The sequence below is a fragment of the Natronomonas amylolytica genome, assembly GCF_037031205.1.
GTDB classification, from domain to species: Archaea; Halobacteriota; Halobacteria; order Halobacteriales; family Haloarculaceae; genus Natronomonas; species Natronomonas amylolytica.
In genome coordinates this window covers 1-56,531 of record NZ_JAYEZM010000005.1, presented here as the reverse complement: position 1 = coordinate 56,531, position 56,531 = coordinate 1, and the positions used below count along the sequence as shown (strand labels likewise).

Here is a 56,531-nt window from a genome sequence, read left to right as displayed (position 1 = left end):
CGCGCGAGGGACGACCGACTGAGCGAAGTCGTTCGAGAGAGCGAAGCTCTCTCGTGATGACGAAAGACGCCTTTGGCGTCTTTCGAACCATGAGGATATGTCGCTGAACGACCGCCAGCCGGCTGAGGGCTTCAGAGGTGTTGAAAAGCCATCCGCCATTTATAAACAAACACCACAGAACCCATCACGCGACTACTCCGGCGGCACAACGAAAAGCGAGATGGCGACGAAACAGGCCGCGAGCAGACTCCCGACGCCGACGCCGAGCGTCAGCGGAATCGCCAGAAGCCACCCAGCAGCGGCACCTCCGGCGAGCGACGCGGGCATGGCTGCCAGCAGGCCATCGTACCGCGTCGGCGTGGGCGGCGGTGTCTCCGTCACATCCACACCATCAACCCCCGTCTAATTAAATCTCATTACTAGACGACATGCTGCCACTTCCGATGACGGAGTGTCGGGGGTCCCCGCAAAAGCTGCGAGCTCATCAATGGCCAGTCCAACCCTCAACGATTGACAGCGATTTTTACCGCTAAGACATTTTCAAAATCTTCCTGATAGGTCCCCATCTGTTCCTTACCATATCCAGCACCGATAGAACGGAGTAGATAGCAAGGATGAACGCGAACGAAAAGCTAATAATCAAAAGAGGTTGATGGATACCGACGCCACCCGACGAAGGGTTTACTGTTTTTCCCCAACCCTCAAGAAGGCCAAAAAGGAGTGAGAATACCGAAATAAGTAGTCCTACAGTGCTGGCCGTCAAGAAATTTAGAATATCAAGCTTGTCATCTATACGCCCTAATTGAGAGTAATTATTTTGAAGAGTAACCCGACGAGCCATCCTGTGAGTGAGTACACTACTGGTGATAGATCCTGCCCAAAAGACGATTCCATTGATACTGTAGAATGAATCTACAACATTTTCGATGTAGTCCACACCACCCGTCCTTAGTGTGAGAGATAGGATGGAGATATAAATCACCATCATAAATAATCCCGCTCTGAACACTCCGAGAGCATCATCAGCAATGGCTCCGAGGGCGTCCCGCTCGCCATCTCCAATTGAGTGGGAACCTTCTGACATTGTTTCGGTATTTTACTTGCCGATTTATATAACAATATGCCTCAAACAGTTCCACACTGCTGTTCGCGACCTACGAGACGAATCTCCGAGAGACCACACAAACCGTCTACTTCCCCCAGAACGGGTCCCGTTTCCGGTGTTTGTCGAGGTACATTCCGAGGGCTTCGAGTTCGTCGGTCGGAATCTCGTCGGAGAGTTCCTGTTCGAGGATTTTCGCGTGTTTCTCGGGAATCTCGGTCCAGAGTTCGTCGCCTTCCTCGATTTGCCGGCCGACCGTCGGGCCGTCGATGGAGGCGGCGACTTGCTCGCCCGCGCGGGCCTCGTCGACATCCTCGCCGGCGTCCTGTAGGGATTTGAGCTGGCCGACGCGTTCGGGCTCGTTGCCGTCCCACTTGACGACGCGGGAGTTGCGCTTCAGGGTGCCCGACATGACCTCGACGCCGACGACAGCGGGGTTGGACTGCCGGAAGGTGTGGTCCTCGAGGATGCGGAACCGGCAGGGTCGCTGAATCTTGTCCAGTACCTGCTCCTGCTGGGCGCGCTCGATGCTCTCGACGTGCTCCTCGTACTCCTCGATGAGCTGGTAGATGACGTCGTCGACGAACAGTTTCACGTCGCTTTCCTCGGCCTCGCGTTCGGCGTCCTCCAGCACGTCGACGTTGAACCCGAGGATGGCCTTGTGCTTGCCCTCCTCGGCGGTCGAGGCGACTGCGATGTCACGCGGGGCGACGTCGCCGACCTCGGCGCGGACGATTGGAATCTCGCTTTCCTTCAGCGTCGAGGCGATGGCCTCCAGCGAGCCGAGCGTGTCGGCCTTGACGACGACACCTTCCTCCTCGGTGACGACGTCGATTTCGGCGAGTTCGGCCTGGACTTCCTCGATGACCTCCTCGACGGGACGGTCGCGGACGACGCGGACGGGCGCGCCCGCCATCGCGTCCGCGAGGTCCGGTGCGGCGATTTTCACACCCGCGGCGGCCTTGACCTCCTCGACCTGCTCGAACTGTTTTTCGGTGCGAATCTCGGCGAGCGGTTGGGGCTGGAGGAGCGCGCGCACCTCGGTGACGATGGGGTCGTTCTGTCCGCCGACGACGATGGTGTCGTCGGTGCGGATGGTGCCGTCGTAGAGGACGATGTCGATGGTCGCGCCGAAGCCGCGTTCCTCCTTGACTTCGAGGACGGTGCCGACGCCGGGGCCGCCGACGTCGACGGCCATCTCCTCTTTGAGATAGCGCTGCGAGAGGCCCATCATGACCGTCAGCAGGTCCGGGACGCCCTCGCCCGTCTCCGCGGAGACGGGGACGACGCCGATGTTCTTCCGGAAGTTCTGGACCCGCCAGTACATGTCTGCCGAGAAGTCCTCGTCGGACAGTTGGCCGATAATCTCGTAGAGTTGTTCATTCAGGCGGCTTTCGGCCCGCTCGCTTTGCTTTTCGAGCGTCTGCTGGACCGGCATGTCCGGGTTGGGGTTCCAGCCGGGGATGGTGTCGATCTTGTTCGCGGCGACGATGAACGGCGTCTGCGTTCGCTTGAGGATGTCCAGCGCCTCCCACGTCTGCGGCTGGAAGCCGTCGTTGACGTCGACGACGAGGATGGCGATGTCAGCCAAGGCGCCGCCGCGGGAGCGCAGCGTCGAAAAGGAGTGGTGACCGGGCGTGTCGATGAACAGCAGGCCGGGCAGGTCGAAGTCGTCGGGGTCGACCAGCGCGCCCGCCATCTCCGAGATGGTCTCCAGCGGCACGGCCGTCGCGCCGATGTGCTGGGTAATCGCGCCCGACTCGCCGGCGGTGACGGCGGAGCCGCGCACCTTGTCGAGCAGGCTCGTCTTGCCGTGGTCGACGTGGCCGAGTACGGCGACGATGGGCGTCCGCAGCGACTCCGAATCCCCGTCGTCGGTGGTGTGGGCGTCAGACATAGAAGAATCCCTTATGAACGTACAGCCGACCGCAGCATATAACGGTTTCAATGTCGCGCTGTCGGCAGTCGTCGTACCGACCGACGCCCGGAACTGAGCCGTCGAGCGCGGTCGCGGACCCTAACGTTGATAGACGGTCCCCGTATAGCGGGGCGTATGACCGAAATACTCGCCGAGAACCTTTCGGAGAAAGAGGTCATGGGCTCCGACGGCATGAACCTCGGAACGCTCTACAACATCACGATGGACCTGAAGACGGGGTCGCTCCACCACGTCATCGTCGACCCCGCCGAACGGGTCACCTCGACGGAGTTCGACCGCGACGAACACGGTAACCTGCTCATCCCCTTCACCCGCGTGCAGGCCGTCAAGGACAACATCGTCGTCTCCCGCTAACCTCGATGCACGTTCTCGATTCGTCGGCATTTATCAACGACTACACCACCGATCAGAGCATCGCGACCATCCCGATGGTTCGGGAGGAACTCGAAGACGAGGCCGGCTACCGCTTCGACGCGCTGGAGGGTTCGGGCATGCAGATTCACATCCCCGACCCCGCGACCATCGAACGCGTCGAACGCGCCGCGCGCGAAACCGGCGACCTCGAAGAGCTTTCCCGGACGGACATCCGCCTGCTCGCCACGTCGTTCGAACTCGACGCGACGCTCGTCACGGACGACTACGCGATGCAGAACGTCGCCGAGAAACTCGATATCTCGGTCGACGTCATCGCACAGGACGGCATCGACGAGCGCCGCGACTGGCAGTTCCAGTGTCAGGGCTGCGGCCGGGTCTTCGACGAACACCGCGACCGCTGTGAAATCTGCGGCAGCGACCTCGAACGGAAGCGACCCTGAGGGCGTCCCCGTACGGGTCAATCGAGCTCGTCGATACCCACGCCGACGAGCTGTTCGAGGACCTCCTGCTCGGTGAGGCCGTACTGGACCGCCAACCCCTCGATCTCCTCGGCGGTCTCTTCGTCGCAGACGAGGGTGTAGCGACGCATGCCTCATAGGTATGTGAGACATCCGCATAAAATCTCGTCAGACGAGTAGCCGACGCCGGACTGACAAGGTTAATTCGCCTCGCTCCCGTAGCGCCGACGATGAGTTACTCCACCGACCGAGCCTCCCCGTCCCCGGTCGCCACCGTCGCCGTGGCGGCCGGCCTCGCCCTCGCGGGGCTCTTCGTCGGCCTGCTGCTCGGCGTCATCAGCATCTCGCTCGTCTCCGCGGTCGTACCGCTCCCGGCCAACTCCCCGGAACGGAACGCCGTCGCGCTGATCGCACAGGGGGCCGGCCTCGTCGCCGTCGCCGGCCTCTACATGGACCGCCACGACCTGTCGTGGTCGTATCTCCGCATCTCGAAGCCGACGCTCCGCGATCTCGGCTTCGCCGTCATCGCGACGGTCGTCCTCTTCGGCGCGCTCGCGGTCGCGTCGTTGGTCATCGAGCAACTCGGGCTGACGACGACCGAACACTCCGTCGCCCAGTCGGCCGAGGAGAACCCGGCGGCCCTGCTGCCGCTCATTCCCCTCTCGATTCTGATTACCGGCCCCACCGAGGAACTGCTCTTCCGCGGCGTCATCCAGACGCGCCTCCGCGAGGCGCTCGACAGCGACGGCGGCGCCGTCGTCGTCGCCGCGGCGGTGTTCTCGCTGGTCCACGTCCCCGCCTACGGTCTGACCAGCGGCTTCGGAACCGCCCTCCTGACGACGCTGGCTGTGCTCTTTCTCCTCGGCGGCCTGCTCGGCGCCGCATACGAATACACCGGCAACCTCCTCGTTCCGATTATCGCCCACGGCGTCTACAACGCCATCGTCTTCGGGAGCAGCTACCTCGAAGCCATCGGCGCGTTCTGACTCCGGCTACGTGATTCTATAAGTGAAGTGTACCGGCTCCCTAACTGCGAACAGCCCGAAAGCCCTCGGCTCGCTGGCGGTCGCTAAGCGGGATATCCTCCCTACGGTCGGATAGGGCCCGCTTAGCGACTCCACTCCGTCGCCACCGAGCCTCGCCCTTTCAGTCCACCAAGGTGTCGGAGGTTCAACCAGCAGAAACAGCCGTTCCACGTCAGATATCCGATAATCCCGCCGAAATCCTACTTCTCGACGCTACGAACCGTCTTGTCTTCGACCGCGTCGGCCTCCTCGAAGTCGCCGCCACCGAGCAGGCCGCGGGCCGCGCGCTTGCCCCACTCGACGGCCGGTTGGGTGAACGTCGAGACGTCCAGCAGTTCGCCGTAGAGGATACAGGCGGCCTCCATCGCATAGAGGAGTTCGCCGACGCCCTCGGCGTCGAGGCGGTCGATTTCGATACGAACGTTCGGCTGGTCGGCCGCCGCCAGCGACGCCTCGGTGGCTTCGAACTCCGCGTCGAGCAGGTCGCCGAGGCTGCCGCCACCGAGATACGAGAGCTCCTTGATGTCCGTCTCCGGAATCGCGAGGTCCGACCGCTCCCGGGGCCGGACGAGCGTGACGAGTTTGTCCGCCCGACCCGCCCGGTAGAGTTGCAGTTGGGAGTGCTGGTCGGTCGCGCCGAGCGCGCGGGCGGGCGTCTGCCCGAGGCCGTCCTTGCCGAGGCTCTCGGCCCACAACTGGGCGAACCACTCGGCGAACGGCTCGAGGTCCTCGGCGTAGGGGACGAAGGCGTTCGTCGTCGCCCCGCGCTGCTCGAGGGCGTAGGCCACCGCGCCGTAGGCGTAGGCCGGCGACTCGAACAGCGACGGGGTGAGCGCTTCGCGGCCCGCGGCGCCACCATCGAGGACGCTCTCGATGTCGCCGCCGAGCGCCGCCGCCGGGAGGAGGCCGACCGCCGACAGCGCCGAGAAACGACCGGGAACGCCGTCGGGGACCGAACACGACGGCAGGTCGTGTTCGTCGGCCAACTCCCGAAGCGGTCCCTCCTCGCCCGTCGTCACGACGGTGCGTTCGGTCCAGTCGACGCCCGCCTCGTCCATCGCCTCCTGGACGACGAGGAAGTTCGCCAGCGTCTCGGCTGTCGTTCCCGACTTGGAGACGACGTTGACCAGCGTCGATTCCAGCGGCAGGTCGGCGAGCAGGCGCTTGGTGTGGGCCGGGTCGACGTTATCCAGCGAGTAGTGGCCCTCCAGTCCGAGTGCGGCCGAGATGGTGTCGGCGCCGAGCGAGGACCCGCCGATACCGACCGTCAGGACGGCGTCGGGGTCGAACCCCGCGACGGCCTCCCGAATCTCCTCGGGGTCAGTATCCGCCGGAAGCGCGAGGCTCGCGTAGCCGAACTCCCGGTCCTCGATACCCGCCTCGATGCGCTCGTGGATGCGAGCGACGCGTTCGTCGAGGCGTTCGAGGGAGTCCTCGGAGACCCCCCGGTTCGTCTCCGTCGCCAGCGCGTTCCCGAAATCGACGTTCATGTACGTCAGCGCGGGGCGCGTCACAAAGGCGTTGACGATGTGTCCGTAGACCATCGCCCGGCGCCACGACGACCGATACCGGGCGGTTTATTCGCCGGACGGCCCTATCCGACGGCAATGAGCGAGGCGTATTCGGGGGTCTTCGGCGCGGTTCCCTACGCGTTCCGACAGAGCCAGTCCCGCGCGTTCCGGGTCTACGCCGTCCTCGGCGGCCTGCTGGCCGGCCTGCTCGCGGTGTTTTTCACCTTCGCACTGGTCGTCAGCATCGCGACGACGGCGAACCTCAGCGGCGGGACGGTCACCTTCGTCCGGTCGGTGTTCGTCTTCCTCGGCTTCCTCGTGACCGCACCCCTCCTTGCGCCCATCCTACTGGTCGCCCGTCATCACCGACGGGAGGGCAGCGACGCCCGCTACGATACCGCCCTCGCGGCGTCGGGCGCCGGCTACCTCGTCACGCTGTATCTCGGCGCCGTCGCCTCGATGCCCGCCGAGTTCACCACCGACGGCGAGGTGACGACGCGGCCGGAACCCTCCGGCGTGACCGCCCCCCTCGTCGATGCCCTCTATGCGCTGCCGGAATCACTCTCGTTGCTCCTCCCGCTGGCCGGCGCCGTCGGCATCTATCTCGTCCACCGCTGGTTCCGATAGCCACCCCGCGAATCGGCGCTGGTGTGTCACCCCACCCCGCGAAACGCGGAAAAAGCCCGAGCGCCTTCACTCGACCATGAGCGAAACCGAGACGGAAGGCCGCTTTCTCGTCACGCACGTCGACGACACCTCGGCCGTCCTGAAGGACGTCGACCGCGGGCAGGTCCACACCCTCGGCGACAACCCCGACCTCGAAGAGGGCGACCTGCTCGAAGGGGCCGTCGCCCCCGAACCGCCGATGGAAGTGACCTACGAACTCGTCGAAATCGAGGCCCGACGAAACCTCACCGTCGAGCACAGTCCCGAACCGCCGACCAAACAGGAACGCGATATCGCCGCCGAGCAGGCCGAAGGCGAGTTGGCGACCCGGGAGCGCGCCGGCACCGGCGAACTGCACGTCCTGACCGTCCCCGACGACGAGACCGATGAAGCCATCGAGGACGTCCTCAACGACGAGGCGACGCTGGTTCGGGCCGCCCGCCTCGACGTCAACCGCGTCGAGATTCGGAGCAAACCGGGCGTCGTCAGCGTTCGCTATCTGCCCTGAGTTATGCCGGATATGGCCGTTCGCCGAGTATCTCAAACTCGTCGCCCACGCGCAGTTCCGTGCCGACCGTCTCCTCGGGGACGAAGGTGTTGACCATCAACCGGAAGTAGTGGTCGAACCACGCCTCCGAGGCCCATTCGGGCAACGTCTCCTCGCGATTTTGCATGAACGTCTCCCGAAAGCCCGGCGTTTCCTCGCCCGTTTTCGGGTCGCGAGTCGGCACGACACACCGCTGACAGGGGTTCGACCCGACGAACTCGCAGTCGCCAATACGGAAGCCGACAGCCGTCCCCTCACTCTTATAAAGGCGGTCCTCCCAGAACGCCTCGACGCCGCCGACGACGAGGTTCGGCCGGAGCCGTCGTTCCATCTCGTCGGCGTCGATGCCGTCGAACCACCCCGCGACCGCTTCGAGCGTCGCCTTCGCGATGACGGTCGGCCCCGAGGCGAGCGTGTCGTCCGGAAAGCCCTCCCGTTCGCCGCGTTTCAGTTCGACCGGCTCCCCGAAGTAGTCGGTCAGCCACGCCTCGATGGCCTCACGCTCGTCGACGTCGAAGGCGGCCGAGTCGCCGTCGTTCGGCCGCAGCGTCAGTCGGCCGGCTTTCGGGTCGAACCCCGACCGCAACTCGTGGACCCGGCGATCGTTCTTGCCGTTTATATACTCGCCGTCGGCGGCGACCATCGCGAAGCGGCGGTCGTAGGTGAGGCCGCCGTCCGGCCTGATTTCGACCCGTTCGAGGGTGTCGTGGGGGTCCAGCGACTTGACCGGGTAGACGACGATGCGCTCCAGCGTCGGCGTTCCCATCGGGCGAGTATGTGTGGCGGCCGGGTTTCAAGCGTTCGGTGACCCCCGAAGGTTCCGGTCGGCTTCCCGAATGGAGCGGGTCGAACGGAACAGTCCGGAATCGGCCGGCCGTCTCCGACGGGATATTTAAATACCCCGAGGCGTGGGGACGGCTGACACGGCGAGATGGGGGCGCTGTGGCCGGTTCACGGCGACCCCTTCGACGCACGAACGATAACCCTTATTCGCGGGGCCCTCACACCGCAACGCATGGACTTGTCGGTACCGACTGTCGACTATTCCGACTACACCAACCGCCAGCTGGTCGCGATACCGCTCGGCCTACTGGCGGCCTCGTTGGTGATTCTCGCCGTCGCCACCGTCGTGGCGGGAACGCCGGTCGAACTCGGCATGGAGTTCACCGGCGGCGCGGAGATACAGATACATACGAACGGAACGGCCGATTCCCCCGCAGAGATCGAATCGTCGTTCGACGAACCCGTCGAAGGGGTCACACAGGTCGGGTCGCCGACCAGCAACACCTACATCGTCGAGTTCCAATCGGAGAACTACGAGGACCTCGACGGCCTCGTGACACAGGCCGAAGACGCCGGTTACGACGTCCAACAGCAGGGCGAACGGAGCGCGAGTTTCGCCTCCGACTCCCAGACGCAGGCCGTCTTCGGCCTCGTCATCGCCTTCGCCGGGATGGCGGCGCTGGTCTTTCTCATGTTCCGGACGTTCGTCCCCTCCATCGCCGTCGTCGCCTCGGCCTTCTCCGACATCATGATTCCGCTGGCGCTGATGCGACTGTTCAACATCGAGTTGACGCTGGGAACGGTTGCGGCGCTCCTGATGCTCATCGGTTACAGCGTGGACTCTGACCTGCTTTTGAACAACCACGTCCTCCGGCGGCACGGTGATTTCTACACCTCGACGTTCCGGGCGATGCGGACCGGTGTGACGATGACCGTCACCTCCATCGCCGCGATGATCGTGATGACCGCCGTCGCCAGCCTCTTCGGGATTCCGCTGTTGCCCGAGGTCGGCCTCGTTCTCACGTTCGGTCTGCTGGCTGACCTGATGAACACCTACCTGCTCAACGTGAGCCTGCTTCGCTACTACAAATACGAGGCGATCGCGAAATGAAACTGCATATCAAGAAACACTGGCGTATCTGGCTGCTCGCGCTGTTCGTCGTCGTGAGTACCGTCGCGCTCTTCCCGTTCGGGGAACTGCTCGGCGGCGGCGAGGAGATGGACAACGAGACCTCGCAAGCGACCACCTCCGAATACACCAACCTCCAGTTCGGCCTCGAACTCTCCGGCGGGACGCAGGTCCGGGCCCCGCTCGTCGGGATGACCGTCGAAGCGGAGTTCACCCGCGACGAGGAACAGGCCATCGAGCGAACCGTTCAACAGGAACTCAACGTCAGCGCCGGCGACGTGCGTGCAAGCGCCGACAGCAACACGGTCGAACTGTTCAAGGACCGCTACGAGGGCAACATCACGCAGGCCGAGTACGCGGCCGCCCTGCAGGCGGCCGGCCTCGACGTGACCGAAGACGACGTCCGGATGGGCGTCACCGCCGACACACGCAATGGCGTCGAGGACGTCCTCAACAACCGCCTCAGCGGGCAGGGCCTCAGCGGCGGGCAGGCGACGCAGGTTTCCTCGCCCGGCCAGCAGTTCATGCTCGTCCGGGTCCCCGGCGCGAACCGGACCGAGGTCATCGACATCATCGGCGACCGCGGGCAGGTCGAAGTCGTCGCGCTGTATCCCGAAAACGGGACCTATCGCTCCGTCTCGCTGCTCGACCAGAGCGACTTCACCGAAATCGGGACCGCCCAGCAGGACCAGCAGGGGACGCCCTACGTTCCGCTTCGCGTCTCCGAAAGCGCCGCGCCCGAGTTCCAGTCGTCGATGCAGGAGTACGGCTTCGACCAGCAGGGCGGCACCCACTGTCGGAACTACGACCTCAACCGGAGCCTCGAGGAGAACAAGCCCGAACTCGAGGGCGACCGCTGTCTGCTGACGACGCTGGACGGCGAGGTCGTCTTCGCCGCTGGCGTCAACGACAACCTCGCGAGTTCGTTCCGCTCCGGTTCGTGGGCCGACGACCCCAGCTACCGGACGACCGCCTCCTCGCTGGAGGAGGCCCGCGAACTCGAGATCAACATGCGTGAGGGCGCCCTCCGGACGACGCTGGACATCGGGAACCGCGGAACGTCGTTCTACCTCCAGCCGAGTCTCGCCCAGCAGTTCAAACCCCTCTCCATCGCGACCGGCTTCGCCGCCGTCCTCGCGGTCGCCTTCGTCGTCTTCCTCCGGTACCGCAGGACGGAGGTCGCCGCGCCGATGCTGCTGACGGCCGCAGCCGAGGTCTACATCCTGCTGGGCTTCGCCGCCGTCACCGGCCTATCGCTGGACCTCTCACACATCGCCGGCTTCATCGCGGTCATCGGGACGGGGGTCGACGACCTCGTGATAATCGCGGACGAAATCATGCAACAGGGGGAGGTAAAGACCTCCAAAGTCTTCGAGTCCCGATTCCGGAAGGCCTTCTGGGTCATCGGGGCCGCGGCGGCGACGACCATCATCGCCATGTCGCCGCTGGCGGTCCTCTCCTTGGGTGACCTGCAGGGCTTCGCCATCGTCACCATCGTCGGCGTCCTCATCGGGGTGCTCATCACCCGGCCGGCCTACGGTGACATCCTGCGTATCCTCGTGTTGGGCGACAAGTAAGCCCACTTTTTGCACGGCGGGCCTGCGGCCCGCCGGCAAAAACGTGGGGAAAATATGCGCGCGTACTCCTTTCGCGCGGCTTCGCCGCGCTCCAGTCCGTGCGCGCTACGCTGGCTCGGTCTTCGACCCTCGCCAGCGGGAACCGCCTCGGGGGCCTTTTCGAAGGCCCCGCTCGGCGGATGCTATTCTCTGTGGTTAAGTGCGTTTCAGTATATAAGAGATGAATCAACCGCTCGATACGTACGCTCGTTCTCACTTCTAATATGTCCGGTTTATTATCGACCGTCACCGCCTTCGAAGCCCTTTCGTCCCCGCTCACGAAAGGAGTCGTATGACCTTTCGAGACGGGACGCTGGTCGACTGGCGGCCGTGGGGACAGGAGGCCTTCGACGTCGCCGACCGGGCCGGAAAGCCCGTGTTGGCCTGCCTGACTGCGCCGTGGTGTGACTGGTGTGAGCGGATGGACGAGGAGACGTATTCGGACCCGAAACTCGCCGCCAACATCGGCGAGAGCTTCGTCCCCGTCCGCGTGGACGTCGACCGCAACCCTCGCGTCCGCGAACGCTACAACATGGGCGGCTTTCCGACGACCGTCTTCCTGACGCCCGGCGGCGAAGTGCTGACCGGCGCCACGTATCTCGCTCCCGATACGATGCGCGGCGTCCTCGATAGCGTCCGTGAGACGTGGAACGCCAAGGGCACCGCCGCCGGCAGCATTCCGCGGAACCTCTCGGATAGCAACCCGCCGAGCGGCGAGGTGACCGCCGACATTGAGGCCCACATGGTCGAACAGGTCGCGGCCTCCTTCGACGACGAGTACGGCGGCTGGGGCAGCGGCGGGAAGTTCCCCCTCCCGCGAACCATCGAGTTCGCCCTCAAGCGGGACCGCGACCGCGCGACCCGGACGCTCGAAGCCGTGCGGACCCACCTGCAGGACACCTACGACGGCGGCTTCTATCGGTTCGCCGAGAGCCGCAACTGGGGCGACCCCCACCGCGAGAAACTGGCCGACGAGAACGCCGGCCTCGTGCGCGCCTTCACCACCGGCTACCTCTATACCGGCGAGGACGCCTACGAGAACACCGCCGAGCGGGCCGTCGACTACCTGACGATGGACCTCTGGACCGGCGAGGCCTTCGCCGGCAGTCAGGCGGCTGACGACGACTACTACACGATGAACCCCTCGGACCGAGAGGAGGCCGAGCCACCCCACGTCGACGAGACGGTCTTCGCGGACCGCAACGGCATGGTCGCCGAGGCACTCCTCTCGTTCGCCGCCGTCACCGACCACGACGGGGCGACCCGGTACGCCGAGCGCGCGCTGGAGCACGTCCTCGATACCCACCTCGTCGACGGTCGCGTCGCCCACTTCGACGCCGAGGACAGCGAAACGGGGCTGCTCGCGGACCACGCCCGCCTGCTCGGCGGCCTCACGACCGCCGCACAGGTGACCGGCCCCGACGGCTGGCTCGAACCCGCTCGTGCGGTCGCCGACGACGCCATCGACCGCCTCGTCGCGGCCGACGACTCCTTCCTCGACGGCGAGCCGACCGGCGCCGGCCTGCTGGACCGCCCGCTGCGGCCGCTGGAGACGAACGCCGAGATGGCCGACGCGCTCATCGACCTGTGGGCACTGACCGGCGAGGACCGCTACATGGAGACCGCCACCGACGCGCTGGCGGCCTTCGCGGGCGCCTACGACCGCATGGGCGTCGAGGTCGCGGGCTACGCCGCCGCCTGTGCTCGTGCCCACTACGACCCGCTCGTCGTCCGGACGCCCCCGGCGGGCACGGACCTCCATCGGGCCGCGCTCCGCATCGCCGACCACGAGAAGGTCGTCGTCCCCGGCGAGCGCGACGACGCCGTCGTCGTCCGGTCGGGCGAGGAGACCGACCCCGCCGAAACCCCCGACGAACTGCTCGAACGGGCCGCCGACGGCCCCGCACCCTGATACGGGCCGGCGTTTCTGAGACGCCTCGCGAATCAACAACTCACCGATTGGAAAACCTCCGGTGTGTTTATAGCCCCCGGGGGAGAGAGCCACGATAATGGCAAGCCTCAGAGATCTCGGGCTTTCGGAGTACGAGGCTCGCGCGTATCGGGCGCTTTTAAAAACCGGCCCCACAACGGCCAAAGAGTTGTCGCGCGTCAGCGACGTGCCGATGGGCCGCATCTACGACGTGCTCAACAGTATCGAACAGTACAACCTCATCCGTTCGCAGTCGGCTTCACGGCCCAAGAAGTACGTCGCCGTCGAGCCGACGACGGCGCTGGACCGCCTGCTGGAGGACAAAAAGCAAGAACTCAGCGAGAAGGCCAATCAGTACGAGGACATCGTCGACGAACTCACCGGCGAACTCGAAACGGCCGAACCCGTCGAGGACACCTTCTGGACCGCCGCCGTCGGCCCCGACGAAACCATCGACCTGCTGGTCGAGCGGCTCTCGGCGGCCGATTCCCGCATCGTCATGGTGCTTTCGACCTACACCGAGCAGTTCTTCGACATCGACACCGTCGGGACGCTCATCCTCGACGAGTTGAGCGACGCCCTCGAACGCGGCGTCGAGGTCCAACTCCTGATGCGGCCCGACCTCGTTCCCGTCCTGCCGGAGTCCATCGGCGAGCGCTACCGGGCTTCGCTGACCGAACACGACGACTTCGCCGTTCGCACCAGCGAGAACGTCTCCGGTACGTTCACGCTCATCGACCGCAACGAGGTCGTCATCGAGGTGCCACACCCCCTCAAGAGTCAGGAGGTCTTCGCCATGATAGACCTCAAGGACCGCGAGTTCGCGGGCAACGTCCGCGCCGAGTTCGAACCCCGCTGGGAGAAAGCCCAGTCGCTCTCCTTTTGAGTCCGCCGTTCAGCGCCGCATTCCGTCCCGACGGGCGCTTTATTGTGTGAATTAGCCACAAGCAACATAACGCTCGCCGCCGAACGTTTCGGTCATCCCTCCGATGGAAGACAGCGAGCGCCTGGCGACGCTCCTCGATCTCGCCCAAGACAAGATCGTTCTCGTCGACGAAAGTGGGACCTACAAGTACGCCAACGCCGCCGTCGAACGGATTCTCGGGTACACCTCCGAGGAGTTCGTCGGGTTGAACGCCTTCGAGCAGATACATCCCCGAGACATCGAAACGGTACGGGAGCGGTTCGGGCGACTCATCGTCGCCGAGGGGGATACGACCGACACCGTCGAGTACCGACACCGGGCCAAGGACGGGTCGTGGGTGTGGTTGGAGAGCCGAATGCTGAACCGGAAGGACACGGCCCTCGACGGCTACGTCGTCAGTTCCCGGGACATCAGCGACCGGAAGGAGGCCGAAGCCGCCCACCGGGAGACGAAACAGCGCCTGCAAGAACTCGCCGCCAACGCCAAGGACGTCCTCTGGATGTTCACCGCCGACTGGGAGGACGTGCTGTTCGTCAACGACGCCTACGAGGACGTCTACGGCCAGTCGGTCGAGCGCATCGAGGAGGACTCGGCGGGCTTTCTCGACGCCATCCATCCCGACGACCGCGAAGCCGCCAGCGAGGTCATGGCCAGAGTGTCGGCCGGCGAAGCCATCGAAACCGAATACCGCGTCCACCCCGGGCGGGACTACCGGCGCTGGGTGTGGGTACAGGCCCAACCCATCATCGAAGACGGTGAGGTCGCCCGCATCGTCGGCTTCTCGCGCGACATCACCGACCGTCGCCGCCGCGAGCGCCAACTTCGAGTGATGGACAACCTTCTGCGACACAACCTCCGGAACGACCTCAACGTCATCATCGGCCACGCCGAACTGGCCCGCGAGGAGGGCTGTCCGGCGGTCGTCGACGACATGGATACGATACTCGAAACCGGCACGGACCTCCTGACGACAGCCGAGAAGGAGCGGAAAATCGTCGAGACCCTCGTCGATATGGAGTCACCCCAGCACCTCGACCTGCAGGAGGTCGTCCGCGAGACCGTCGAAATGGCTCGCTCGGCGTTCCCCGAGGCCGACATCGACGTCGAGACACCGGGAACGGTGACGGCCATCGCCCTCCCGGAGGTCAGGCGCGCGCTCTACGAGCTGCTCGAAAACGCCGCGAAACACGCCGAAGAAACGCCCGAGATATCGGTCCGGCTCCGAACTGTCGGACAGGAGGTCGAACTCGTCGTCGTGGACAACGCCCCCGAGATTCCCGACTACGAGTTCGAGCCGCTTTTCGGCGCCGCGGAACTCTCCGACCTGTTCCACGGCACCGGCCTCGGCCTCTGGCTCGTCTACTGGATCGTCGACCTCTCGGACGGCACCCTACAGTTCGAGCCCACCGAGGACGGCGGCAACCGGGTCACCGTCCGCCTCCCACGGGCCGACTAGCTGTCGCCGTTTACTTCCTGCTTCAACTGGCTGAACTCCGCGACGCGCTCGGCGTGGGCGTTGTGCTGGTGAATCGACTCGTCGTTGGACTGTTCCATGTAGACGACCGCGTCCTCGGCGAGGTCCGGGTACGATTCGACCAGTCCCTCGGCCATCGCGCGCACGCAGTCCTCGACGAACTTCGCGTCGGCGTGTGACTCGTAGGTCATGTGGTCCTCGTCGGGGCGCTTCGCGAGGTTGTAGATGCGCGCGCTCATCGAATCCCGCGCGATGTCGATGAGTTCCCGCAGGTCGACGCTCGGGTCACCCGAGGTCTCGACGGTCAGCGTGGCGTGGCCGCGCTGGGAGTGACCCGGCTGTGGCACCTCCTCGAGGAACTCGTCGATGGTCTCGCGGTCCACATCGAGACCCTCCAGTACGTCCCGGGCCCGCGATTCGCTCATGCCCTGCGAACACGGACAGACCGTCATCCCGACGACGTGACAGCCGATTTCCTCGCGGGTCCCGTCTTCGCTGGCCGTCGCCGAGGCGATGATGTCGGCCGTCGCCTGCGTCGGCAGGTTCGAGGCCGGCGTCTCGTCGCGAATCATGTACTCGGCTTCCATGCGGACCTCCGTCTGCGTCGTGTACTCGTGTTTCTCCAGCAGGCGCTCGGCGACGTCGCCGCAGATGTCCTCGACGCGAAGCGCGGGTTCGGAGACCGCCTCCTCGAGCATCTCGTCGACGACCTCCATATTCCGGCTCATGTCCGCGCCCTTCCGCCAACTCGGCAGGTCGACGAAGACGTCGAACTCCGCCATCAGCACGATGGGGCGCTGGTCCTCCCGGTGGAGTTTCACGAGCTTTTCGACGCCCGTCACGCCCACCCGGTTGAGCCCAACGCTCACGTCGGGACTGGACGCCTGTACGTCCGGCAGCTGCTTACTCATTACATATTTAAACGGCGTGGCGGCCGTTAGGCGTTTCGAAAGGGGCAGCTAGAGGGATTCAGTGTAACTTATCTGTGGTTTCCGGTAGACTGAGCCGTATTTTATTTATAAATGAAGATTGGGAACAACTCGACCGCAAACAGCCGGAAAGCCCTCGGTCCGCTGACGACTCCCCTTTGGCGCCAGCGGGGCTCACGGGTCGCTTCGCTCCCCGTTCGCCCATACCGAGACGCTCACTCCGTTCGCGTCTCGCGCGTCTCGCCTTTTCAGTCCACCAAGAGAGCAAGCTCTCCTGAGCCCTCGTTCACTCCCTTCGGTCGTTCACGAGGACACCAGGACCGCGACCGCACCGCGCCTGCCCTTCCCCGGGTCGGATGGTCGGCCATGCGGCCGACCCATCCTCCCGGCCGATTGACTATTTATAAAATGGAACAGTGAATACCCGACCGACTCACTCCAGTTTGCCGAGGGCGGCGAAGAAATCCAGCGGCGGCCCCGCGATTCGGACCGGGTTTTCGGCCCGGCGAATCCGAACGTTCGTCGGGAGGTCGATTTTCTCCCGCGTTCGGCCGTCGGCGACGACGAAGGCGTGGGCGGCTTCCTCGACGCGGATGGTGAGTTCGACGTCGGTCGGTACCGACAGCGACGGCATCCCGCCCTCGGCGCACATCTCGGTGACGACGAAGGCCGGGACCTCGGGGTGGACGAGGGGGCCGCCCTCACTGAGGTTGTAGGCCGTCGACCCGGTCGGCGTCGAGACGAGGACGCCGTCGGCGCGGCCGCCCGAATAAAGGTCGCCGTCGACCCGGATTTCGGTCCCGATGCCGTTGTTGCGACCGCGCTGGGGGCCGAGGACGGTCACCTCGTTGACCGACGCCGGGAGTTGCCAGCCGTCGCCCTCCGCGCGGACCTGCGGGAGTTCCTGATAATCCGTCTCGCCCGCACGGTAGCGGTCGATTTCGCGTTGGACCGTCTCGACGGCCTCTTCGGGCGAGATGACGTTGAGGAAGCCGACCTCGCCGAGGTTGACGCCCATGACGGGGGTCGGCGTCACCTCGCGAGCGGTAAAGAGGAAGGTGCCGTCGCCGCCGATGGAGACCACGAGGTCACAGGCCGCGAGGTCGCCGACCGACTCGCCGGGTTTATCGAGGCTCTCGGCGGTCGCCATATCGAGGGAGATGGAGACGTCGACGTTCCGGCGAATCTCGTCCGCGAGGGCGGCGGCCCGGGGGTTGTCCCGCTGGGCGACGATACCGACGTGCATCGACGCCGACTTCGGTGTCCTCCGACAAAAACCCCGGCGACACGGCGGGACGGGCGGCGAAGACGGTGGCCCACCGAACCGGGAGTCGAACACGAAAGTACGGGTAACATTAACGGTGTAGCGAACTTACAGGTCGGTATGCGCGAGTCGGATCGAGGGCAACCATGAGCGGCGACGAGGACGATTGGTTCGAAAGCGCTGACGACGGGCCCTTCGACGAGAGCGAGGACGAGGAGTTGTTCGAGGAGGACTTCGAAAGCGCGTTCGAGAGCGGAGGCGGCGGCGAGGACTTCGAGGAGGACTTCGAGTCCGAGATTCCACGTATCGACCTCGGCATCGAGGGCCTCGACGAGATGGTTCAGGGCGGCGTCCCCGAGCGCTCGCTTCTGGCCGTCATGGGCGCCGCCGGGACCGGCAAGACCACCTTCGGCCTGCAGTTCCTCCAGCGGGGCATCGAGAACGACGAGAAGGCGATTTTCATCGCCCTCGAAGAGAGCCGCGACGCCGTCATTCAGGCCGCCGAGGAGAAGGGCTGGCCCTTCGAGGAGTACATCGACGACCGGAAACTCGCCGTCGTCGACCTCGACCCCATCGAGATGGCCAACAGCCTCACCTCGATTCGCGGGGACCTCCCGCGGTTGGTCGACGATTTCGACGCCCAGCGACTCGTCCTCGACTCCGTGTCCCTACTGGAGATGATGTACGACAAGCAGGCCGAACGCCGGATGGAGATATTCGATTTCACGCGCGCGCTGAAGGAGGCCGGCGTCACGACGATGGTAACGAGCGAGGCCAGCGAGGGCAACCCCTACGCCTCCCGCCACGGCATCATCGAATACCTCACCGACGGCGTCTTCGTCCTCCAGTACGTCCGCTCGGAGTTCCGGGAGACACGACTGGCCGTCGAGATACAGAAGATACGGAACGCCAACCACTCACGGGAGACGAAACCCTACGAGATTACCAGCGACGGCATCTCGGTCTACCAGCAGGCGAACATCTTTTAAATAGGTGCCGCGCTTCGGCACGAGATTGGGCCGGGGATTACCTGACGACGGTTACGGGAACCGGTGACCGCCGAACCACGTTCTCCGCGACGCTACCGAGCAGTATCCGTGAAACGCCCTCTCGCCCGTGGCTTCCGATGACGACCTGGTCGCAGTCCGCCGCCGCGTCGGTTATCTCTCGGGTCGGGCGGCCGACCTCCTTTCGGGTTTCGACGTCGATACCCGCCGACTCGGCGTCCTTTCGGACCTCCTCGAAGAGGTTCTCCGTGGCTTCCTCCTGTGCATCGAACCACTGGCCGGCCCCGGCGCCGTTGAGGCCGATTCCGTAGCCAGCCTGTACGGGGTCGATGACCCGAAGCACGACGAGCGTCGCGTCGGGGAACCGCTCGGCGGCGTGTTCGAAGGCCTTCCAGGACTGCCCGGAGCCGTCCATCGGAACGAGAACTCGCATACGCGGAGGAACGCGGCGGGGCCCGATAAAGGTAGCCGGCCCCGTCGCCGGCCCGTCTCAGTCCCGTCCATGCCGGGTCAGACACCGCGGCAGACCGATGAGTTCGACCGATTCGGAGTTGTCCGGCGAGTAGACGACCATCTGGCCCTTCTCCATATACGGAACTTTGTTTTCGAGGGTCGACGGGATGTTCACGGCCTTGATGGCGTCCTCGTCGCCGAGGTTGAGGACGATGGTCGTGTTTATCTGCTTGAAGATGGGGTCGGCGATGTCCTGTGGGTCCTGCGTGATGAGAAAGAGGCCGAGGCGCTCCTTGCGGCCCTGTTTGGCCGCGTCGGCGAACTTGCCGATGACCTTGGTGGCCTGCACGCTGTCGGCGTCGGTCAGGAAGTTGTGGGCCTCGTCCATACCGAGCAGGAGCGGCGTCTCCTTGATGCGGTCGAACTCGGGGTCGTTCGAGAGTTTCTCGTCGACCAAAAGCGACGCCACCGCCAGCACGACCGTCGTCGTCGCCCGCGAGTCGCTGATGTGGTAGGTCGGCACCGTCGTCAGGCCGCCGGGCCGGACGAACTCCGAGACGAGGTCGGTGATGGGCCGGGCCTCCTGGTCGAAGACGTCGTCGAAGCCGTAGACGCGCCGCTTGATGGCATCGAAGGTCGCCTCGTGGACCCGGCCGGACTCGTCGAGTTCCTCCTGTAGCGCCGGGTCGTCGAGGAAGGACTTGAACTGGCTATAGGTTCCGGAGTCGCCGTACTGCTTCTTGAACCGGGGCAGGAGGACGCTGACGAGGGCGCCGTACTGGTTGTCGTTGAGCGACGACCCCGCGATGAGCCACGGGTTGTCGTAGACCATCGAGAAGGGGATGGTGAACTCCACCTGCTCGGCGCGGTGATGGGATGCGGCGTAGGTCGCATCGCCGACCTTCGGAACGAACGCCTTGGTGTCGTCGACGCCACCGTGGGCGATTCCCTCCCGCTCCAGTCGACGCTCGTAGTCGGCGTCGATGGCTGGATTGTCGTCGTGCATCTGGGCGTACTCGTCCTGCGGGTCGAACTGCACGACCGCCGGCGAGACCTCGCGGCCGTCCTCGATGGGGTACCAGCGCTCGTCGGCCAGATACTGCCGGAGCATGTTCTTCGCGCCGTGGGTCTTCCCCGACCCCGTGCCGCCCGCCACCAGCGTGTGCCGGAAGACCAGCGGGTCGCCGGACTCGTAGTCGTCCTTCAGGCGGTAGTCGATGGTCGGCGGGTCCGCCGCAGTTCGGACCTTCTCGCCGCCGACGGAGAGATGCCCCAGGAAGACGCCCTCCTCGGGTATCTTGAGGCCGGTTTTGATCTCCGCCGAATCCTCGGCCTGCCGGACCACGGTTTCGGGTTTCGGCACGCGGTCGGTCATCCGGCGTTTGAGTTCGCCGCCCTCCGAGTAGAGGACGGCGACGGGTTCCAGCGACGCCATGAACTTGTAGTCGTTCTCGTCGATGTCGTCCTGTCGCATCGCCCGGCGGGAGTGAATCTCGGTGGCGTCGTCCGAGCGGAACTCCTGGGCGTATTCGAGGGCGACGATACGACAGAAGAGGCGCTCGCCGTCGGGATAGGAGGCGATGAGATAGCTCCCGATGCGGACCGCCGAGCGGTTCTCGACGGTGACGTAGGCGCGAAGGCAGGTGTCGTCGTCCTCCTCGCTGATGATGAGACCCTCGGAGGCCGACAGCGTCCCGATGCCGCGGTCCGAACCGGCGGGCGAGACGTCGACCTCCTCGAAATCGTCCTCGTCCTCGCCAGCATCGACAGGTTCGCTGCCGCCGGACGAGGAATCGTCGTCGGGCTCGTAATCCTCGAAATCGCCCAAATCGGACATACCTGTTCTGTGTTCGCCATCCGTCAAAAACCCTCTCTTGGCGCGGTGGAAGTAGAGCGGGACAGACGACGGAGGAGAAAACGGACGCAAGCATCCGCCGAGCGGGCCGGTAAAAACACCCCGAGCGGTTCGCGGCACGATTGCAGGGAGGAGACCCCGTTTAAATGTATCTTATAACGGCATCGGCCCGCTCCCGCGGCCATCGCTGTTGCCGTCCCCAGCCGACTGGCGGGCCTGCGAGAGCATCTCGGAGACGGGTTGTTGATAGTCGTAACCGGGGACGATACCCTCCATGTAGGTGCCTTCGACGAATTCGGTCATCGCCTTGGCCATGTCGGGAGCGTGGTCGGCGTTGCCCCATTCGAATTCGAAGACGGCGACGGCGTCGTCCGATTCTTCGAAGACGCGCTGGTCGGTGAATTCGACGTCTTGGCGAACGGCCATGTGGGTGTCTTCGAGGCGGCGTTCGTAGGTGTCGAACCAGCCGTCCTCGACGGCGGAGCCGACGACATCGGCGGTGACCGCCGACAGCATCGGCGCGCGGACTTCGAGGGTGTAGGCGAGGTCCCAGTCGTCGGTTTCCGCGGCCGTCACCCGGCCGGCGAACGTCGTCGTCGTCACGTCGAACCACTTGCCGTCGCGCTCGAAGGCCTCGTGGCCCTCGAAGGCGCGGACGAACCGGTCCGGCAGGTCGTCGGTCATTACGACCGGATAGGGGAGTGACGTTCAAAAGGGCGTCGTGGGAGGGCGTCCCGAACGGTGAGTCGAACCGGGGTTAGTCGTCTTCGGGGTCGGTGTCCTCGTCGGTGCCGACGAACGCTTCGAGGTCCTCGTGGTAGAACTCGCCGAGGTCGGTGCCGTCGATGGTCTGGACGTAGGTGTAGAACTCCCCTTCGTCGAGCGCTGACTGGACCATGCCGGCGGCGTATCGACTGTCGTATCGACCCGCGACGAGGATGATCGTCCCGCTTTCGGGGTCGATGTACTCGGTGACGATGAACGTCGACTGTTTGACCTCGCGCCGGTAGACGAGGTACTCGGGGAACTCGCCCCGTTCGTAGGCGTCTTCGAAGGCGTCGGCTTTGTTGTCGGGGATGACAAAGGAGAGCCCGAACCGGTCGTCGTCACCGACGTCCCGGTTTTTGGGGTTGACGTGGATGGCGAACATCGAGGTGACGTCCCAGCCGTCCTCGCGACGCTCGGCCTCGATGGCCTCCATGTCGTCGAGGGTCGCCTGCCAGGCTTGCTGTTCGGGCGGCGATTGGGGACGAACCCCCGTCGGCTTGTCGTTCGGGTCGGGATTCGGGTCCATAGTGATACTGTGACAAGAAGCCGGATAACTCTTAACTCTCGGCGTTGTTCCGAGACCGCAGATTCGGCCCCCGTGCGCTTAGACGACGCCGAAGACGGCCTCCATCAGATACGACAGCAGGAGGATGGCGACGCTGCTCCAGAAGAGTTTGCCGGCCGACGACAACCGCCGGTCCGGCGGCGGCGGCCGAATCCAGCGAAGCGGCGGCAGCCCTCGCACGAACGTCTGAAACCGCGTCTCGTTCGTGGCGGCGGGAATCGACCCGCCCGGCGGGGAGACGCCGGACATCGTGTCCTCGTCGAGGTCCTCCGGCGAACTGGGCCACAGCCGCACCGTCGAATACGCCATCAGGCCGAACCCGGCCAAGAACAGCAACGCTTTCATCCGGACGAACCCGCCGCCGGTCGCCACGCCGAGGACGAACGCCAGCACAGCCGTCACCGCGGCGGCGACGAGCGCGTACACCGCGGCATCCACGAAGACCAGCGCCGCGATTCGAAGGCGAACGGCGAGAGGGGCGTCACGGCTCATACACGCCGGTCAGAGATGTCGGTCCTCGAGGACCTGCGCGGGAGAGCGGTACCCCTCTTGATGGCGATGACAGAGGCTGATACGGCCGGTATCGCTGACCCCGTGATACTCGGGGGACTCGGACTCACAGACGCTGCCGAACTCCGCACGAATCGTCTCGAGTGCGGCGGCCTCGTCGCTGTCCCGAACGTCGTCGGCGATGTCGTCGAGGACCGTCTGGACCTTCTCGGGTACCTCGAAATCGCCGAACAGTTCGTCGTATATCTCCTCGATGGTCCCGAACCGGGATTCGCGGCCGAGCAGTTCGCCGATGCGGTCCCGAACGGTCCGCTCGGCGCGGTGCCGCTCGCGGAGCACCTCCCGGAGCGTGGTGAGTTGCGTCCACAACTCGTCGTCGAGGTCGGCGTACTCGTCGGGCCGAATTCGTGCCGGACACCGCGTGCTGAACGGACAGCCGTCCGGCGGATACCGTGGATTCGGCGGCGTCCCATGCAGCGTGATGCGGCTCTTTTCGACGGTCGGGTCCGGTTCGGGAATCGCCGACAGCAGCGCGTGCGTGTAGGGGTTCGAGGGGTCGGTGAACAGCTCCTCGGTCGGCCCGATCTCCATGATGTGGCCGAGATACATCACCGCGACCCGGTCGCAGATGTGCCGGACCACCGAGAGGTCGTGAGCGATGAACAGATAGGTCAGGCCGAACTCGGACTGCAGGTCCTCCAGCAGGTTGATGACCTCCGCCTGCACGCTCACGTCGAGCGCGGAGACGGGTTCGTCGAGGACGATGAACTCCGGTTCCAGCGTCAGCGTCCGGGCGATGCCGATACGCTGCCGTTGGCCGCCGGAGAACTGGTGGGGATATCGGTAGTAGTGTTCCTGCCGGAGGCCGACCGTTTCGAGCAGTTCCCGGACGCGCTGGCGGCGCTCCTGTGGCGTCTTCCAGTCGTGGACGTCCAGCGGCTCGCGGACGATTTCGCCGACGGTCATCCGGTCGTTGAGGCTGGAGTCGGGGTCCTGAAAGACCATCTGGGCGTTTCGTCGCCATTTCTGCATCTCCTTGCCGGACAGCGTCGTGATGTCCGTGCCGTCGAACTGGATATCGCCGCCGGTGGCGTTTTCCAGTTGGACGAGCGTCCGGCCGAGCGTGCTTTTCCCACAGCCGGATTCGCCGACCAGTCCGAGCGTCTCGCCGCGCTTGATGTCGAAGGAGACGCCGTCGACGGCCTTGACGGGATTGCCGCCGAACAGGCTGTTATCGTCGTAGTAGGTCCGCAGGTTGCGAACCCGGACCATCACGTCCTCGTCGTCGGGCGATACTACGCTCTGGGTCTGACTCTGGGTCACGTCTGAACTCATCGGTCCTCACCTCGGCTCTCCTTGCTGATGTGGTACTCGACGGCCTGTTCCGTCGACATGTCCTCGGGATACAGCAGACAGGCAGCGGTGTGGTCGGCGCTGTCCTCGTCGACTTCGACCGGAACGGGATGGACCTGCTCGCAGTCCTCGAAGGCCTTCGGACACCGCGGCGCGAACCGGCAATCCGTCGCCGGTTCGTTCGGCGTCGGGACGTTCCCCTCGATGGTTTCGAGGCGCTCGCCGGACTGGTTGCCGGGAATCGACCGGAGCAACCCCTGTGTGTAGGGGTGTTTCGGGTTCTCGAACAGCGACTCGGCATCGGCCGTCTCGACGATTTCGCCCGCGTACATGACGTTGACGCGGTCGGTAATCTCCGCGATGACGCCCATGTCGTGGGTGATGAACATGATGGCGAGGTCCCGCTCTTCCTGCAACTCGGCGAGCAGGTCGAGAATCTGGGCCTGGATGGTCACGTCGAGCGCCGTCGTCGGTTCGTCACAGATGAGGACTTCGGGGTCGCAGGCCAGCGCCATCGCGATGACCGCACGCTGGCGCATCCCGCCGGAGAACTGGTGCGGGTACTCGCGGATACGGCGCCGCGCGTCCGGGATGCCGACCGCCTCCAGCAGGCGGATGGCCTCCCGGGTCGCCTCCTGCCCGTCCATGTCCTGATGGAGGTCGAGCGCCTCCTTGATCTGGTTGCCGACGGTGTAGACGGGGTTGAGGCTCGTCAGCGGGTCCTGAAAGACCATCGCGATTTTGCCCCCTCGCATGGCACGCTGGGCCTCGCCGCTGAGTCGCGATATCTCGATGAAGCCGCCCTCGATGTGTTCGGGCGATTCGGGGTCGCCCTCCGTGACGAAGATACAGTCGTTTTCGTCGACGAGGTCCAACTCGTCGCCGTAGCCGGCGGCGACGAAGTCGGCGACCGTCGCCTCCTCGGCGCTCTCGTAGCCGAAATCCGTCGGCGTCGCGTCGATACCCGACCGGTCGAAGAGGTCGGCGGCGTCGTACTGGTCGGCGAGCGAGCCGACGTCCACCGCCCGTTTCGGGAACCGTTCGGCGAACTCGCGGACCGTCTCCAGATGGTTAAAACGGATACTCGACCCGCGAAGCACCTGTCCGGGCGATTCGATGAGGCCCATAATCGAGCGTGCCGTGACGCTCTTGCCGGAGCCGCTTTCGCCGACGATGCCGACCGTCTCGCCGGGCGTGAGGTCGAAGGAGACCCCGTCGACCGCGCGGATGGTCTCCTTGTCGGTGAAGAACGCGGTCTGGAGGTTCCGGACGGTCACGATGTCGTCGGTACGGCCGGCCGGCCGTTCCCGCTGTCGTTCCATCGCCATCAGCCACCACCTCCGGTGGCGGCGGCGTCGCCACCGCTGATGTCGCTTTCGGGGTCGATGGCGTCGCGGATGCCGTCACCCAGGGCGTTGAACCCGGTGACGACGAGGACGATCATTATGCCCGGCAGCGTCGAGATGTGCCACGACGACGTCGAGACGTACGAGCGACCGGAGGAGACGATACGCCCCCACTCGGGGGTCGGCGGATTGATACCGAGCCCGAGGAAGGAAAGCGCGGCGGTAGCGATGATGATACCGCCCAACAGCAGCGACGCGTAGATCATGATGTAGCTCGCGATGTACGGTGCCATGTGTTTTCGCATCGTCATGAGCGGGCTCTGGCCGTAGCTCTTGGCGGCGTCGACCCACTCCTCTTCGGCCACTTGCAAGGAGGGGCCGCGTATGGACCGCCACAGCGTCGGCCAGTACACCCCCGCGAAGATGAGCGCCAACAGGAAGCCCCCATCGTATATCTGTGCTATCGGATGGTTGGCCTCCTGAAAGACCACCGATAACAGCAGTACCATCAGGAACGCCGGGATGGAGATGATGGTATCACTCGCGATGATGGTAAAGAGGTCGATCAACCCCTTGTAGTAGGCCGTCACGAGCGACAGCACCAGCGCGATGAGCGTCCCGAGGCCGATGGCCGTGATGCCGATAACCAGCGACGTTCTGGCCCCGAAGGCCACGTAGGTAAAGAGGTCCTTGCCGTCCTGATTGGTGCCGAGCGGTGCCCACCGGTTGTACTGGTCGTAGCTCAGCGGCCCGACGTTGCTGTCACCCCCCTGCGAGCGGGTGTTGATGTTCGCCGCGCCGTGGGTCACCGTCTTGACCTCACCGTCTTCGGTGTACTGGAACTCGTTTTCGTAGGGACTGTACAGGTTGCCCTCGGCCGTGACGGGGCCGAGAGCGGGCGCCCAGATGGCCATCACGACGAAGGCGAAGACCACGACGAGGCCGAAGATGCCCCAGTAGTGGGTCCGGAAGCGATTGACGCTGTCGTCGCGGGGCGTCCAGTCGGCCTCGCGGTAGTGTTCGCGGAAGGTGTCGTAGCCCTTCCAGAGCCACCCGAGCAGGAGGAAGGCGTAGGCGTAGATTACCAGCACGCGGACCGCCCACGCCCACGCGGGCGAGAGTCCCATGAAGGTCTCCTCCCAGCCGCTGCCGTCGGGGTTCTGATACCCCTGATTCGGAATCGTCTCGCGGCTGGTCAGCGTCTGCATCGAGGCGACCGATTCGACGCCGCCCCTGATTGCCGTGACGACCGCATCGAGAACGCCGCCGAGGGGCGTCCAGACGATGAGGGCCGCGAGAACACCGAGTCCGAGCGCGAGGAGGCCGCGCTCGATGAGTTCCTCCTGACCGGCGCTCCGCTCGATGCCGAGGCGGTCGACGATGGATATCGGGACGAACAGCCACTTGACGACGACTGCCGCAAGCCCCAGGAACAACAGCGCCGCCAACAGGTACGCGATGCTGCCGGCCACCGAACCGAGCGTGCCGGCGACGTTGCCTTCGACCCAGCCCGGTCCCTTCGCGAGGCCGGTGATGAGGAACCAGAGGGCGTCACCGAACGCGAGGACGCCGCGTGCGAATCGCCCCAGTTCGACGGCGACCAGCAGGGCGAACCCGGCGAGCCACAGCAGCGCCGGACGTGGGTTCGTAACGATACGCTCACGGAGCGTCATGTCGTCTGTCTGAGTGCTCATTGGTCGTACCCCACGCGTGGATCGAGAACCGTATACAGCAGGTCCTGCACGATGTTCAGGAAGATGATGATGAGTGTGAAGATGTAGATGAGCGACCCGGCAAGCGGCAGGTCACCCTGTACGGCCGCCTGGAAGAACAGCCGCCCGATACCGTTGATGTTGAAGACCGACTCGACGATGACCGAGCCACCGATGAGCAGGAACGCCTCGTTGGTGATAATGGGAAGCAGCGGAATCAGCGCGTTCCGGAAGACGTGCTTCCAGACGATGACGCGACTCGACAGCCCCTTGGCCTTGGCCGTCTCGACGTAGTTGGAGTTGATAGTCTCAAGGACGGCCGTCCGCCCGATTCGGAGTTCCGAGGCCATCGACGCCGACCCCAGAACGATGGCAGCCGGCAGAATGACCTTGATGGCGACCGCCAGCGTCATCCACTCGAAGGAGAGGCCGGTCGGAATCGAGACGACGCCGAGGTCGGCCCAACTGCTGACGTCAACGAAGTCGAGCGACGGAGCGCCGATGAGGCTCTCGGTGTTCGGGCCGAACTGATACCAGTCGAAGCCGAACCAGCCGCCGCCGTCGGTCCGTCGAAGCACGGTCAACAGCATGATGCCCAGCCAGAAGTTCGGCATCGCCAGCCAGACGATGCCGCCGAAGGACGCGACGTAGTCGCCCCAACTGTTCGGGTTCATCCCCGCGTAGAAGCCGAGCGGGATACCGATGAAAAGCGGCAGGAGGATGGACCAGAACCCGAGCCACAGCGTTCGCGGGCCGAACGTACGGAGTAGTTCGAACACGCTCCGGCTCGGGTGCAGAACCCACGACTGTCCGAGATTGAAGGTTATCAGGTCGGTGATGAAGTCGATGTACTGCTGCCAGAGCGGCTGGTTCAATCCGAGGCTCTCGCGTATCGCGTTGGCGTCGGCCCCGGACAACCCGCCCGGACCGAGCATCGCGGCGACCGGGTCGAGCGGCCCCATCCGGAGGACGACGAAGATGACCGTCATCACGAGGAACAGGACGGGCACCGAGAGTAACAGCCGCTTGAAGAAGTATCTCCAGCGGCTCATATCGTATCAGTACTCCGTTCAATCGACATATTTTGAGCTATTCGGTGGATATACATCGGAGGTTCTTAGGTATCGTGGTTTCGCGGCGGCTCACCGGTTATATCGGGACATCTGGCTAGCTATGCGTCCGCCAAAAAGCCGACAACGGAGGGGTTTACTCGTCGCTGCCTTCGAGGCCGACCTGCCAGTCGAGGTAGTAGCCGTCCGTCTCGGCGGGCATCGTGCTCGTGTCGGTGTTTTCAGGCTCGAACCCGAACAGGCCGTAGGCGGGGTCGACCCAGCTCCAGATCCAGCCGAGCGAGTAGAACTCGAGGTCGCCTTCCTCACCGCGGCTGATGAGCGTGTTGAACGGCGCCGTCTCGAGTTCGAGGCTGATACCGGTGCCGTCGAGCTTGTCACGGGTGAGGCGGCCGAACTCCTGGAAGACCTCCGAGTCGTAGGTGGTCAGCGTCATGTCGAAGGGCTCGTCGGCCGTGAAGCCGGCGTCGTTGAGGGTCTGCGTGGCCGACTCGCGGTCGGTCTCGTTGCGCGAGTAGGGCCAGTTGTCGACCCACTGGTTGTAGCCGTCGGGACCGGTCGGCCACATGCCCGGTGGCGTGAAGCTGAACGCGGGCGCACCGCGACCCTTGAACACTTGGTCGATGAGTTCCTGGTGGTGGGTGACGTACGCGACGGACTGGCGGACCGCCTTCGGCACCTGGGGAACGTTAAATGCAACGTAGAACACCGACAGGGTGGGAACGCCGAGGTAGTTGACGGTGTCGCCGTTTTCGAGGGGACCGTAGGTACCGGCGTCGCGACCCTGGTCGTCCTCCTCGGCGTCGACGTTGTCGGGGTTGTAGAAGGAGGTCGGGATGGTAAAGAGGTCGAGGTTCCGCTCGAGGTAGGCCGTCTGGTGGGCGTTGTCGTCCTCGATGATGCTCCAGCGGATGCCATCGAGTTCCGGCCCGTCGCCGTGGTAGTCACCGTAGGCGGTGACCTCCGCGAAGTCGGCGCTGGCCCACTCCTCGAACTCGAAGGGACCGGTGCCGTTCTCGGCCTCGTTGTTGATTTCGTCGGCGGTGACCTCGCCATCGTAGCCCTCGACGTCGCCGACGTAGCCTTCCGGCATCACGCCGAAAGCGTCGTAAGCGAGAATGTCGAGTGCGGCCGGCTGCGGGGTCTGAATCGTCATCTCGAGGGTGTAGTCGTCGACGACCTCGAGGGCCAGCGAGTCAGGGACGACGTTGCCCTCGTCGTCGGTCTCGTGCTCGACGCCGAGGAACCCGCTGTCGAGGACGAAGTTCGCCCGAACGCTGTTGGGGGATTCGGCGAGGCGCCGCATCGAGTACTTGACGTCGGCGGCGGTCATTTCGCCGCCCCCGTGGAACGTGACACCCTGCTTGAGGTTGAAGGTGTAGGTCAGACCGTCGTCGGAGACCTCGATGGAGTCGGCTAGCTGGTTTTCGATCTCCGGGTTCCCGTTGATGTAGTTGACGAGGTTCTCGTACATCTGCTGGATGACCCGGCCCGAGGCCGTGTCGTCCGAGCGGATGGGGTCGATCGTCGACATCGTCCCGTTGATCATCACCAGGACGTTCTCGTCCTTCTCGTCGGAGGAGGTGTCGACCGTCGTGGTGTTGTGCTGGAGGCGGTGGATGCCGAGCGAGCCGAACTTCGGCATGTCGACCCAGTCGTACCAGAACCACTCGGTGAGTTCGTGGTACAGCGGCAGCAGAACCATGTCGTCGCGTACCGCTTCCTCGATCTCGACGAATGCCTCGGTACGGATGTCCTCAGCATCGGGACCGGGGTTGTTCTCGACGGTCTCCCAGGCTTCCTGGGCTTTCGGGGCTTCCGTCGTATAGACGGTCTCGTCTTCCGGCGTGGCGGTAGGCGTATCGTCGTCGCCGTTGCCGTTTCCGTTACCGTTGCCATTGCCGTTACCGCTGTCACCACAGCCAGCGATAGCGACGGCACCGGCGGTACCGCCAGTCGCCTTCAGGAACGTCCTCCGTGAAAGGGAGTCTTTGTCTGACATCTCGTCTGTCCCATATCCCTCGTCCGTTATAAATCCGAGGGAAAAACCACTAGAGTAAGCGGGGTGGCACCCCCTCGATTCGGCCTCGCTCGGATGTAGCGGTGATAAAACACCCGGAGAGACGCCGTCATCGAGAGGCAATTGTTACCCAGAAGGATGTTTTTAACCATATAATCAAGTTTGCACGCCTACATGTCGGTGTGGATTGGAGAAATGTTCAGTTTGGTTTCAGGAACACGCGCGACGGCGGCATGCGGGAAGCTCTGCTCGGTATTACGGAGGTGCTCCCTGCGGTCGCGTCTCTAATGGGAGATTACTCACGTTCGTTCGAGCCACCACCTCACAAGTTCGCGGCGCGCTGCGCCGCTCACTAATGGCGACCTTCGCTTCACTCAGGTCGCCCAACCTCACGGCTCGCTTCGCTCGCCGTTCGTTTTCGTGGTTCTCGCTCCCTGCGGTCGCTCCGAACCACGCTATGCGAGGGGAGGGATTCGAACCAAAACCAGACGTGCTCGCTCACTTCGTTCGCTGTGCGCGACTGGTAGGCTTCGAATCCTCCGCGCACTCGCACGGCTACTCACATACGTTCGCATCGGCGAGTGCGAGGGGAGGGATTCGAACCCACGGACCCCTACGGGAGCGGATCTTAAGTCCGCCGCCTTTGTCCTGACTCGGCCACCCTCGCGCATCACCACGTCCGCGTGTGTCGCGCAAAGGCGTTACGGTGGCGGGACGAGCGTTACCAGTCGACCGAAAGCGTCCCGTCGCCGTTCGGGTCCGGCGCGATCTCCTCGTTCGTCCGCCGGTCGATGACGTGAATGACGCCGCGGTCCTTCTTGGCGGGACAGGCCTCAGCGGCACTGACGTTGTGGTCGAGGTCCTCCTCGTCGAAGAAGTACACGTCGGGCTTGGCGATACCCGTCGTGATGTCCATCTCCCAGTTGACGGAGACCTCCGCGCATTTGCCCGCCGCGATGCACTTGTTCGCCTCGAAGATTATCTTGTAGGGCGCCTCCTCGATGGGTGGTGCGTCGCCTTCCCCGATATCGCTCGGGTCGATGGGCTCGTCGGCCATACGCCTACTCGGGGGGCGGTGGGTTTGGGTGTAACGACTACGGCGCGGCGGATTCGCCCGGCGATGCGGACTCGGCCGCCGCCTGCTCCAGTTTCCGAAGCCGGTCGGGCAGGCCGATGGCATAGACGGTCTCGCCGGGCAGGAGCGCCCGACTCCGCCGCGGTATCGCCTCGATATCGCCGTCGCTCGTCCGGACCGCGACGACGGAAACGTCCACCGCGCCCACGACGCTCCGTGCGAGCGCGCTCCCTTCGCGGACGGTGACGACACCCATCGTCTCGGCGGCCGACCGGAGTTGGGCCGCGAACTCCCGGTCGACGCGGGCTTCGACCGGCAGCGTGACCAGCCGATAGCGCGCCTCCGTGTCGATTCGCTTGGCCGCCTCTTCGTCCATCGCCAGCGTCACCACGTCCTCGGCGGTCCCCCGGAGTTCGGCGTTCGTGATTCGCTCGGGGGCGGTCCCGCTTTCGGCGTCGCCGGTCGTCCAGACCTGCACGACGTCGCCGGGGCTGGCGTTGTTCGGCGGGTCGGCCTTGAGGGCGACGGCGGCGCTGCCCGGCGGGAGCGTCGGCCCGATACCCGCCTCCCGACTGCCGAGGGCGAGGTACTCGATTTCGGCCGTCTCGGTGAGGTCGACGTCGACGTGGCCGACGCCGTAGTCCGTCCGGAGCCGCTCGATGAGTCGCTCACGGAGCTGCTCAACGGTGAGCCGCCGGGGGAACAGCAACGTCCGGCCCGCGAGTTTCGTCTTTATCGCCGGGTCGACCGGGTTGTAGCCGTCGATGTCGTATATCTCGTCCGGCACTTCGACCGTCGTCACCCGGCCGACGGTCTTGACGATACGGCTGAGGTCGGCCTCGACGGATTTCCGCCCGGAGACCGCGAAGAGACCGATTCCCGTTCGGTCCCCGAGTCGGCCGCCGGCCGCTGCCGCGAGGCCGGCCACGAAGAACGTAATCACGTTGAAGACGGCGGTTTCGGGCGCCAGCAGGTCGCGCTGGCCGGTGATGACCTGCCCGAGCGCCCCGGAGGTGTTCAGATACAGCGCGACCGCACTGAGACCGACCAGCACCGACAGCCCCTCCGGCACCTGGTCGTCGACCTGCCAGCGGTGCAGGAGGCCGACCCCGGCGCCCATCAGCCCCGCCAACACGACCAGCACGATACCGAGGGCGACGTCGACCAGCAGGCCTCCGAGGGCGGACTGCAACGCGGGGGTCACGCGACCACCTCCTCGAAGCCGTTCAGGGCATCGCGTTTCCCGACGACGAACAGGTCATCGCCCGCCAGCAGTTCCGTGTCGCCACGCGGGGCGACCTCCCACCCGCCCGGTCGCTTGACCGCCAACACGGCGACGTCGTGGACCTCCCGGACGTTGAGCGCCGCCAGCGTCACGCCGTCGAGGTCGCTGTCCGGCCTGACCGTCAACTTCCGGAACCGCTTGCCGGCCCGCCGAAGCAGCGAGATGAGTTCGAACTCCCGGCGGGTGCCACGCGCCGTCACGACGACCGTCCCGCGCTGGATGCCCAGCAGTTTCTCGGCGTCCGACCGCGGGACGGCGACGGTTATCCGGCCTTCGCCACCGGTAGCCGTCGGTGCGGCGACGGGCGCTGGCGGCGCGTCGCCGCCGGTCGTCCCGCCGTCGGGTACCGCGTTCTCCTCCTTCTTGCCGGACCGAGCGGCGATGACCGTTCCGCCGACGGCGAGGTCCTCCGAGAGGACCAGTACCTCGTCGCCGCGGGCCAGCCCCGTCGGCACGAGCGCGTCTATCGAGACGGCCCGATGGCCGGCGGGCACCCGCTTGGAGACCCCCGACAGCGGCGGTGCAGCGATGACCGTCGCCTTGCCGCGTTCGTCGATGCGAACCGAGGCGTCCACGAGGTCCAGTTCCGTCTTCAGCCGCTCGACGAAGCGGGATTCCAATTCCGAGATGGGAACGTCCGCCGGGAACCGCCACTCCCCGTTCTTGATGGCGGTCCGGGTCGCCTCCGAGACGGGCGGATATCCCTCCATGTCGATGACTTCGCCGACGACCTCGACGGTCACCTCGCCGCGGGAGCCGACGAGTTCGACCACGTCGCTGGAGAGGGTGCGCTCTCGGAGCCGTTTGAACGAGAGCCGTTTCGGGAACTCCGCGCCCATCTTGTCGCCCTTCGCGTGGGCGTACAGCGACAGCATCAACACGACCAACAGGGCGACGACGATGCGAAAGCCCGACTCGGTGACCGCCGGGTCCGACAGCGCCAGCAGACCGCCGTTGATGCCCGCAAGCGCCAAGGCGAGGACGACGACACCGAACGCGGGGATGGAGACGCCGGTGAAATACCGGACGATGAACCCCAATCCCCACGCGACCAGTGCCGGAAACATCCCCGTGAGAACGCCGAGATAGATGCCGAGAAGGACCTCAACCGGAAACGCCTGTACCATGACGGATGCAGACGACGCCCCACGTTAAACCACTACCGCCCCGGAGTACGCCGCCCCTACCGGCGGCGATGTGTCGGGCGAACGGTGGGGTTTTATCCGGGGCGAAACGACAGCGCAAGCATGGTGGCCGACTCGGACGACGGGGCGGGACCGTCGAGGCTCCTCCGGACGAAAGCGGCGGTGCTGCTGACCTCGGTGGTCGCGGTCCTGTCGGTCATCACCGGCATCGTCAACATCGGGACCGTGGAAGTGACGGGGCCGTTGGCCGTGTACATCCCCGAGGCCGTCGCCCGGACCGCCGGCTTCACCGGCGCGATGACCGGCTTTCTCGTGCTGCTCAGCGCCTACGGCCTCCGCCGCGGCTACCGGATAGCGTGGTACGCGACCGTCGTCCTGTTGCCGGTGACGGCACTACAGGGACTGGCCCAGTCGAGCGTCTTCTCGTATCCGCTGGTGGCCCTGTCGGTGCTGACGATGCCGACCGTCCTCGTCAACTGGGACTACTTTACCCGGCCGCTGGACCTCAGTCTGACGCAGTTGGCCTCGCTGGCGGCCGTCCTCGGCGTGCAGGTCTACGGCACGGTCGGCACCTACGCGCTCCGCGAGGAGTTCAACGGCGTCAACACCGTCCTCGACGCCTTCTACTTCACCATCGTCACCGCCTCGACGGTCGGCTACGGCGACATCACCGCCACCAGCCAGTTCGGTCGGCTCTTTTCGATGTCGGTGCTGGTCACCGGCGTCGCCAGTTTCGGTGTCGCCCTCGGTACCCTGCTCGGCCCGCTAATCGAAGCCCGCCTCGCAACCGCACTCGGAAACATGAGCGACAAACAACTCGACCTGTTGGAGAACCACTACATCGTCATCGGCTACGGCGATCTGACCGAACCCATCCTCGAAAGCCTCGGCGACAGACAGGCCGTCGTCATCACCCAGGATGCAGAGAACGCCAAACGGCTCCGCGACCACGGCTTCGAAGTGGTCACCGACGACCCGAGCGACGAGGAACCGCTCCACCGATTACACATCGAACGCGCACGCGGGCTCATCGCCGCGACCAACGACGACGCACAGGACGCGATGACCATCCTGACCGCCCGGGAACTCAACCCGGACCTCCGTATCGTCGCCGCGGCGACCGACCGGGAGAACGTCCGCAAACTCCGGCGGGCCGGCGCCGATATCGTTCTCAGTCCGGCGGTACTCGGCGGCCGACTGCTGGTCGAATCAGCGTTCGGCAACGACGAACCCGAACGGGTCGTCGAGGAACTGCTCGACGACGGGGACCGTTCGCAAAACGAGTAAGCGCTTATCGCGCGCCGCGGGGGTGGTCGCGGCCGGCGTGTTTGGCTTCCAGCACCGCGCCAGCAGCGAGTTCCTGTGCGAGCGATTCGGCCTCGCCGTCGCCGAGTTCGAACCCCGCGGAGACGACCTTTCCGACGGGCGGTTGGACCGCCACGCGCGCTTGCAGGCCGGTGTCGTCACCCGCGATCTCGCCTCCGACAACGAAGTCGTCGGCGAGCAGGTCGCGGGTCGAGGAGGCGATATCGACGAGTTCGCGCCGCAGTGCGCGGCGGTCCTCGGAGGTAGGCGTCGGTTCGGAGCGGCCGGAGTGAGGCGCGTTTCCGTGCATATGAACGTGGTCCGGTTACACCGTTAGTCCTGAAAAACCCGTCGGCTCGTATGTGAAGGAGTGACAGTGACGTTAGCTACCGGCGGACTTCTTGTCGAGGCCGGCCGACTGGATGTCCTCGCCTTCGACCGACGAGCGGAGCGCGTCCATCCCGTCGTCGCCCTCGATGTCGAAGTTGCTCTCGTAGAGGTCCTGCACGCGCTCGTACTCCTCGTCGGACAGCGGCGGCACCTCGCTGGCGGCGGCCCACTCGTCGATGTCCTCGCGGGTGCGGAAGGTCGGCGTGACCGTCGCCACCGGGTCGTGGGAGAGCAGCCACTGGAGGCTGGCCTGTGCCATCGTCCGCTCGCCGTCGCGTTCGAGGAAGCGGATCTTTTCGAGTTTCTCCCAGCCGGTCTCGTACCATTCGTCGGGCCGGTAGGCGCGGTGGTCGCCCTCGTCGAGTTCCGTCTCGGGAGTGACCTGCTCGTTCAAAAGGCCCGAGGAGTGGGGGACACGCGGAATCAGGCTCGTCGACGACCCCGTGCGTTCGATGGTATCGAGGAAGTGGTTGCCGACCTCCTGTTCGAAGAGGTTCCAGACCAACTGGACCGAATCGAACTCCTCTTCGATGCCGAGGTCACCTTCCGCGAGCCAGCCGATAGACGGCCCCAGCGCGATGCCGATGGCGTCGGCCCGTCCTTCCTCGCGGACCTCGTCGAGGAACTCCAGTACGTCGGCGTCGATCTCGTCGACGTTGGCGTTGTGCAACTGGAGCATCTCGACTTTCTCCATGTCGAGGCGGTCAAGCGACTTCTCGAAGGCGTCTTCGAGGTATTCGCGGTCCATCTCCTTGGGCAGTTCGCCGTGGCCCGCCTGCGGGTTGTTGTAGAAGTCGTAGCCGATCTTCGTCGCGACGCTGACCTCGTCGCGCACCGGTGCGAGCGCCTTCCCGACCAGTTCCTCGGAGTTGCCGTGGCCGTAGACGTCGCCCGTATCGAAGTAGGTGATGCCCTGGTCGACGGCGTACTGCAGCATGTCGATGGCCTGCTGTTCGGTGCGGTCGCCCCACCAGTCGGTGCCGACCGTCCACGCGCCGAAGCCGATTTCCGAAACCTCAACGTCGGATTCGCCCAGCGTCCGATAGTTCATATCCCCTCGTTAGGCGTTGGCCCACTTATCGCTCGTGGTTCGTCCCGCCCGATTGGACACCACCCGAGGATATTTTACGGACCCGCGAGTGGCGTCGGGGCCCGTTCCTCGTCCCCGTCTAACGGTTCGAGGGTCGGCAATCGTTCGGGCCTGCCTCAATAACAATCCATAACACCGTCGCGCCCTCTCGGTTCGACAATGACGAAGCGTCACGTTTCTCTGCCGGCGGAGGCCGAGGAGGGCCTCCAAGCGTTCCTCGAGGAAGTCGACCACCGGTTATCCAGCGACGAGGACACCTGTGACGTCGTCGAGGACGTCCTTATCGACCTGCACGGCGACCGGGAGGCCTACGAGCGCTGGCAGGCCGGCGGGGACGTTTCGCCCGCCGAACGCGTCCGGTTGCAGGGGTACGACCCCTGTAACGCGACGCTGGAGAGCGAATACTACGCCGAAAAGGACGAGGAGAAGTTCCAGGAATCGAAGCACCTCCAGTGGCTGTGGCGACAGTTCGACGACACGCCGATGGCCGACAACGTCGAGTTCGCCCTCCGGTTCCGCCGGATGCTCGCCGACCACCTCTTCGAGGAGTGCGGCGACAACTGTCGCTTTTTCAAGGGCATCACGTTCACCTACGGCCACAACATCTCGGTCGGCGACAACGTCGTCGTCCACGACGACGTCCACCTCGACGACCGCGGGAAACTCACTATCGGCGACCGCGTCTCCATCTCCGACGGCGTGCACGTCTACAGCCACGACCACGACATCGTCGACCAGACCGACGTCGAGAACTTCCACACCATCATCGAGGACGACGCCCGCGTGACCTACGACGCGATGGTCCGGGCCGGCGTCAGGGTCGGCGAGAACGCCATCGTCGGCTCCCGTGCGGTCGTCCAGTCGGACGTGCCCGCCCACCACGTCGTCGTCGGCGCGCCCGCGGAAAGCGTCCGCATCAAACCCGGCTGGGAGGACGTCGCCGAGCCGGTCGATACCGACCATCCGAGCGACCGCGAAAGCCGGAAGATTCCCTACGAACTGCCCGAGGACCTCGACCGCTTCGACGAGTTCCAGCGGGACCGCCAGCCGCCGGGCGACCGCTGACCGACGACCGACGGCCGCTGATTTTCAGCCCCGATACTCGCGGTAGCCTTCCCAGATGAGTCCGATGCCCGCACCCGCCATGCCGAGTGTGGCGACCAGCCCCGGCAGGCCGAACCACGGCGGGAAGACGAAGCCGAGCCACGATTCGACGAACGCGACCGTGTCACTGACCGGGCCGCTGTGTCGCCGGCTTTCGAGGTTATCGCCCGGCGGGACGTCCTCGGGTTCCTCGTCGAGGGCCCGGTCGGGACCGAGACGGTCGGCGTCGTAGACGATACCCCGGGGCTCGCTGCTGAGGTCGTGGCCCCAGACTACGTCGCCGTCCTCGTCGACCTCGATGACCCGGAAGTTCCGCGAATCGACGATGAGCGTGTTGCCGTTCGGGAGGCGGTCGGCGTCACGGGGCCACTGGAGTCGGTCCTTCTTGCTCGGGCCCTCGTAGCGCCAGACCTCGTCCATCGTCTCGTCGTACTCGACGATTCGGTTGTTCTCGCTGTCGGCCACGATGACGTGGTCGTGTTCGTCGAGGTAGTTGGGGTCGTGCTGTTCGTACATGACGCTGTGGGCGCCGGGTTCGCCGATGACCTCGACGATTTCGTCCGTCTCAGGGTCGACCTCCACCAGCACGTCGAAGTTCCGGATGGACATCAGGAAGTTGCCGTTCTCCAGTCGGTCCACGTCGTTCATGTGCGTCCAGTCCTGTCCCGGGCCGGTGTAGTTGTGGCCCTCCCGGGACGTGCCCTCGACGTGGTCCTCCCAGAACTCGGAGCCCTCGCCGAGGTGTTCGACGGCGGACCACTCCCACGTGACCTCGCCGTCCTGATTCACGGTGAAGGTGCGGTCCTTGCCCATGTCGATGATGACCGTCTCGCCGTTCGGCAGGCGGTCGGCGTCGTGGACCTCGTGGTACGTGACGAACACGTCGTACCACGTGTAGGCCCACACGCGCTCGTTAGTCTCGGGGTCGATTTCCTCGACGACGTTCTTCACGCAGTGGTCGCCGTGGTTCGCCGTGTCCTGGTACTCCTCGGGACACTCCGAGTTCGGCACGCGCTGGCCATACGAGACCATCACGTTGCCGTTGTCCAGATACTCGCCGTCGAAGACGGCGGCGTCTTCGGGTTGGTACTCCCACGTCCGCTCGCCGTCCTCGTCGACGATGAACACGTCGCCGTTGTGGTTGCCGAACCAGCCGTAGGCCTGTACCGTGATGAGCGTCTCACCCGGATACGGTTCGCCGTCCTCGACACGAACGGTGTCGTCGGCAGTGACCGCAAGCAGGCCGAGGGCACCGATACAGACGAGGAGGACTCCAGTCAGGACGATAACGCGCCGACGTCGCATATTTCAACCAACCGACCGGACCCAAAAGCCTTGCCGGTTCGAACGCGTCGCTTTTCCCGCTGGGCGCGAACCTCCGCCCATGCGGAGCGTCGCCATCAACGTCGGTGCCAACACGAACGAACCGGGGTTCCGGGGTCCCATCTACCCCGACGGCCGCTTCGAGTACGTCCCCATCCCCGAATCCGCCCCGACTCGCGCCGAGGCCGACGTCCCGACATACGCCGACCTCGACCTCTCGGTCGGCGTCAGCGACGTGGCCGACACGGCCGTCCATCTGGACCCCACCTTCGCCGGAATCCACGACTGCGAGCGCTACACCTACGGCGACCCCCACGGCGTGAAGGCCCGACCCCTCTTGGACCTCGATGCCGGCGACTACGTCTTCTTCTATGCTACGCTCTCGACGACCGACGAAGAACGCGCCGACTGGGTCGCTCCCGAGTGGGGCACCTACCTCATCGGTCACTTCCGACTGGAGCGGGACCCCCTGAGCGCCGACGACTACCGCGAGGCCAGCGACGCCGAACGCGCCCTGTTCAGCAACAACGCCCACGTCAAACGCGACCCCTTCGACGCCGAGGTGCTTTTATACGGCGACGGCGCCGGCTCGGAGTGCTACGACCGCGCGATTCCTCTCTCGACTCGCGAAGCGGGCGCCGACGCCAACCGACTCGTCACCGACCTCTCCAGCGACTCCGGAAAGGGCCCGTGGTGGCGCCGCCCGATGAAGTTCGACCGCGAGGCCACCGAGGAACTCCTCAGCATCCGGGACACCGGCGACTACGAGCGGGCGTTTAAATAGAAAGCCGCATTTCGGCCAGCCAACAGGTGGCCAGCAAGGATTTATCAACCAATCGGTTACCGAGTGGTACGTATGACCGATGACAACAGCGGCCTGCAACTCGTTTCGGCGCCCGAAGAGTCGACCGTCCGGACGCTCGTTCGGGCCGGACTGGCCCTCGTGGGCCTCCTCACCGTGGTCGGCCTCTTGGCCGTCACGCCCGGCATCGACCGCCTGCTCGCGGGACTGGCCGTCTCCCCGTGGGCGCTCGGCCTCGCCGTCGTGACGCTGCTGGTCGTCGGTGTCCTGCTGTGGATCGCCCCCGAGGTCGAACGCGCCGCGCTGGAGTCGGTCGACGGCCCCGACACCGCCGTCGAGAACGCCGCTGCGGCCGCCAAACTGCTGGTCGGCTTCCTCGCGGTCGCCATCGCCTACCGCGGCTTCGCGCCCGCCTTCACGCCGGCCTTCCGGGCCTTCGACATCGGCGGCGTCTACCACCTCGGGTTCCTCGTCGTCGGCCTCGTCGTCCTCGCGGCCTTCGCCCGACGGCTCTACCGCTGCTGGGAACCCGTCACCGAGATGCTGACCGACTACGCCGTCGACGCGAGCGGTCGGGAGACCGAGCGGGTTTCGAGCGAGCAGTAGAGACAGCACTGACAGGGAATTCTTTGTAGAAGTTCGTCCACGGGGCGGTTTGCTTCCTCGACACCGCCCATCAAAACGGCTTTCAGAGAGTCTATAAAGAGCTCTCGCTCGCGCCGGGAACACTGCCTTAGTTCGGGCCGAACGTGCTCAAACGGATGTATGAGGACTAAATATTCGCCACACCCGGAGTGACATTTATAACCCAACCCAGAAATATGGCGATACATGTCACGAAATAATCGGGATAACTCGGATGGAGAGGTTGTTCCGATTGGGGTATTGCTTGTCGGCGCAATCGTCGGGGGCTATTTGATAGTAAACAATCCGCTCTCCGGAGATACAGCCTACGTGAGTTGGATACTCACCGGATTGTCTGCGTTGGGAGTCTTGTATGTCGCTGCTGGGTTTAGAGGAGTCTACCAGAAAAAGGGGCTTGATACAGCAGTAAATTGGCTATTCGGAAATACACCGTCAACAAAAAGTAGCTCTCCTAATCCAGGGAGTAAAACCCCCAGTCAATCAAAGACGCCACCTCCATCGGAAAGCCTCAAGAACGAATTGTACTTCGAACGGGCCAACCGTGAGTGTGAGTGGTGCGGGGAGCACGTTGACTCCCCAGATATACACCATATCAAACCCCGAGCGGAAGGCGGTCCGAACGACCCGGAGAATTTGATTGTCCTTTGTCCGAACTGCCACCGAAAAGCGGACGGTGGAACCATTTCTCGGTCAAAATTAAAGTACAGGGTTGACGAATAAATGGACAGTCAGGGATAATAAGATGGGAACTGTTCGGAGAGAAGGTAAATGGACGCTTGAGAAGGACCGAGATGGCGTCTATGCTATTTGTGAGAGAGGAGAGATGAGAGCTCGCATCATCACCGATGAGTATGAACCGCAAGGCATTATGGATAATGTCCAAACAGACATGATGACAGAGACGATAGAAGTGAGGGACTTCCAAGGGGCTAAACGGGAGTTCGAGAACTACATTGAGAGTGCAGAGAGTGGTGGATTCGGAATTCTGTAAGTAGTTTAGATGGCGTTTCCGAGCCGGTATCACTCTCCCATCACGTTCGTCACAGGGAGTGTGTTCACGGGTCGCTTCGCTCCCCGTTCACAATATTGAGGTCTCACTACGTTCGACCTCACAATGCGCCGTCCGGGATTCTCGCGAGCGTAGCGAGCGAGAAGTCGGACGGCAAACGACCGCAGGGAGTGTGTTCACGGGTCGCTTCGCTCCCCGTTCACAACATCGAGGCCTCACTACGTTCGGCCTCGCAATGCGCCGTCCGGGAATTGAACCCGGGCTCTAGCCTTGGGAAGGCTATGTCCTACCACTGGACCAACGGCGCGTTCGTCGTTTCTCTCCTCACGCCCCGCGCATCGCGAACCGTTTCGGTTCGCTCAGCAACGGCGCGCTCACTTCGTTCGCGTCCCGCGCTCTGCAAACCAACGTACCCGACGCCCGCACTTGAACGTAGCGCTTGGTTCCGACTCGACGCGCGTCCAGAAATCCCGTCCCGACGGGTGCTTATTAGTCGTGACCGTCCGAACCGGTCGGTGATGACGGAACACGAGCCACTGGTGGAGGGGACGGACGTCGACCTGCTGTTCTCCGAGTCGGAACTCGCGGCGCGCCGCGACCACATCGTCGAGTTCATCGCCGAGACCGTCGACGAGGCGGGCGCGGACGGGGCCGTGCTCGGCCTTTCGGGCGGCATCGACTCGACGGCGGTCGCCTATCTCGCCGTCGAGGCGCTGGGCGCCGAGAACCTCAAAGGCCTGCTGTTGCCGAGTTCGGTCAATCCCGAGGCCGACGAGACGGACGCCGAACGGGTCGCCAAGGACCTCGGCATCGACTACGAGATTCTCGAAATCGACCCCGTCGTCGATTCCTTCGTCGAGACGGCGCCGGAGGGGACGGCCGACGACCGGATGGCACTCGGGAACGTCCGCGTGCGGACGCGCGCGGTGTTATTGTATTTCGTCGCCAACGCCGAGGGCCGTCTCGTGCTCGGGACCGGCAACCGCTCGGAGGCCGCGACGGGCTATTTCACGAAGTACGGCGACGGGGCCGTCGACTGCAACCCCATCGGCAACCTCTACAAGTGTCAGGTCCGACAGCTTGCGCGTGATTTGGGCGTTCCCGAGGACCTCGTGACGCGGACGCCGACCGCCGCAATGTGGGAGGGCCAGACCGACGAGGAGGAGATGGGGCTGGGCTACGACGAACTCGACGCGATTCTCGCACTGCACGTCGACGGCCCCTTCTCGAAGGCCGCGACGGTGCGGACCCTCGGCGTTCCCGAGGCGGCCGTCGAGCGCGTTGTCGAACTCTACGAGGGGAGCAAGCACAAGCGGTCGATGCCGCCCGCGCCGGAGCCACTTTAAAAAGAATCGCCCGTGGTCAGGCCTCGCGGACGACGACGCGGATCGAATCGCCCTCCTGCAGGGTGTATTCGAGGTCGGAGACCGCCTCGCCGTTGATTTCGAAGACCACCTCGTAGCCCTCGCCGTCGACGTAGGTCTCGCCCTCGTAGACGAGCGTGGTGGGCGAGCGGTCGACCTCGAAGCCGAGCGCCTCCATGCCGTACTCGAAGGTGACGCCGGTGGCGTGGGCGTGCCACTGGGTGCCGTCGCCGCCCTCGAAGTGGAACCGCTGGTCTTCGACCTGATACCCCTCCTGCGAGAAGTCGACCTCCTCGCCGAGGACGGTCATCTCCATCGTCCCGTGGTAGTGGGCGCTGCCGGCCTGTCCGATGCCATCGGGGCCGCTGCCCCCGGCGACGAAGACGACGTAGCCGACGATACCGATAGAAAGCAGCATGACGACACCGAGAGCCAGCGGGCCCGTCGGAAGCCCGCCGTCGTCGCCGTCGACGTCGCCGACCCGGCGTTTGTCTATCGGGCCGAGTTCGTCGGCGTGCTCGGCTTTGAGGTGCTTCAGATGCGCCTCCTCGCTATCGTGGGAGGCTCCGCAGTACTCACACTCTGGCATTCGTACCCACCCTATCCGGCGGAGGGCTTCAACCTTTACGGTGCCCGGAGACGACCGTCACTTCCCCAACTCGCGGAGTTCGTCGGCGTGGGCCGCCACCAGTTCCTCGAAGGCGGCCACTTCGCTGTCCTCCTGGTCGGCCTTCGGTCCCCGGTCTCGTACCCGCGCTTTGATGAGTTCGAGCGCCCGGTGGTCGTTTTCGGTCAGGGATGCGGCGACCGATTCGGGGTCGTCGACCACCCGCGAAACGAGGCCGATACGGAGCGCCTCCTCGGCGTCGATGACCCGCCCGGACAGCGAGAAATCCAAGGCGTCCCCGAGGCCGACGACCTCGGGCAGGCGAACGGTCCCGCCCCACGCGCCGAAGAGGCCGAACGTGACGCCGGGTTCGCCGAAGGTCGCCCCGGGCGTCGCGATTCGCATATCGCAGGCCAAAGCGAGTTCGACGCCGCCACCGCGGGCCGGGCCGTCGATGCCCGCGACGACGACCGACGACGAGTCCTCGATGGCGTCGGCGACTCGCTGACCCCGGCGGACGAACGGTTCGACGGCGGCCTCGTCGTCGGCGACGTCGGCGACCACCGAGAGGTCCGCGCCGGCACAGAAGGCCTCGCCCGCACCCCGGAGGTAGACGACCGGCTCGGGGCAGTCCGTAACCGCCGCTTCGAGCGATTCGAGCCCGGCCGGCGTGAGTGCGTTCCGCTGGTCCGGCCGGTCGAGAGTCACGATGCGGTACCCGTCGGCGTCTGCAACGCGAATCATATCCCATCCTCGTCGGAGAGGTTCATGGTGTTTTCTCTCGGCCGTCGGAACGCATTTGAAAGTCCTGCCTGAACGGGCCGGTATGGTCGGGGAACCACCGGGGCCGACCGGCCTACCGGTCGTGGGGAACACGCTTTCGCTTGCGAGAGAGCAAGGTGAGTATCTGGAAGCCGTCGCCGACCGATACGGGCCGGTCGCGTCCATCTCGATGGTCGGCATCGGTGACGCGACAGTCGTCAGCGACCCGGACCTCGTCGAGGAAGTCCTCTTTTCGGACGACTACACCAAGGCCTCCGTCGGACGGGAGGTCCTCTCGGAACTCCTCGGTGACGGCCTCGTCCTCTCGGAGGGAGACCTCTGGGAACGGCAGCGGCAACGCATCCAGCCGGCTTTCACCAACGAGCGCATCGAGCGGTACGCCGAGACGATGGCCGACCGGGCGGCCGCCTTCGCCGACCGTCTCGACCCCGGCCGCACCTACGACATCGGCGAGGAATTACGGAAGGTGACCCTCCGCATCCTCTTCGAAACGATATTCGGCAGCGACATCGACTACGAGGGTCTGGAACTGGGTTCGACCTTCGATCACATCACCGCCCCCGGAAACCCCCGGAACCAGCCCATCGCCTATGCCGTCCCGAAGTGGGTCCCGCTTCCGATGTGGCGCCGGTATCTCGACGCCGTCGAGACGCTGGAATCGACGGTGTACGACCTCATCGAGAAGCGCCGCGAGGAGGGTCCCGGCGACGACCTGATATCGACGCTGTTGACCGCGAGCGACGGCGTCATGTCCGACGAGCAACTCCGCGACGAGGTGATGACGATGCTGTTCGCCGGCCACGAGACGACGGCGACGGCGCTTACCTTCACGTTCCACCTGCTCGGGACCCATCCCGACGTCGACGCCCGACTGGCCGCCGAACTCGACGACGTACTCGGCGACCGGGCGCCGACACCGGCGGACCGCGCCGACCTCGAGGTCACCGAACGCGTCCTGCAAGAGGCGTTGCGCCTCTATCCCCCGGTTCCAGCGCTCGGCCGCGAACCCACGACCGAGACCGAACTCGGCGGCTATCGGCTCACGCCCGACACGTCGATGCTGCTCTCACAGTGGGTCATCCACCACGACGACGACCATTACGACGACCCCGAGGCGTTCCGGCCGGAACGCTGGCACCGTCGGCCGGTCGACGACCGGCACCGATTCGCCTACTTCCCGTTCGGCGGTGGGCCGCGGCGTTGTATCGGCGAATCGTTCGCGATGGCCGAGGCGACGCTCCTTTTGGCCGCCGTCGCGAACCGCTACCGGCTCAAACCAGTCGATTCCAGCCCGCTGACGCCATCGGTGAGCATCGTCACCCAGACCACGCGAGATGTGGAGATGGTCCCGCGGCGACGATGAGGTTCCGTGTCCAGTACACGCGTGCCTGCACCCAAACCGATATTTATCACCCCCACTCGTAGGAACATACGGATTACGACGGGGGGTAGCATGAGCACGGACCGACTCTACGAGTACGAGCCACATCCAGAGATATCGTCAGCATCGGACCTTCGAACGTTCCACGAGGAAGTTTCCGTCTGGAATCAACTCCTTCGCGTCGGCATCAATCCCTATGCGTTTACCCTCGTGTTCACCGTGCTCGTGGTGGCGCCCGGAGCCGTCCTCGCGTTCGGCTACGGCGTCGACCACCCGCTTGCGACCGGGCCGATGCTGGTGGTTCTCGCCTGCAACACGGCATTGACCGTCTTCGCGACGCTGTTTATCGACAGGCGTTTTCCCCGAGTCATCGAACGAATCCGGCCCTCCTTCGACGTGGACGAAGAGACCTACTACGGCTTCTTCGGCCGGTTCTTCGAGCGCCTCTACCATCTCTCGTTTTTCTCGCCGGTCGCCCACGGTCCGCATGGACGTGGCCACCGACCGGCGTTTTGGGGCGCCCTCGGCGTGACCTACGTTGGCTGGGCGGTCGCCTTGGGCATCCTCCTCCCGGCGGAGTTGCCGGCAGCGATTTCGGGGCGACTCCTCGGCGTCGGCTACTTCCTGTTCCTCGTCGGCTTTGCCACGATAACGCTGTTTACGTCGACGGCGTTCGTTGCGATTACCGCACTCTATCTGGCGGTCCGTGTCACGCAGTTTACAATCCAGCTCAATCCGATGCTGGAGGACGAACACTACGGGCTCGAACCGTTCGGCCGGTTCCTCTTCCATACGCTGTTCATCGGCCTCGCGATGGTCGCTATCGCCGGCGGCGTCGGACTGGTGACACGGAACCCGATACTGTGGATATTCACGGTTCTCGGAACGCCGCTGATTCTCGCATGGTTCGTCGGCAGCCAGTACGGAATCCATCGAGCGATCGTCGAAACGAAACAAGCTCGGCTCCGCCGCCTCCACGAGCGACACGCCGACCAGATGGACCGAACCTTCCTCCACAGCACGCCAGAACCGGATATCGAGGCAATCAGCCGCTCGGAATCGTTCGTCCATATCAAAAACCACATCCGGGACCTTCCGAACTGGCCGACCGACACACGAACCGTCTATCACGTCGTGACGACGGCGCTTGTCTCAAACATCCCCTCGGCAATCGGCATGCTCAGCACGGTTACGTAACCGGTGCCGATTCTGTAGGGTTCTTAAGACGCGACCCCGTAGAACGCGTATGGTTGCCGACGTCGAGCGCACCTTCGAGGTGGAAGCTCCCATCGAGAAGGTGTGGGAGCTCATCGCCGACCCCACGAAACGCGCCGAGGCGATAAGCGTCGTCGAAAGCTACAGCGACGAAGGCGACGAGTTCATCTGGCAGCTCGAACTCCCGATTCCCGTCGTCAGCGGGACCGTCACCGTCCGGACACAGGACGTCCGGCGAACCCCCCCAGAATACGTCAAGTTCGTCGGCCGCTCGAAGATCATGGAGGTGACCGGCGAGCACATCCTCGAATCGACCGATACCGGCTGCCGGGTCGCGAACCGCTTCGTCGTCAACGGCAAAGTCCCCGGCGTCGAGAAGTTCTTCCAGAAACGCATCGACGAGGAGATCGACAACCTCTTCGACATGCTCAACGGCGAACTCGTGGCCGAACCGACCGACGGGTAAGCCCAGGTTTCCAAAGTCATATACTCCGGTATGCCTAGTTGTGGGTATGGACGAGGCCAGCAACGTCCGGGCGACCGCCCTCGAGCTCACCAGCGATATCGAAGCCGTCCCGCTGGGCGAGCGCATCGAAACGCTACTGCAGGACGCCTCGATGACGCCCGGTGCGTTGACCGTGCTCACCGCCCGCACGCTCGGCGGCGACGAGTTCGTGGAGGCGGCCGCCACCCGCGGCGTCGGCGTCCAACTCAGCTACGAGGGCCTCCGTCTCGCCCGAGCGCTGGTCCACGACGACGCCATCTGGGACGCCGAGGACCGCACCGACGGCTACATCGAACTGCTGGTCTCCGAAGTGCTGGTCTCCCGCGGTTTCTACCACCTCGCCCGGACAGAGGCCTCCGATACCGCGATTCAAACGGTCCGCCGCTTTGCCCGCAACCAGACACGACGGCAAGTCCCGAATTTCGACCCCGCGGACCTCGAAGGCACCCTCGAAGGCGACATCCTCCGACTCGCCGTCGAGGCCGGCGCCACGCTGGTCGCTCCCGACCCGCCCGCCGAAGCCATCGCCTACGCCAACCGCCTCGCCGAGGAACTCGACACCTCCCCGCTTCCGACCGCCGAGGTGGCGCTGGCCGGCGCCCGCGAGGAACTCGGCGGCATCACCGGCGTCGAACCGACCGCCGACCGCTCGGCGACCGCCGACCAATCCCGATAGCCGGTGCGTCACCGCACCGCATTCCGGCGGGCTTTCACCACATATATATACGGCAGAATTGTACGAACGGATGGACGGTAGCAGGGCAACGGCCCCACCGCGCCTGGGTAGCTTAGCGGTAAAGCGCGTCCTTGGTAAGGACGAGAGCCCGGGTTCAAATCCCGGCCTAGGCTTTTTCCATTCACCACCGAACTCGGTAGCTCACCTTTTCCCTGCTACTCTCGGCTACCCTCCATGTCGGGAGGGGACATCGCCTGCATTTCCGTGACGAGTAGATAGACGAAGAGGGCGAAAAGCAGGGCCTGAACCGCCTTGTCGACGAGGGCAAGCGCCAAAAGCGGCATCCCGGCGAGCACCCAGACGACGGTCATCATGCCGACGTAGACGGCACCGACGAGATAGAGCACCGGCTGCCAGAGGTCCGTAAAGAAGAGTACCATACCTGCCAGCAGTCCCACAGCGAGGACCGCGAAGGTCGTATCGCCGGTCGTCGTCGCCAACGCGAAGTGGAGGCCAGCGCTCAGAAACGCCAACACGACAAGGGCGATATGGGCCCACGTCCACTCGATTTCCCGGAGTTCGTAGGAGCCTACCGACATGAGGAGTGGTTCAGGCGGCCAGTATTAAAATCACGTAAGATGACTACGAATCCCCGCTCTAATCGTCCACCATGGGGGCAACAAAGTACGTCCCAGTGACTGTTTCGTTACTATCTGTCTCGGAAAACTCCAAGAATAGCACAAACCAGTCACCTTCATTTACCCCATTATCAGTTTCCTTTGTCCCATTAAATCCATCAAACGTAATAGAGACGGAATCAGGATTGGTTGTTTCTACCGTATCCCCGTCGATATTCGTTTCTAAATCGCCACCAATCTCCAACGTAGCATTACCTAATTTGGCCGTGTCGGGGTTGTCTCTATTAGCTGAAGGATTGCTTTGCTTGCCACCGCGACTATAGAAGACGGTTCTAGCAGCAGTGATTTTAATATCAGAATCACGCTGGTTATCGAACTCCATCAGAACCGTATTATTCCCCTCTGAATCGATACTTGAACCCGTCAGAACAACGTCCCCGGTTGGGTTGAACTGATTAGCCTCGTCCTGAGTTTCCTCATCAGGTGGCTGTGAAGGGCTCACGTCGGGGTCTTCGTTGATACCGACCGTAGTACATCGGACAGTATACTCTCCGTCACCCGTGAACGTGAAGTCGACGTGTGAATCGCTTGCATTATCTACGATTTCAGTATTTGCGTTATCCACGGTTCGATTCCAGTCGTCCGAATCCAAGCCGGACGGAATGGTTATGGTGAGGTTCTCAGATTCCGTGTCGACCTCAGCGACGCCAGTCTCCGAAGGGATGAGGTCGACGCTGGCCGTGCGGGCCGAGGTTTCCTGAACGTCGCCGGTGTATCGGATGATATTGATCTGCGAGTCCTGAGCGAAGAACTGTCCGGTGTTGAACAGTGGGTCGTCGCCCGTCTCCCGGTAGGTCACCGTGTTCTCGATGGTGATTGGGTTGGCGTTCTGATATTCGTTGTAGTTCGATTCGTACACGAGGAACTTCGTATCGAGCGCATCACCGCCCGTGCCACAGACGTTCGCGAGGTCGAGGTCGCTGTGGCGGGCCGAGATGTCACCCCCGGAGACCGTCCGAAAGGTCCCGGTCGGTGCCGGCGGATTCACCGCCACGAACCGCGTCGGGTAGTCGGTCCCGAGCGCGATACTCCGGGACCGTGGCTCGTTCGACGCCGCGGCTTCGGTCGTCCCGCTCCGGAGTTCGACCATATCCCGCTGGACGTCGTTGCTGTGCCGGTACTCCACGTCGGCGTTGGCGTCCGGAACGACGAACGCCTGATTGATGCCGATCAGCGATACGATGATCGCAAATATCAGTATCGCACCAATTACCTCTGACTGTCCCCGAGTTGCCCCCCGAAATCCCATACTCGGATAGATGATTATTCAACGGATTAAAAGGTTGGGGACAATCTAGCGAGCGCGATAATCCTCCCAAATGTTTAGGTGGGTACAAGGGATACCTCACCCATATGGGTGGGGTTAGCAAGGATAACCCCGGGGTGACATCCGGGGCTGTGGACGACGAGACGAAGGAACAGGGCGCCGAAGGTGAGTCCGTAGTCGACAACGGGAGCGTCGACACACTCAACGAGACCGTGTCGGCAATCCGCCAGTCGCTTTTCGAGTGGACCAACGGCCTCATCGGGAACGGGACGGACCGCGAGTACGACGAGGCGGAACTGTTCGAGCCGGATATCGAAGACCAGCTCCGGGACCATCCAACGGTGTCGGCGGTTCTCGACGACGTGACGACGTCGTTCGCCGAAACTGATAATTTGGTGTTCGAGACCCGGCCGCCACAGGAACACCTGCAATCCCGCTTCTTCGATTTCAGCTATCTCCTCGAACACGAGGAAATCGAGCGCAAGTGGACGAACAAGCCGTACGCGTACGTCTCAATTCTGCGCGATACCAACGAGAACGAACTCCGGTATCACGTCACCGAACCGTGGCTCAGCGATTTCGAGGAGTACGTCCTCGAGGAGTTGACCAAGGTCCTCCGGAACAGCCTGATGTATCAGGACACGGACGGCGAGATGCCGAAAGCCGACCGCTTCACCCGCGAGGCCAGCAAACTCGTCGAGAAGCACACGGCCGCGCTTCCGGAGACGTCGCTGTACAAGATCCTCTATTACCTGCGGCGCGACTTCCTCGATTACGACCGCGTCGACCCGATACTCCGGGACGAGGCCGTCGAGGATATCTCCTGTGACGGCGTCGGCCTCCCGGTGTTCGTCTACCACGAAAGCTATCGTGACCTCGATACGAACGTCACCTTCGAGAAGGAGGACCTCATCTCCTTCGTGACGCGCCTCGCCCAGCGGTCGGGCAAGCACATCTCGGTGTCGAACCCGCTGGTGGACGCGTCGCTGCCGAACGGTTCGCGCGTCCAGTTGAGTTTCGGCGGTGACATCTCGACGCGGGGGCCGAACTTCACCATCCGGCAGTTCACGTCGGTACCGGACACGCCCATCGACCTCATCAACTGGGAGACGTTCTCCGTCGAACAGATGGCCTACCTCTGGCTGGCCATCGAGAACAACCGCTCGCTTTTGTTCGCCGGCGGCACGGGGTCGGGGAAGACGACCAGCCTCAACGCGGTGTCGTTTTTCATCCCCAAGAAGTCCAAGATAGTCACCATCGAGGACACCCCGGAGATATCGCTGCCCCACGAGAACTGGGTCCAGAGCCTGACGCGAGACTCGGTCACCGGGTCGGGGCGTGGCGAAGTGACGATGTACCAGCAATTGCAGACGGCGCTCCGACAGCGCCCCGAGTACATCCTCGTCGGCGAGATTCGGACCGAATCCGACGTCGCGCTGACCTTCTTCCAGGCGATGGCGACCGGCCACAGCGCCTACACCACGGTCCACGCCGAGTCGGTCAACGGCGTCATCAACCGCCTCGAAAACGAACCGCTGTCGGTCCCACTGCAGATGCTGAAGGAACTGGATATCATCTCCATCCAGCGACAGGTGATGGTCGACGGCGAGCGGGTCCGCCGGAACGACCAGATTACGGAACTGGTCTCGGCCGGCGAGGGCGACGACGTCCACGTCAACCGCGTCTTCGACTGGGACGCCGACCATGACACGTTCAACACCAAGTTCGATTCGACGGTCTTCGACGACATCGCGGCCGACCGCGGGTGGTCGATGGCCGAGATAAACAGCGAGTACGAGGACCGCCGGAAGGTCCTCCAGTACATGGTCGACAACGACATCACGTGGTACGAGGACGTCGCCCGCGTCATCCATCGGTTCATGACCGACCGGAAGGCGGTGATGGAACGCATCAACGGTGACGAACTCGACCCGGCGGACCTCACGAAGTGATGAGCGACGAACCACAATCCCCGGACCCGACGGCCTCGATGCCCGCGGACTTCGAGACCGACCCGGAGACCGAAGAGCGGATTCCGGTCCCGGAGTACGAGGCCGAACAGTACCTCCCGGAGAGCGAACACATCTCCGGGATTCGAGAGGACCTCCTCCGCGAGGAGTTCGGCTACGTCCGGACGTACTTCAAATCGCGAGAGGAGAAGCACACGGAGCTCCAGCGGCACCTCAATCAGGCGCATCTCGGCAAGACGTTCGACATCTATCTCACGCGGACGCTGTGGTATTCGCTGGCGTCCGCTCTCGTCGGCGGCCTCGTCGGTCTGCTGGTCTCGTGGCTCTTCGCTCGGACCGGCGTCTTCACCGGCCTGACGGCGCCGTGGGGGCCGTCGGTCGACGGCCTGTTCGGGGACGTCGTACTCTTCGTTTCGGCCAACAAGGCAGCCATCGGGACGGGCGTACTGTCCGTCTCACTCGCGGGACTCTTCGGGGCCACCACCTGGTTTACGCGGTATTACTATCCGAGTTATATCGTCGACGTGCGGCGACGGAACATCAACGTGACCCTGCCGCACACCATCGTCTACATGTACGCGCTGTCCTTCGGCGGGATGGACTTCGTGACGGTCCTCCGTCGGACGGCGGAAACCGAGGGAACCTACGGCGAGGTCGCACACGAATTCGAGACGGTCGTCAAGGACGTCGACATGTTCGGCTCGGACCTGTTCACCGCGTTGCGGAACGCCCGGAACCGCACGCCCTCCGACAGCATGGAGCAGTTCCTCGACGACATGCTGACCATGCTCGACTCCGGCGGCGACGTCACCGAGTTCCTGCGGGAGGAGGCCAACAAACACCGCGACCGGGCCGTCAGGGAACAGGACCAGTTCCTCCAGACGCTCGAACTCCTGAGTGAAGTGTTCATCGTCGGGTTCGTCGCGGCGCCCCTCTTCTTCGTCGTGACGCTGCTGATGATGAGCTTCCTCGGCCAGCAGACGCTGTCGATGCTCTTTCTGATCGTCTACGCCATCCTGCCGCTGGCGATGATCGGGTTCGTGGTCCTCATCTCGACGCTCTCGGAGCCATTCAAGCAACCGGCCCACGAGCTGCAGGCCGACCGCGGCCAGCATAACACGTGGCCGGGCCAATCCGTCCACAGTCACCCCGAGTTTCAGGCCTTCCGGCGCATCCGGGTTCGAGAGCGGTTGCGGTCGCTTCTCACCGACCCGGTCGCCGTGTTCCGCCGGCAGCCGCTCTATACGCTGTTCTTCACCGTCCCGGTCGCCGCCGCGGTCGGCGCGTATCTGACGACCAGCATGGCCGTCACGCCCGCGGCCTTCCTGGAGCGGGCCTACGAGGTCGGCGTCGGCGTGGCGGTCGTTCCGTTCTTCATCATCACGGTTCCGCTGGCGCTGTTCCACGAACTCAACGAGCGCCGCAAGCGACACGTCGCAAAGCGCCTTCCGGACACGCTGGATATCCTCGCCAGCGCCAACCAGATGGGGCTGTCGCTCAGCGAAGGCCTCGACCTCGTCTCCCGAAACCTCTCGGGGACGTTGGCCGAGGAACTCCTCAAGGTGCGCAACGACATCGAGTGGAACGCCGACGTCAGGCAGGCGCTGCTGTCGCTTGCCGGCCGCCTGCAGGTCCCGCAGTTGACCCGGACCTGCAAGATTCTCGCGGAGGGGACGCGTTCGACCGGCGACCTGCACAAGGTCCTCTCGATTACCGCGGAGGACACCCGCCAGCGATACCGACTGGAGCGCAACCGGAATCAGGAACTGCAGGCCTACACGACGGTCGTCATCCTCGGTTTCCTCGTGTACCTGGCGGTCATCGTCATCCTCGATTACTCCTTCCTCGGAACCATCGTCGAGCAGGTGGGCGATACCGACCAACTCGCTCAAGCGGGCCTGATCACCATCAGCGGCGACAGCGTCGGCATCTACCGGGCGCTGTTCTTCCACTCGGCGCTCATTCAGGCGGTCGGAACCGGCGTCATCTCCGGAAAACTGACCGCCAACAGCGTCTTCAGCGGGTTGAAATACAGCATCGGCCTCGTCGGCCTCACGGTGTTGGTGTTCGGGTTCCTCTGATACGGATCGTTGTAACAAATTACCGGCGAGCACCGGTACCGTACGGGTGCTCGTCGGTAAACGACTACAACAATCCGTATGACCCGTTGGGACCGTTCGTTTCGAAGCCGAAACGTGCCTATCCGACCAGTGACGACAGGACCTTCCCCTCGACCTTCCGGAGGTGTTCGCCGACGGTGCCGGCAGCGACGCCGACTTCGGCGGCGATGTCCTCGTGGGTCGCCTGCCGCGGGACCTCGTAGTAGCCCATCTCGACGGCCGCATCGAGTATCTCCTGTTGGCGTTCGGTGAGGACCGAAAACAGCTGTTCGGAGTCGGGGTGATACTCGCCGATGCCCTCCAGCGATACCGACAGCGGGTCTGGAATCGAATCGACGACGTTGCCGATGGTCGCATCGTCGCCGACGAGGGTCACGCGGAACCCCCCGCCGTCGACACAGTCGATGGGCGTCTGCAGGACGACCTCGTTGTCCTGGACGAGCGCGAGCAGGCGCTCGACGGTTGGCGTCGGCCGGAAGTGGATGTACGACAGCCCCTCGTGGTCGCCGGAGACGTCGTAGTCGATGACGGCCTCGCGTTCGGCGATAATCGCCTCCGCGCGGGCGAGGTTCCCACGGACGGCGTACAGCGAGACCGCGGTCCCGTCGCTCAACAGGTTGACCTGCTGTATCGACTCGCGGGAGACCGCCGAATCGAGGGCGAGCGCTCGGTCCGTCGGCTGGAAGTCGCCGCCCGAGGGGTCGATGACGACGGTCGCATATCGCATGCGACCCACTCGGGAATCGGGTTATATACGTGTTTTCCCGGTCTTTTTCGGGGGTTCTTACGCACGCGCGGACGACACCAATCACGCCACGTTACGGACACACAGCCCTGCTAGATATTCCCAATCCCTTTAGGAGTCAAAACAGTCTAACGAGTATTAACATTATAATTCATAAGGGTTTTGTACCAGTCTTCGCTCTGTTCAGGTGCCTACGATGAGTGACCCGCAGCCTCGGTGTCGCCGTACTCGATATGACGACGCTGGCGTTGATGCGACCGAGGTGCGTGCACTCAGGAACGAAATCCGGCGCCTCGAACGGGCTATCGTTCGAGGACGGTAACTACCCTACACAACCATGGCACACGACAACGACGGAGTGGACGAGGTCGCAAGCCGCGTCCAGAACACCGAATCGATCGTTCGAGACGTCGACAACCCTGCCGCCCGCGAGCTTCGCCAGAAGTTCGAGGAGCAGGACTTCACCTTCGCGCCCGGTCTCTACCACGCGCTGGACGCCCGACTGGCCGAGATGGCCGGTCTGGACGCCGCGTACATGTCGGGCTACTCGACGGTTCTGGGCCAGTTTGGCTTCCCGGACCTCGAGATGGTCACGATGACCGAGATGGTCGAGAACGCAAAGCGCATCGTCGAAGCGACGAACCTGCCGGTCGTCGCCGACGCCGACACCGGCTACGGTGGCATCCACAACGTCCGCCGTGCCGTCCGCGAATACGAGAAGGCTGGCGTCGCCGCGGTCCACATCGAAGACCAGACGACGCCCAAGCGCTGTGGCCACATCGCCGGCAAGAAGATCGTCTCCCGCGAGGACGCCAAGGCGCGCTTCTCCGCCGCAGTCGACGCCAAGCAGTCCGAGGACACCATCATCATCGCCCGGACGGACGCCTACGGCTCCGCCAACGGCGACTGGGAAGAGCACCTCGAGCGGGGTCGCATCTACGCCGACGCCGGCGTCGACCTCGTCTGGCCCGAGATGCCCGACCCCTCGCGCGAGGACGCCGTCAACTACGCCGAGACCATCCACGAGACCCACCCCGACCTGGATCTCGCCTTCAACTATTCCAGCTCCTTCGCGTGGTCCGAAGAGGAGGACCCGCTCACGTTCCAGGAACTCGGCGACCTCGGCTACCAGTACATCTTCATCACGCTGTACGCCCTGCACTCCGGCGCACACGCCGTCTACGAGGATATGAGCAACATCGCGGAGAACGACGAGGAAGCCCAGTGGGACCTCGAGGACCGCTACCTCGGCCACGAAACCGAGAGCCACCACGAGCTCTCCTTCGTCTCGCGCTTCCAGGACATCGAAGCGCAGTTCGACCCCGAAGCCAAGGAGCGGATGGAGAAGTCCGCCGGCTTCACCGAGGAAGAATCCGACCCGCTGACCTCGAACGACGACGACTGATCGGCGCGCCGAACCGCCGGTTTCTTTCTTTTTGCGCGAATAGTAACTACTGTATTCAACGCCTCTACCACCAATAGAAGCCGTTTTGGCCACCTTTAATAACCGCGGCGTAGTCGATACGGATGACTAATGTCTGAACTCGACAAGCGAACGCACGGCCGGAAGTTCGTGCGCACGTTCTTTACGACCCCGACCGCAGAGAAGGGCGTCGACGACTCCGCCAAGAAACTCCGCAGCGCCATCGGACTCCGTGGCATGCAGGCCCCGGACGTCTGGGTCCCGGACAACGA

Annotated in this window: 54 protein-coding genes, 3 tRNA genes and 1 pseudogene; 27 read left to right on the top strand and 31 right to left on the bottom strand. The window is 64.3% G+C overall.

Annotated features, from left to right (window positions below; translation table 11 throughout):
* Positions 1-192: 192 nt before the first annotated feature.
* The 3 genes from U5914_RS08240 to infB form a co-directional block, all read right to left on the bottom strand.
* The gene (locus U5914_RS08240) at positions 193-381 is read right to left on the bottom strand and encodes a DUF8015 family protein (protein ID WP_336135281.1); all 189 of its coding nucleotides are present in this window, start codon (positions 379-381) and stop codon (positions 193-195) included.
* A gap of 148 nt (positions 382-529) precedes the next feature.
* Positions 530-1,084: a hypothetical protein gene (locus U5914_RS08235; protein ID WP_336135280.1), complete on the bottom strand. Its 555-nt coding sequence runs from the start codon at positions 1,082-1,084 to the stop codon at positions 530-532.
* Positions 1,085-1,190: 106 nt separating this feature from the next.
* Complete coding sequence (gene infB, locus U5914_RS08230) at positions 1,191-2,999, bottom strand: translation initiation factor IF-2 (RefSeq protein WP_336135279.1); 1,809 nt, start codon at positions 2,997-2,999, stop codon at positions 1,191-1,193.
* 156 nt (positions 3,000-3,155) lie between these two features.
* Between infB and U5914_RS08225 the strand changes: the two genes are divergently transcribed.
* Positions 3,156-3,395 carry a PRC-barrel domain-containing protein gene (locus U5914_RS08225; protein ID WP_336135278.1) on the top strand — a complete coding sequence of 80 codons (240 nt, stop codon included), beginning with the start codon at positions 3,156-3,158 and terminating at the stop codon, positions 3,393-3,395.
* Between the two features lie 5 nt (positions 3,396-3,400).
* Positions 3,401-3,856 carry an NOB1 family endonuclease gene (locus U5914_RS08220; RefSeq protein ID WP_336135277.1) on the top strand — a complete coding sequence of 152 codons (456 nt, stop codon included), beginning with the start codon at positions 3,401-3,403 and terminating at the stop codon, positions 3,854-3,856.
* 17 nt (positions 3,857-3,873) lie between these two features.
* On the opposite strand, the gene U5914_RS08215 is transcribed toward U5914_RS08220, so the two are convergent.
* A complete protein-coding gene (locus tag U5914_RS08215; RefSeq protein ID WP_336135276.1) occupies positions 3,874-4,005 on the bottom strand; it encodes a CopG family transcriptional regulator in 132 nt (43 codons plus the stop codon).
* 99 nt (positions 4,006-4,104) lie between these two features.
* Between U5914_RS08215 and U5914_RS08210 the strand changes: the two genes are divergently transcribed.
* Positions 4,105-4,860: a CPBP family intramembrane glutamic endopeptidase gene (locus U5914_RS08210; protein WP_336135275.1), complete on the top strand. Its 756-nt coding sequence runs from the start codon at positions 4,105-4,107 to the stop codon at positions 4,858-4,860.
* A 239-nt stretch (positions 4,861-5,099) separates the two neighbouring features.
* Here U5914_RS08210 and U5914_RS08205 read toward each other — a convergent pair whose 3' ends face one another.
* A complete protein-coding gene (locus tag U5914_RS08205) occupies positions 5,100-6,389 on the bottom strand; it encodes a glucose-6-phosphate isomerase (protein ID WP_336135274.1) in 1,290 nt (429 codons plus the stop codon).
* Positions 6,390-6,506: 117 nt separating this feature from the next.
* Here U5914_RS08205 and U5914_RS08200 point away from each other — a divergent pair, with 117 nt between their 5' ends.
* Both U5914_RS08200 and U5914_RS08195 read left to right on the top strand, forming a co-directional pair.
* A complete protein-coding gene (locus U5914_RS08200; protein ID WP_336135273.1) occupies positions 6,507-7,037 on the top strand; it encodes a DUF8056 family protein in 531 nt (176 codons plus the stop codon).
* Positions 7,038-7,113: 76 nt separating this feature from the next.
* Complete coding sequence (locus U5914_RS08195; protein WP_336135272.1) at positions 7,114-7,584, top strand: DUF5812 family protein; 471 nt, start codon at positions 7,114-7,116, stop codon at positions 7,582-7,584.
* A gap of 1 nt (position 7,585) precedes the next feature.
* On the opposite strand, the gene U5914_RS08190 is transcribed toward U5914_RS08195, so the two are convergent.
* On the bottom strand, positions 7,586-8,389 hold the full coding sequence (locus U5914_RS08190) for an MOSC domain-containing protein (protein ID WP_336135271.1): 804 nt from the start codon (positions 8,387-8,389) through the stop codon (positions 7,586-7,588).
* 249 nt (positions 8,390-8,638) lie between these two features.
* On the opposite strand from U5914_RS08190, the gene secF reads away from it, so the two are divergent.
* From secF to U5914_RS08165, 5 genes are all read left to right on the top strand, one after another.
* Positions 8,639-9,517, top strand: coding sequence for a protein translocase subunit SecF (secF, locus tag U5914_RS08185; protein WP_336135270.1), 879 nt, complete (start codon positions 8,639-8,641; stop codon positions 9,515-9,517).
* Positions 9,514-11,112 carry a preprotein translocase subunit SecD gene (locus U5914_RS08180; RefSeq protein WP_336135269.1) on the top strand — a complete coding sequence of 533 codons (1,599 nt, stop codon included), beginning with the start codon at positions 9,514-9,516 and terminating at the stop codon, positions 11,110-11,112. Before secF ends, U5914_RS08180 begins: the two co-directional genes overlap by 4 nt.
* 331 nt (positions 11,113-11,443) lie before the next feature.
* Complete coding sequence (locus U5914_RS08175; RefSeq protein WP_336135268.1) at positions 11,444-13,063, top strand: DUF255 domain-containing protein; 1,620 nt, start codon at positions 11,444-11,446, stop codon at positions 13,061-13,063.
* A 97-nt stretch (positions 13,064-13,160) separates the two neighbouring features.
* Positions 13,161-13,967, top strand: coding sequence for a TrmB family transcriptional regulator (locus tag U5914_RS08170; protein ID WP_336135267.1), 807 nt, complete (start codon positions 13,161-13,163; stop codon positions 13,965-13,967).
* Positions 13,968-14,070: 103 nt separating this feature from the next.
* Positions 14,071-15,462, top strand: a complete 1,392-nt coding sequence (locus U5914_RS08165) for a PAS domain S-box protein (RefSeq protein ID WP_336135266.1) — start codon at positions 14,071-14,073, stop codon at positions 15,460-15,462.
* On the opposite strand, the gene mptA is transcribed toward U5914_RS08165, so the two are convergent.
* Positions 15,459-16,391 (bottom strand): GTP cyclohydrolase MptA, encoded by a 933-nt coding sequence (gene mptA / locus U5914_RS08160; RefSeq protein WP_336135265.1) that lies wholly within the window; start codon positions 16,389-16,391, stop codon positions 15,459-15,461. The two genes, U5914_RS08165 and mptA, sit on opposite strands and share 4 nt — an antisense overlap.
* A 451-nt stretch (positions 16,392-16,842) precedes the next feature.
* Positions 16,843-17,655, bottom strand: coding sequence for an NAD(+)/NADH kinase (locus U5914_RS08155; protein WP_336135264.1), 813 nt, complete (start codon positions 17,653-17,655; stop codon positions 16,843-16,845).
* Between the two features lie 164 nt (positions 17,656-17,819).
* Here U5914_RS08155 and U5914_RS08150 point away from each other — a divergent pair, with 164 nt between their 5' ends.
* Complete coding sequence (locus U5914_RS08150; RefSeq protein WP_418766753.1) at positions 17,820-18,662, top strand: KaiC domain-containing protein; 843 nt, start codon at positions 17,820-17,822, stop codon at positions 18,660-18,662.
* Between the two features lie 37 nt (positions 18,663-18,699).
* Here the strand turns inward: U5914_RS08150 and U5914_RS08145 are convergent, their stop codons facing one another.
* The 14 genes from U5914_RS08145 to U5914_RS08080 form a co-directional block, all read right to left on the bottom strand.
* The gene (locus U5914_RS08145) at positions 18,700-19,113 is read right to left on the bottom strand and encodes a universal stress protein (RefSeq protein WP_336135263.1); all 414 of its coding nucleotides are present in this window, start codon (positions 19,111-19,113) and stop codon (positions 18,700-18,702) included.
* Between the two features lie 57 nt (positions 19,114-19,170).
* Entirely contained in the window at positions 19,171-20,970 is a 1,800-nt protein-coding gene (locus U5914_RS08140; protein ID WP_336135262.1) for an ATP-binding protein, read from the bottom strand.
* 171 nt (positions 20,971-21,141) lie between these two features.
* On the bottom strand, positions 21,142-21,672 hold the full coding sequence (locus tag U5914_RS08135) for a DUF5813 family protein (protein WP_336135261.1): 531 nt from the start codon (positions 21,670-21,672) through the stop codon (positions 21,142-21,144).
* Between the two features lie 73 nt (positions 21,673-21,745).
* Entirely contained in the window at positions 21,746-22,282 is a 537-nt protein-coding gene (locus U5914_RS08130; RefSeq protein ID WP_336135260.1) for a DUF7529 family protein, read from the bottom strand.
* Positions 22,283-22,360: 78 nt separating this feature from the next.
* Positions 22,361-22,813: a DUF7555 family protein gene (locus tag U5914_RS08125; RefSeq protein WP_336135259.1), complete on the bottom strand. Its 453-nt coding sequence runs from the start codon at positions 22,811-22,813 to the stop codon at positions 22,361-22,363.
* Positions 22,814-22,822: 9 nt separating this feature from the next.
* A complete protein-coding gene (locus U5914_RS08120; RefSeq protein WP_336135258.1) occupies positions 22,823-24,166 on the bottom strand; it encodes an ABC transporter ATP-binding protein in 1,344 nt (447 codons plus the stop codon).
* Complete coding sequence (locus U5914_RS08115) at positions 24,163-25,512, bottom strand: oligopeptide/dipeptide ABC transporter ATP-binding protein (RefSeq protein WP_336135257.1); 1,350 nt, start codon at positions 25,510-25,512, stop codon at positions 24,163-24,165. The genes U5914_RS08120 and U5914_RS08115 overlap by 4 nt, the downstream gene beginning before the upstream one ends.
* Positions 25,512-27,224 (bottom strand): ABC transporter permease, encoded by a 1,713-nt coding sequence (locus tag U5914_RS08110; protein WP_336135256.1) that lies wholly within the window; start codon positions 27,222-27,224, stop codon positions 25,512-25,514. The genes U5914_RS08115 and U5914_RS08110 overlap by 1 nt, the downstream gene beginning before the upstream one ends.
* Positions 27,221-28,294, bottom strand: coding sequence for an ABC transporter permease (locus U5914_RS08105; protein WP_336135255.1), 1,074 nt, complete (start codon positions 28,292-28,294; stop codon positions 27,221-27,223). Before U5914_RS08105 ends, U5914_RS08110 begins: the two co-directional genes overlap by 4 nt.
* A 154-nt stretch (positions 28,295-28,448) precedes the next feature.
* Complete coding sequence (locus U5914_RS08100) at positions 28,449-30,314, bottom strand: ABC transporter substrate-binding protein (protein ID WP_336135254.1); 1,866 nt, start codon at positions 30,312-30,314, stop codon at positions 28,449-28,451.
* Positions 30,315-30,914: 600 nt separating this feature from the next.
* Positions 30,915-30,999, bottom strand: a tRNA-Leu gene (locus tag U5914_RS08095).
* A gap of 54 nt (positions 31,000-31,053) precedes the next feature.
* Entirely contained in the window at positions 31,054-31,389 is a 336-nt protein-coding gene (locus U5914_RS08090; protein ID WP_336135253.1) for a ferredoxin, read from the bottom strand.
* 37 nt (positions 31,390-31,426) lie between these two features.
* A complete protein-coding gene (locus tag U5914_RS08085) occupies positions 31,427-32,611 on the bottom strand; it encodes a DUF8167 domain-containing protein (RefSeq protein ID WP_336135252.1) in 1,185 nt (394 codons plus the stop codon).
* Complete coding sequence (locus U5914_RS08080; protein ID WP_336135251.1) at positions 32,608-33,819, bottom strand: DUF8167 domain-containing protein; 1,212 nt, start codon at positions 33,817-33,819, stop codon at positions 32,608-32,610. Before U5914_RS08080 ends, U5914_RS08085 begins: the two co-directional genes overlap by 4 nt.
* Before the next feature lie 120 nt (positions 33,820-33,939).
* On the opposite strand from U5914_RS08080, the gene U5914_RS08075 reads away from it, so the two are divergent.
* On the top strand, positions 33,940-35,124 hold the full coding sequence (locus U5914_RS08075; protein ID WP_336135250.1) for an NAD-binding protein: 1,185 nt from the start codon (positions 33,940-33,942) through the stop codon (positions 35,122-35,124).
* A gap of 4 nt (positions 35,125-35,128) precedes the next feature.
* Here the strand turns inward: U5914_RS08075 and U5914_RS08070 are convergent, their stop codons facing one another.
* Positions 35,129-35,452 (bottom strand): DUF5811 family protein, encoded by a 324-nt coding sequence (locus U5914_RS08070; protein ID WP_332312509.1) that lies wholly within the window; start codon positions 35,450-35,452, stop codon positions 35,129-35,131.
* A 72-nt stretch (positions 35,453-35,524) separates the two neighbouring features.
* The gene (locus tag U5914_RS08065; protein ID WP_336135249.1) at positions 35,525-36,583 is read right to left on the bottom strand and encodes an aldo/keto reductase; all 1,059 of its coding nucleotides are present in this window, start codon (positions 36,581-36,583) and stop codon (positions 35,525-35,527) included.
* Between the two features lie 198 nt (positions 36,584-36,781).
* Here U5914_RS08065 and U5914_RS08060 point away from each other — a divergent pair, with 198 nt between their 5' ends.
* Positions 36,782-37,687, top strand: a complete 906-nt coding sequence (locus U5914_RS08060; protein ID WP_336135248.1) for an acyltransferase — start codon at positions 36,782-36,784, stop codon at positions 37,685-37,687.
* 24 nt (positions 37,688-37,711) lie between these two features.
* On the opposite strand, the gene U5914_RS08055 is transcribed toward U5914_RS08060, so the two are convergent.
* A complete protein-coding gene (locus U5914_RS08055; protein ID WP_336135247.1) occupies positions 37,712-39,031 on the bottom strand; it encodes an arylsulfotransferase family protein in 1,320 nt (439 codons plus the stop codon).
* 79 nt (positions 39,032-39,110) lie between these two features.
* Between U5914_RS08055 and U5914_RS08050 the strand changes: the two genes are divergently transcribed.
* The 4 genes from U5914_RS08050 (at position 39,111) to U5914_RS08035 (ending at position 41,487) form a co-directional block, all read left to right on the top strand.
* Positions 39,111-39,833, top strand: coding sequence for an Nmad3 family putative nucleotide modification protein (locus tag U5914_RS08050; RefSeq protein ID WP_336135246.1), 723 nt, complete (start codon positions 39,111-39,113; stop codon positions 39,831-39,833).
* Between the two features lie 72 nt (positions 39,834-39,905).
* A complete protein-coding gene (locus U5914_RS08045; RefSeq protein ID WP_336135245.1) occupies positions 39,906-40,457 on the top strand; it encodes a hypothetical protein in 552 nt (183 codons plus the stop codon).
* 225 nt (positions 40,458-40,682) lie between these two features.
* Positions 40,683-41,216: an HNH endonuclease gene (locus U5914_RS08040; RefSeq protein WP_336135244.1), complete on the top strand. Its 534-nt coding sequence runs from the start codon at positions 40,683-40,685 to the stop codon at positions 41,214-41,216.
* 22 nt (positions 41,217-41,238) lie between these two features.
* Positions 41,239-41,487, top strand: a complete 249-nt coding sequence (locus U5914_RS08035; RefSeq protein WP_336135243.1) for a hypothetical protein — start codon at positions 41,239-41,241, stop codon at positions 41,485-41,487.
* A 254-nt stretch (positions 41,488-41,741) separates the two neighbouring features.
* Here the strand turns inward: U5914_RS08035 and U5914_RS08030 are convergent.
* A tRNA-Gly gene (locus U5914_RS08030) sits at positions 41,742-41,812 on the bottom strand.
* 211 nt (positions 41,813-42,023) lie between these two features.
* Here U5914_RS08030 and U5914_RS08025 point away from each other — a divergent pair.
* Complete coding sequence (locus U5914_RS08025; RefSeq protein WP_336135242.1) at positions 42,024-42,851, top strand: NAD+ synthase; 828 nt, start codon at positions 42,024-42,026, stop codon at positions 42,849-42,851.
* Positions 42,852-42,867: 16 nt separating this feature from the next.
* Here U5914_RS08025 and U5914_RS08020 read toward each other — a convergent pair whose 3' ends face one another.
* Positions 42,868-43,458 (bottom strand): hypothetical protein, encoded by a 591-nt coding sequence (locus U5914_RS08020; protein WP_336135241.1) that lies wholly within the window; start codon positions 43,456-43,458, stop codon positions 42,868-42,870.
* A 57-nt stretch (positions 43,459-43,515) separates the two neighbouring features.
* Complete coding sequence (locus U5914_RS08015) at positions 43,516-44,220, bottom strand: enoyl-CoA hydratase/isomerase family protein (RefSeq protein WP_336135240.1); 705 nt, start codon at positions 44,218-44,220, stop codon at positions 43,516-43,518.
* Between the two features lie 82 nt (positions 44,221-44,302).
* On the opposite strand from U5914_RS08015, the gene U5914_RS08010 reads away from it, so the two are divergent.
* The 5 genes from U5914_RS08010 (at position 44,303) to U5914_RS07990 (ending at position 48,209) form a co-directional block, all read left to right on the top strand.
* A complete protein-coding gene (locus tag U5914_RS08010) occupies positions 44,303-45,622 on the top strand; it encodes a cytochrome P450 (protein ID WP_336135239.1) in 1,320 nt (439 codons plus the stop codon).
* Positions 45,623-45,712: 90 nt separating this feature from the next.
* Positions 45,713-46,837: a hypothetical protein gene (locus tag U5914_RS08005; RefSeq protein WP_336135238.1), complete on the top strand. Its 1,125-nt coding sequence runs from the start codon at positions 45,713-45,715 to the stop codon at positions 46,835-46,837.
* 49 nt (positions 46,838-46,886) lie between these two features.
* Positions 46,887-47,321, top strand: a complete 435-nt coding sequence (locus U5914_RS08000) for an SRPBCC family protein (protein WP_336135237.1) — start codon at positions 46,887-46,889, stop codon at positions 47,319-47,321.
* A gap of 46 nt (positions 47,322-47,367) precedes the next feature.
* The gene (locus U5914_RS07995; protein ID WP_336135236.1) at positions 47,368-48,036 is read left to right on the top strand and encodes a DUF7114 family protein; all 669 of its coding nucleotides are present in this window, start codon (positions 47,368-47,370) and stop codon (positions 48,034-48,036) included.
* 101 nt (positions 48,037-48,137) lie between these two features.
* Positions 48,138-48,209: transfer RNA gene (locus U5914_RS07990), tRNA-Thr, on the top strand.
* Positions 48,210-48,251: 42 nt separating this feature from the next.
* Here U5914_RS07990 and U5914_RS07985 read toward each other — a convergent pair.
* Positions 48,252-48,635, bottom strand: a complete 384-nt coding sequence (locus U5914_RS07985; protein WP_336135235.1) for a hypothetical protein — start codon at positions 48,633-48,635, stop codon at positions 48,252-48,254.
* 58 nt (positions 48,636-48,693) lie between these two features.
* Positions 48,694-49,983, bottom strand: coding sequence for a hypothetical protein (locus tag U5914_RS07980; protein ID WP_336135234.1), 1,290 nt, complete (start codon positions 49,981-49,983; stop codon positions 48,694-48,696).
* Positions 49,984-50,132: 149 nt separating this feature from the next.
* Here U5914_RS07980 and U5914_RS07975 point away from each other — a divergent pair, with 149 nt between their 5' ends.
* The gene (locus tag U5914_RS07975; RefSeq protein ID WP_336135233.1) at positions 50,133-51,953 is read left to right on the top strand and encodes a type II/IV secretion system ATPase subunit; all 1,821 of its coding nucleotides are present in this window, start codon (positions 50,133-50,135) and stop codon (positions 51,951-51,953) included.
* A complete protein-coding gene (locus U5914_RS07970; protein WP_336135232.1) occupies positions 51,953-54,052 on the top strand; it encodes a type II secretion system F family protein in 2,100 nt (699 codons plus the stop codon). Before U5914_RS07975 ends, U5914_RS07970 begins: the two co-directional genes overlap by 1 nt.
* Positions 54,053-54,170: 118 nt before the next feature.
* Here the strand turns inward: U5914_RS07970 and U5914_RS07965 are convergent, their stop codons facing one another.
* The gene (locus U5914_RS07965) at positions 54,171-54,818 is read right to left on the bottom strand and encodes a helix-turn-helix domain-containing protein (protein WP_336135231.1); all 648 of its coding nucleotides are present in this window, start codon (positions 54,816-54,818) and stop codon (positions 54,171-54,173) included.
* Between the two features lie 355 nt (positions 54,819-55,173).
* Between U5914_RS07965 and aceA the strand changes: the two genes are divergently transcribed.
* Together aceA and U5914_RS07955 are read left to right on the top strand one after the other, a co-directional pair.
* Positions 55,174-56,241, top strand: coding sequence for an isocitrate lyase (aceA, locus tag U5914_RS07960; RefSeq protein WP_336135230.1), 1,068 nt, complete (start codon positions 55,174-55,176; stop codon positions 56,239-56,241).
* Between the two features lie 129 nt (positions 56,242-56,370).
* Positions 56,371-56,531 (top strand): annotated as a pseudogene (locus tag U5914_RS07955) (malate synthase); the annotation flags it as partial.

Coding starts and splice junctions, on each gene's coding strand:
- U5914_RS08065 (WP_336135249.1), bottom strand. CDS start 36,583: ATGAACTATCGGACGCTGGGCGAATCCGACGTTGAGGTTTCGGAAATC.
- U5914_RS08175 (WP_336135268.1), top strand. CDS start 11,444: ATGACCTTTCGAGACGGGACGCTGGTCGACTGGCGGCCGTGGGGACAG.
- U5914_RS08050 (WP_336135246.1), top strand. CDS start 39,111: ATGCGGAGCGTCGCCATCAACGTCGGTGCCAACACGAACGAACCGGGG.
- U5914_RS07970 (WP_336135232.1), top strand. CDS start 51,953: ATGAGCGACGAACCACAATCCCCGGACCCGACGGCCTCGATGCCCGCG.
- U5914_RS08200 (WP_336135273.1), top strand. CDS start 6,507: ATGAGCGAGGCGTATTCGGGGGTCTTCGGCGCGGTTCCCTACGCGTTC.
- U5914_RS08235 (WP_336135280.1), bottom strand. CDS start 1,084: ATGTCAGAAGGTTCCCACTCAATTGGAGATGGCGAGCGGGACGCCCTC.
- U5914_RS08055 (WP_336135247.1), bottom strand. CDS start 39,031: ATGCGACGTCGGCGCGTTATCGTCCTGACTGGAGTCCTCCTCGTCTGT.
- U5914_RS08145 (WP_336135263.1), bottom strand. CDS start 19,113: ATGCGAGTTCTCGTTCCGATGGACGGCTCCGGGCAGTCCTGGAAGGCC.
- U5914_RS08165 (WP_336135266.1), top strand. CDS start 14,071: ATGGAAGACAGCGAGCGCCTGGCGACGCTCCTCGATCTCGCCCAAGAC.
- U5914_RS08215 (WP_336135276.1), bottom strand. CDS start 4,005: ATGCGTCGCTACACCCTCGTCTGCGACGAAGAGACCGCCGAGGAGATC.
- mptA (WP_336135265.1), bottom strand. CDS start 16,391: ATGAGTAAGCAGCTGCCGGACGTACAGGCGTCCAGTCCCGACGTGAGC.
- U5914_RS08205 (WP_336135274.1), bottom strand. CDS start 6,389: ATGAACGTCGATTTCGGGAACGCGCTGGCGACGGAGACGAACCGGGGG.
- U5914_RS08110 (WP_336135256.1), bottom strand. CDS start 27,224: ATGAGCACTCAGACAGACGACATGACGCTCCGTGAGCGTATCGTTACG.
- U5914_RS08170 (WP_336135267.1), top strand. CDS start 13,161: ATGGCAAGCCTCAGAGATCTCGGGCTTTCGGAGTACGAGGCTCGCGCG.
- U5914_RS08040 (WP_336135244.1), top strand. CDS start 40,683: ATGTCACGAAATAATCGGGATAACTCGGATGGAGAGGTTGTTCCGATT.
- U5914_RS08035 (WP_336135243.1), top strand. CDS start 41,239: ATGGGAACTGTTCGGAGAGAAGGTAAATGGACGCTTGAGAAGGACCGA.
- U5914_RS08130 (WP_336135260.1), bottom strand. CDS start 22,282: ATGGACCCGAATCCCGACCCGAACGACAAGCCGACGGGGGTTCGTCCC.
- U5914_RS08225 (WP_336135278.1), top strand. CDS start 3,156: ATGACCGAAATACTCGCCGAGAACCTTTCGGAGAAAGAGGTCATGGGC.
- U5914_RS08190 (WP_336135271.1), bottom strand. CDS start 8,389: ATGGGAACGCCGACGCTGGAGCGCATCGTCGTCTACCCGGTCAAGTCG.
- U5914_RS08140 (WP_336135262.1), bottom strand. CDS start 20,970: ATGTCCGATTTGGGCGATTTCGAGGATTACGAGCCCGACGACGATTCC.
- U5914_RS08150 (WP_418766753.1), top strand. CDS start 17,820: ATGAGCGGCGACGAGGACGATTGGTTCGAAAGCGCTGACGACGGGCCC.
- U5914_RS08180 (WP_336135269.1), top strand. CDS start 9,514: ATGAAACTGCATATCAAGAAACACTGGCGTATCTGGCTGCTCGCGCTG.
- U5914_RS08120 (WP_336135258.1), bottom strand. CDS start 24,166: ATGAGTTCAGACGTGACCCAGAGTCAGACCCAGAGCGTAGTATCGCCC.
- U5914_RS08195 (WP_336135272.1), top strand. CDS start 7,114: ATGAGCGAAACCGAGACGGAAGGCCGCTTTCTCGTCACGCACGTCGAC.
- aceA (WP_336135230.1), top strand. CDS start 55,174: ATGGCACACGACAACGACGGAGTGGACGAGGTCGCAAGCCGCGTCCAG.
- U5914_RS08125 (WP_336135259.1), bottom strand. CDS start 22,813: ATGAGCCGTGACGCCCCTCTCGCCGTTCGCCTTCGAATCGCGGCGCTG.
- U5914_RS08115 (WP_336135257.1), bottom strand. CDS start 25,512: ATGGCGATGGAACGACAGCGGGAACGGCCGGCCGGCCGTACCGACGAC.
- U5914_RS08155 (WP_336135264.1), bottom strand. CDS start 17,655: ATGCACGTCGGTATCGTCGCCCAGCGGGACAACCCCCGGGCCGCCGCC.
- U5914_RS08135 (WP_336135261.1), bottom strand. CDS start 21,672: ATGACCGACGACCTGCCGGACCGGTTCGTCCGCGCCTTCGAGGGCCAC.
- U5914_RS07995 (WP_336135236.1), top strand. CDS start 47,368: ATGGACGAGGCCAGCAACGTCCGGGCGACCGCCCTCGAGCTCACCAGC.
- U5914_RS08015 (WP_336135240.1), bottom strand. CDS start 44,220: ATGATTCGCGTTGCAGACGCCGACGGGTACCGCATCGTGACTCTCGAC.
- U5914_RS08220 (WP_336135277.1), top strand. CDS start 3,401: ATGCACGTTCTCGATTCGTCGGCATTTATCAACGACTACACCACCGAT.
- U5914_RS07965 (WP_336135231.1), bottom strand. CDS start 54,818: ATGCGATATGCGACCGTCGTCATCGACCCCTCGGGCGGCGACTTCCAG.
- U5914_RS08105 (WP_336135255.1), bottom strand. CDS start 28,294: ATGAGCCGCTGGAGATACTTCTTCAAGCGGCTGTTACTCTCGGTGCCC.
- U5914_RS08100 (WP_336135254.1), bottom strand. CDS start 30,314: ATGTCAGACAAAGACTCCCTTTCACGGAGGACGTTCCTGAAGGCGACT.
- U5914_RS08090 (WP_336135253.1), bottom strand. CDS start 31,389: ATGGCCGACGAGCCCATCGACCCGAGCGATATCGGGGAAGGCGACGCA.
- U5914_RS08070 (WP_332312509.1), bottom strand. CDS start 35,452: ATGCACGGAAACGCGCCTCACTCCGGCCGCTCCGAACCGACGCCTACC.
- U5914_RS08060 (WP_336135248.1), top strand. CDS start 36,782: ATGACGAAGCGTCACGTTTCTCTGCCGGCGGAGGCCGAGGAGGGCCTC.
- U5914_RS08010 (WP_336135239.1), top strand. CDS start 44,303: ATGGTCGGGGAACCACCGGGGCCGACCGGCCTACCGGTCGTGGGGAAC.
- U5914_RS08000 (WP_336135237.1), top strand. CDS start 46,887: ATGGTTGCCGACGTCGAGCGCACCTTCGAGGTGGAAGCTCCCATCGAG.
- U5914_RS08080 (WP_336135251.1), bottom strand. CDS start 33,819: ATGGTACAGGCGTTTCCGGTTGAGGTCCTTCTCGGCATCTATCTCGGC.
- U5914_RS08045 (WP_336135245.1), top strand. CDS start 39,906: ATGACCGATGACAACAGCGGCCTGCAACTCGTTTCGGCGCCCGAAGAG.
- infB (WP_336135279.1), bottom strand. CDS start 2,999: ATGTCTGACGCCCACACCACCGACGACGGGGATTCGGAGTCGCTGCGG.
- U5914_RS07980 (WP_336135234.1), bottom strand. CDS start 49,983: ATGGGATTTCGGGGGGCAACTCGGGGACAGTCAGAGGTAATTGGTGCG.
- U5914_RS08005 (WP_336135238.1), top strand. CDS start 45,713: ATGAGCACGGACCGACTCTACGAGTACGAGCCACATCCAGAGATATCG.
- secF (WP_336135270.1), top strand. CDS start 8,639: ATGGACTTGTCGGTACCGACTGTCGACTATTCCGACTACACCAACCGC.
- U5914_RS08025 (WP_336135242.1), top strand. CDS start 42,024: ATGACGGAACACGAGCCACTGGTGGAGGGGACGGACGTCGACCTGCTG.
- U5914_RS07985 (WP_336135235.1), bottom strand. CDS start 48,635: ATGTCGGTAGGCTCCTACGAACTCCGGGAAATCGAGTGGACGTGGGCC.
- U5914_RS08210 (WP_336135275.1), top strand. CDS start 4,105: ATGAGTTACTCCACCGACCGAGCCTCCCCGTCCCCGGTCGCCACCGTC.
- U5914_RS08075 (WP_336135250.1), top strand. CDS start 33,940: ATGGTGGCCGACTCGGACGACGGGGCGGGACCGTCGAGGCTCCTCCGG.
- U5914_RS08020 (WP_336135241.1), bottom strand. CDS start 43,458: ATGCCAGAGTGTGAGTACTGCGGAGCCTCCCACGATAGCGAGGAGGCG.